The sequence below is a fragment of the Salicola sp. AFF1 genome (assembly GCF_056783195.1).
In genome coordinates this window covers 1-49,037 of the sequence record NZ_JBXAYL010000023.1, presented here as the reverse complement: position 1 = coordinate 49,037, position 49,037 = coordinate 1, and the positions used below count along the sequence as shown (strand labels likewise).

51 protein-coding genes and 2 riboswitches are annotated in these 49,037 nt (G+C 63.3%); of the genes, 27 read left to right on the top strand and 24 right to left on the bottom strand.

Going from position 1 to position 49,037, the window contains the following annotated elements:
• The first annotated feature begins 581 nt into the window (after window positions 1-581).
• From AC1RQI_RS13740 to AC1RQI_RS13715, 6 genes are all read left to right on the top strand, one after another.
• Window positions 582-986, top strand: coding sequence for a VOC family protein (locus AC1RQI_RS13740; protein WP_416632769.1), 405 nt, complete (start codon window positions 582-584; stop codon window positions 984-986).
• A gap of 224 nt (window positions 987-1,210) precedes the next feature.
• Window positions 1,211-2,218 carry a hypothetical protein gene (locus tag AC1RQI_RS13735; protein ID WP_481905224.1) on the top strand — a complete coding sequence of 336 codons (1,008 nt, stop codon included), beginning with the start codon at window positions 1,211-1,213 and terminating at the stop codon, window positions 2,216-2,218.
• An 88-nt stretch (window positions 2,219-2,306) separates the two neighbouring features.
• Complete coding sequence (locus tag AC1RQI_RS13730) at window positions 2,307-2,687, top strand: cupredoxin domain-containing protein (RefSeq protein ID WP_481905223.1); 381 nt, start codon at window positions 2,307-2,309, stop codon at window positions 2,685-2,687.
• A 109-nt stretch (window positions 2,688-2,796) separates the two neighbouring features.
• On the top strand, window positions 2,797-3,369 hold the full coding sequence (locus AC1RQI_RS13725; protein WP_481905222.1) for a Crp/Fnr family transcriptional regulator: 573 nt from the start codon (window positions 2,797-2,799) through the stop codon (window positions 3,367-3,369).
• Between the two features lie 70 nt (window positions 3,370-3,439).
• Window positions 3,440-4,183 (top strand): SDR family NAD(P)-dependent oxidoreductase, encoded by a 744-nt coding sequence (locus AC1RQI_RS13720; protein WP_481905221.1) that lies wholly within the window; start codon window positions 3,440-3,442, stop codon window positions 4,181-4,183.
• Between the two features lie 4 nt (window positions 4,184-4,187).
• Window positions 4,188-4,493 (top strand): putative quinol monooxygenase, encoded by a 306-nt coding sequence (locus AC1RQI_RS13715; RefSeq protein ID WP_481905220.1) that lies wholly within the window; start codon window positions 4,188-4,190, stop codon window positions 4,491-4,493.
• A gap of 56 nt (window positions 4,494-4,549) precedes the next feature.
• On the opposite strand, the gene AC1RQI_RS13710 is transcribed toward AC1RQI_RS13715, so the two are convergent.
• Together AC1RQI_RS13710 and AC1RQI_RS13705 are read right to left on the bottom strand one after the other, a co-directional pair.
• Complete coding sequence (locus AC1RQI_RS13710) at window positions 4,550-4,855, bottom strand: hypothetical protein (protein ID WP_481905219.1); 306 nt, start codon at window positions 4,853-4,855, stop codon at window positions 4,550-4,552.
• A 120-nt stretch (window positions 4,856-4,975) separates the two neighbouring features.
• A complete protein-coding gene (locus AC1RQI_RS13705) occupies window positions 4,976-7,201 on the bottom strand; it encodes a hypothetical protein (protein WP_481905218.1) in 2,226 nt (741 codons plus the stop codon).
• Window positions 7,202-7,421: 220 nt separating this feature from the next.
• Between AC1RQI_RS13705 and panP the strand changes: the two genes are divergently transcribed.
• Complete coding sequence (gene panP, locus AC1RQI_RS13700) at window positions 7,422-9,092, top strand: pyridoxal-dependent aspartate 1-decarboxylase PanP (RefSeq protein ID WP_481905217.1); 1,671 nt, start codon at window positions 7,422-7,424, stop codon at window positions 9,090-9,092.
• Here the strand turns inward: panP and AC1RQI_RS13695 are convergent.
• From AC1RQI_RS13695 to AC1RQI_RS13675, 5 genes are all read right to left on the bottom strand, one after another.
• Window positions 9,086-9,352: a hypothetical protein gene (locus tag AC1RQI_RS13695; protein ID WP_416632775.1), complete on the bottom strand. Its 267-nt coding sequence runs from the start codon at window positions 9,350-9,352 to the stop codon at window positions 9,086-9,088. The two genes, panP and AC1RQI_RS13695, sit on opposite strands and share 7 nt — an antisense overlap.
• A 63-nt stretch (window positions 9,353-9,415) precedes the next feature.
• Window positions 9,416-10,993 (bottom strand): inorganic phosphate transporter, encoded by a 1,578-nt coding sequence (locus AC1RQI_RS13690; protein ID WP_481905216.1) that lies wholly within the window; start codon window positions 10,991-10,993, stop codon window positions 9,416-9,418.
• 154 nt (window positions 10,994-11,147) lie between these two features.
• Window positions 11,148-12,005 (bottom strand): acyl-CoA thioesterase, encoded by an 858-nt coding sequence (locus AC1RQI_RS13685; RefSeq protein WP_416632777.1) that lies wholly within the window; start codon window positions 12,003-12,005, stop codon window positions 11,148-11,150.
• A gap of 17 nt (window positions 12,006-12,022) precedes the next feature.
• A complete protein-coding gene (locus AC1RQI_RS13680) occupies window positions 12,023-13,186 on the bottom strand; it encodes an NAD(P)/FAD-dependent oxidoreductase (RefSeq protein WP_481905215.1) in 1,164 nt (387 codons plus the stop codon).
• A 9-nt stretch (window positions 13,187-13,195) separates the two neighbouring features.
• Complete coding sequence (locus AC1RQI_RS13675) at window positions 13,196-13,363, bottom strand: rubredoxin (RefSeq protein ID WP_416632779.1); 168 nt, start codon at window positions 13,361-13,363, stop codon at window positions 13,196-13,198.
• A 157-nt stretch (window positions 13,364-13,520) separates the two neighbouring features.
• Here AC1RQI_RS13675 and AC1RQI_RS13670 point away from each other — a divergent pair, with 157 nt between their 5' ends.
• Genes AC1RQI_RS13670 through phoR form a run of 5 tightly spaced genes read left to right on the top strand, consistent with a single transcriptional unit; the run spans window position 13,521 to window position 17,641 of the window.
• Window positions 13,521-14,078: a hypoxanthine-guanine phosphoribosyltransferase gene (locus AC1RQI_RS13670; RefSeq protein ID WP_416632780.1), complete on the top strand. Its 558-nt coding sequence runs from the start codon at window positions 13,521-13,523 to the stop codon at window positions 14,076-14,078.
• Between the two features lie 4 nt (window positions 14,079-14,082).
• The gene (locus AC1RQI_RS13665; protein ID WP_481905214.1) at window positions 14,083-14,643 is read left to right on the top strand and encodes a chorismate--pyruvate lyase family protein; all 561 of its coding nucleotides are present in this window, start codon (window positions 14,083-14,085) and stop codon (window positions 14,641-14,643) included.
• A 27-nt stretch (window positions 14,644-14,670) separates the two neighbouring features.
• Entirely contained in the window at window positions 14,671-15,567 is an 897-nt protein-coding gene (ubiA, locus tag AC1RQI_RS13660; RefSeq protein WP_481905213.1) for a 4-hydroxybenzoate octaprenyltransferase, read from the top strand.
• A 58-nt stretch (window positions 15,568-15,625) separates the two neighbouring features.
• Window positions 15,626-16,318, top strand: a complete 693-nt coding sequence (gene phoB, locus AC1RQI_RS13655; RefSeq protein ID WP_416632783.1) for a phosphate regulon transcriptional regulator PhoB — start codon at window positions 15,626-15,628, stop codon at window positions 16,316-16,318.
• Between the two features lie 15 nt (window positions 16,319-16,333).
• On the top strand, window positions 16,334-17,641 hold the full coding sequence (gene phoR / locus AC1RQI_RS13650) for a phosphate regulon sensor histidine kinase PhoR (RefSeq protein ID WP_416632784.1): 1,308 nt from the start codon (window positions 16,334-16,336) through the stop codon (window positions 17,639-17,641).
• Here phoR and AC1RQI_RS13645 read toward each other — a convergent pair.
• Window positions 17,619-18,494 carry a response regulator gene (locus tag AC1RQI_RS13645; RefSeq protein ID WP_416632785.1) on the bottom strand — a complete coding sequence of 292 codons (876 nt, stop codon included), beginning with the start codon at window positions 18,492-18,494 and terminating at the stop codon, window positions 17,619-17,621. The two genes, phoR and AC1RQI_RS13645, sit on opposite strands and share 23 nt — an antisense overlap.
• 532 nt (window positions 18,495-19,026) lie before the next feature.
• Complete coding sequence (locus AC1RQI_RS13640) at window positions 19,027-19,698, bottom strand: class I SAM-dependent methyltransferase (RefSeq protein WP_481905212.1); 672 nt, start codon at window positions 19,696-19,698, stop codon at window positions 19,027-19,029.
• A gap of 91 nt (window positions 19,699-19,789) precedes the next feature.
• On the opposite strand from AC1RQI_RS13640, the gene mnmH reads away from it, so the two are divergent.
• From mnmH to AC1RQI_RS13615, 5 genes are all read left to right on the top strand, one after another.
• Window positions 19,790-20,929 carry a tRNA 2-selenouridine(34) synthase MnmH gene (gene mnmH, locus AC1RQI_RS13635; protein ID WP_481905211.1) on the top strand — a complete coding sequence of 380 codons (1,140 nt, stop codon included), beginning with the start codon at window positions 19,790-19,792 and terminating at the stop codon, window positions 20,927-20,929.
• On the top strand, window positions 20,930-21,766 hold the full coding sequence (locus AC1RQI_RS13630) for a mechanosensitive ion channel family protein (protein ID WP_481905210.1): 837 nt from the start codon (window positions 20,930-20,932) through the stop codon (window positions 21,764-21,766).
• 112 nt (window positions 21,767-21,878) lie between these two features.
• Window positions 21,879-22,397 carry an aminoacyl-tRNA deacylase gene (locus AC1RQI_RS13625; RefSeq protein WP_481905209.1) on the top strand — a complete coding sequence of 173 codons (519 nt, stop codon included), beginning with the start codon at window positions 21,879-21,881 and terminating at the stop codon, window positions 22,395-22,397.
• A 41-nt stretch (window positions 22,398-22,438) separates the two neighbouring features.
• A complete protein-coding gene (locus tag AC1RQI_RS13620) occupies window positions 22,439-23,719 on the top strand; it encodes an FAD-dependent oxidoreductase (protein WP_481905208.1) in 1,281 nt (426 codons plus the stop codon).
• An 18-nt stretch (window positions 23,720-23,737) separates the two neighbouring features.
• Window positions 23,738-24,091 carry a histidine triad nucleotide-binding protein gene (locus tag AC1RQI_RS13615; RefSeq protein WP_416632791.1) on the top strand — a complete coding sequence of 118 codons (354 nt, stop codon included), beginning with the start codon at window positions 23,738-23,740 and terminating at the stop codon, window positions 24,089-24,091.
• Between the two features lie 16 nt (window positions 24,092-24,107).
• Here AC1RQI_RS13615 and phoU read toward each other — a convergent pair whose 3' ends face one another.
• Window positions 24,108-24,863 (bottom strand): phosphate signaling complex protein PhoU, encoded by a 756-nt coding sequence (gene phoU / locus AC1RQI_RS13610; protein WP_481905207.1) that lies wholly within the window; start codon window positions 24,861-24,863, stop codon window positions 24,108-24,110.
• A 156-nt stretch (window positions 24,864-25,019) separates the two neighbouring features.
• On the opposite strand from phoU, the gene AC1RQI_RS13605 reads away from it, so the two are divergent.
• Entirely contained in the window at window positions 25,020-25,427 is a 408-nt protein-coding gene (locus AC1RQI_RS13605) for an acyl-CoA thioesterase (RefSeq protein WP_416632792.1), read from the top strand.
• 56 nt (window positions 25,428-25,483) lie between these two features.
• Window positions 25,484-26,761, top strand: a complete 1,278-nt coding sequence (cobG, locus tag AC1RQI_RS13600) for a precorrin-3B synthase (protein ID WP_481905206.1) — start codon at window positions 25,484-25,486, stop codon at window positions 26,759-26,761.
• A 15-nt stretch (window positions 26,762-26,776) separates the two neighbouring features.
• Here the strand turns inward: cobG and cobM are convergent, their stop codons facing one another.
• Together cobM and cbiE are read right to left on the bottom strand one after the other, a co-directional pair.
• A complete protein-coding gene (gene cobM / locus AC1RQI_RS13595; protein WP_481905205.1) occupies window positions 26,777-27,532 on the bottom strand; it encodes a precorrin-4 C(11)-methyltransferase in 756 nt (251 codons plus the stop codon).
• Window positions 27,529-28,818 (bottom strand): precorrin-6y C5,15-methyltransferase (decarboxylating) subunit CbiE, encoded by a 1,290-nt coding sequence (cbiE, locus tag AC1RQI_RS13590; protein ID WP_481905204.1) that lies wholly within the window; start codon window positions 28,816-28,818, stop codon window positions 27,529-27,531. The genes cobM and cbiE overlap by 4 nt, the downstream gene beginning before the upstream one ends.
• Window positions 28,819-28,839: 21 nt before the next feature.
• Here cbiE and AC1RQI_RS13585 point away from each other — a divergent pair, with 21 nt between their 5' ends.
• Window positions 28,840-29,634, top strand: a complete 795-nt coding sequence (locus AC1RQI_RS13585; RefSeq protein ID WP_481905203.1) for a cobalt-precorrin-6A reductase — start codon at window positions 28,840-28,842, stop codon at window positions 29,632-29,634.
• A 100-nt stretch (window positions 29,635-29,734) separates the two neighbouring features.
• On the opposite strand, the gene cobJ is transcribed toward AC1RQI_RS13585, so the two are convergent.
• The 6 genes from cobJ to AC1RQI_RS13555 form a co-directional block, all read right to left on the bottom strand.
• Window positions 29,735-30,481, bottom strand: a complete 747-nt coding sequence (cobJ, locus tag AC1RQI_RS13580) for a precorrin-3B C(17)-methyltransferase (protein ID WP_481905202.1) — start codon at window positions 30,479-30,481, stop codon at window positions 29,735-29,737.
• Window positions 30,478-31,236: a precorrin-2 C(20)-methyltransferase gene (locus AC1RQI_RS13575; RefSeq protein WP_481905201.1), complete on the bottom strand. Its 759-nt coding sequence runs from the start codon at window positions 31,234-31,236 to the stop codon at window positions 30,478-30,480. The genes cobJ and AC1RQI_RS13575 overlap by 4 nt, the downstream gene beginning before the upstream one ends.
• A gap of 5 nt (window positions 31,237-31,241) precedes the next feature.
• Entirely contained in the window at window positions 31,242-31,874 is a 633-nt protein-coding gene (locus AC1RQI_RS13570; RefSeq protein WP_481905200.1) for a precorrin-8X methylmutase, read from the bottom strand.
• A 215-nt stretch (window positions 31,875-32,089) separates the two neighbouring features.
• On the bottom strand, window positions 32,090-32,863 hold the full coding sequence (locus tag AC1RQI_RS13565) for an ABC transporter permease (protein ID WP_481905199.1): 774 nt from the start codon (window positions 32,861-32,863) through the stop codon (window positions 32,090-32,092).
• On the bottom strand, window positions 32,860-33,630 hold the full coding sequence (locus tag AC1RQI_RS13560) for an ABC transporter ATP-binding protein (RefSeq protein ID WP_481905198.1): 771 nt from the start codon (window positions 33,628-33,630) through the stop codon (window positions 32,860-32,862). The genes AC1RQI_RS13565 and AC1RQI_RS13560 overlap by 4 nt, the downstream gene beginning before the upstream one ends.
• Window positions 33,627-34,724, bottom strand: a complete 1,098-nt coding sequence (locus AC1RQI_RS13555) for a cobalt-precorrin-5B (C(1))-methyltransferase (protein WP_481905197.1) — start codon at window positions 34,722-34,724, stop codon at window positions 33,627-33,629. Before AC1RQI_RS13555 ends, AC1RQI_RS13560 begins: the two co-directional genes overlap by 4 nt.
• A 46-nt stretch (window positions 34,725-34,770) precedes the next feature.
• A riboswitch (cobalamin riboswitch) is annotated at window positions 34,771-34,980 on the bottom strand.
• Between the two features lie 79 nt (window positions 34,981-35,059).
• Window positions 35,060-35,274: riboswitch (cobalamin riboswitch) on the top strand.
• Window positions 35,275-35,414: 140 nt separating this feature from the next.
• On the opposite strand from AC1RQI_RS13555, the gene AC1RQI_RS13550 reads away from it, so the two are divergent.
• The 5 genes from AC1RQI_RS13550 to AC1RQI_RS13530 all read left to right on the top strand — a co-directional run bounded on the left by AC1RQI_RS13550 (window position 35,415) and on the right by AC1RQI_RS13530 (window position 41,919).
• Window positions 35,415-37,349: a TonB-dependent receptor plug domain-containing protein gene (locus AC1RQI_RS13550; RefSeq protein WP_481905196.1), complete on the top strand. Its 1,935-nt coding sequence runs from the start codon at window positions 35,415-35,417 to the stop codon at window positions 37,347-37,349.
• Complete coding sequence (locus tag AC1RQI_RS13545) at window positions 37,349-38,836, top strand: PepSY domain-containing protein (RefSeq protein ID WP_481905195.1); 1,488 nt, start codon at window positions 37,349-37,351, stop codon at window positions 38,834-38,836. The genes AC1RQI_RS13550 and AC1RQI_RS13545 overlap by 1 nt, the downstream gene beginning before the upstream one ends.
• Window positions 38,837-38,947: 111 nt before the next feature.
• Complete coding sequence (locus tag AC1RQI_RS13540) at window positions 38,948-39,733, top strand: MerR family transcriptional regulator (protein WP_481905194.1); 786 nt, start codon at window positions 38,948-38,950, stop codon at window positions 39,731-39,733.
• 153 nt (window positions 39,734-39,886) lie between these two features.
• The gene (locus AC1RQI_RS13535; RefSeq protein ID WP_481905193.1) at window positions 39,887-40,843 is read left to right on the top strand and encodes a metal-dependent hydrolase; all 957 of its coding nucleotides are present in this window, start codon (window positions 39,887-39,889) and stop codon (window positions 40,841-40,843) included.
• Window positions 40,844-41,001: 158 nt separating this feature from the next.
• The gene (locus AC1RQI_RS13530) at window positions 41,002-41,919 is read left to right on the top strand and encodes a metal-dependent hydrolase (protein ID WP_481905192.1); all 918 of its coding nucleotides are present in this window, start codon (window positions 41,002-41,004) and stop codon (window positions 41,917-41,919) included.
• Window positions 41,920-41,950: 31 nt separating this feature from the next.
• Here AC1RQI_RS13530 and AC1RQI_RS13525 read toward each other — a convergent pair whose 3' ends face one another.
• A complete protein-coding gene (locus AC1RQI_RS13525) occupies window positions 41,951-42,682 on the bottom strand; it encodes a sulfite exporter TauE/SafE family protein (protein WP_481905191.1) in 732 nt (243 codons plus the stop codon).
• A gap of 178 nt (window positions 42,683-42,860) precedes the next feature.
• Between AC1RQI_RS13525 and AC1RQI_RS13520 the strand changes: the two genes are divergently transcribed.
• Window positions 42,861-43,475 carry a Yip1 family protein gene (locus AC1RQI_RS13520; RefSeq protein ID WP_416632809.1) on the top strand — a complete coding sequence of 205 codons (615 nt, stop codon included), beginning with the start codon at window positions 42,861-42,863 and terminating at the stop codon, window positions 43,473-43,475.
• Between the two features lie 16 nt (window positions 43,476-43,491).
• Window positions 43,492-44,052 carry a DJ-1 family glyoxalase III gene (locus AC1RQI_RS13515; protein ID WP_481905190.1) on the top strand — a complete coding sequence of 187 codons (561 nt, stop codon included), beginning with the start codon at window positions 43,492-43,494 and terminating at the stop codon, window positions 44,050-44,052.
• Here AC1RQI_RS13515 and AC1RQI_RS13510 read toward each other — a convergent pair.
• The 5 genes from AC1RQI_RS13510 to AC1RQI_RS13490 form a co-directional block, all read right to left on the bottom strand.
• The gene (locus AC1RQI_RS13510) at window positions 44,038-45,219 is read right to left on the bottom strand and encodes a cation:proton antiporter (RefSeq protein ID WP_481905189.1); all 1,182 of its coding nucleotides are present in this window, start codon (window positions 45,217-45,219) and stop codon (window positions 44,038-44,040) included. The two genes, AC1RQI_RS13515 and AC1RQI_RS13510, sit on opposite strands and share 15 nt — an antisense overlap.
• Window positions 45,212-46,546 (bottom strand): nicotinate phosphoribosyltransferase, encoded by a 1,335-nt coding sequence (locus AC1RQI_RS13505; RefSeq protein ID WP_481905188.1) that lies wholly within the window; start codon window positions 46,544-46,546, stop codon window positions 45,212-45,214. The genes AC1RQI_RS13510 and AC1RQI_RS13505 overlap by 8 nt, the downstream gene beginning before the upstream one ends.
• Before the next feature lie 14 nt (window positions 46,547-46,560).
• Entirely contained in the window at window positions 46,561-47,118 is a 558-nt protein-coding gene (locus AC1RQI_RS13500; protein ID WP_481905187.1) for a nicotinamidase, read from the bottom strand.
• 319 nt (window positions 47,119-47,437) lie between these two features.
• Window positions 47,438-48,070 (bottom strand): HAD-IA family hydrolase, encoded by a 633-nt coding sequence (locus tag AC1RQI_RS13495; RefSeq protein ID WP_481905186.1) that lies wholly within the window; start codon window positions 48,068-48,070, stop codon window positions 47,438-47,440.
• Window positions 48,071-48,180: 110 nt separating this feature from the next.
• Window positions 48,181-48,672 carry a hypothetical protein gene (locus AC1RQI_RS13490; RefSeq protein WP_481905185.1) on the bottom strand — a complete coding sequence of 164 codons (492 nt, stop codon included), beginning with the start codon at window positions 48,670-48,672 and terminating at the stop codon, window positions 48,181-48,183.
• Window positions 48,673-49,037 lie beyond the last annotated feature (365 nt).

Sequence of the window (49,037 nt, the reverse complement as noted above, 5' to 3'; positions counted from 1 at the left end):
TCTGAAGTCATTTTTTCAGCACCCCGAACTGGCTTATATCTCCGACTAATGTTCGGCTACTTTATTTCGGATTAGTAATGTCCAGCAGAAAGCCCTTCAATTGGCAGGCAGGCTCACTCTGTTTGCTATTGTGTTACCGCTTGGTGCCCAACTGGCAGAGCTGGCGTAGCGCCTGCTAGGCCACCCGAAAGCACCAATCGTTGATCACGCCGGTGTTAACCGGGTGATCGCCTAGCGCGGTGATCCGGATCTCAAGAACACACTCACCGGCGGGCAGGGTGAGTTGCGTCTCGAACGTCCCTTCTCAGGGTATCTCGCCTGCCAGAGTGATTGACTGAACCTTGCACTTGGAATGGAAGACCACCTAGATTGTAGGCTTGTTCTGGCGTTGCTCTACTGCAATGGCGCACAAACATGGAATGACGACATGACTGCCCGCTGGCATTCCCCCTCGCTTGGCCCCGGTTTGCCGGAGATACGGAGCCTTACAGGCCTGACGAGGCCGCCTGAACCGACGGCGGGCTCGCGGCAGCTCCGCTGTGGCAGCCCAACCCCGTTACAAAGACACAAGGAAGGAAATCATGAAACCGAAAATCAGCATTATCACGCTTGGCGTGGAAGACCTGGAACGGGCCACCCGTTTTTATGAAGAAGGCCTCGGTCTGCCGAGGCAGGACTTTGAAGATGGCGGTATCTCGTTCTTCCGCCTGGAAGGCGCCTGGCTGGCGCTTTACCCCCGGGAAGAGCTCACCAAAGACATCGGGGTGGCCGGCTCCGAGCAGGGTGGTTTCTCGGGCATCACCCTGGCCCACAATGTGCCCACCAAGGCAGACGTGGACGCAGTGCTTGATCAGGCGGTTGCGGCGGGCGCTCGTCTGGTCAAACCAGCACAGGAGGTCTTCTGGGGTGGTTACTCCGGTTACTTTCAGGACCCGGAAGGGCATTACTGGGAAGTGGCGTACAACCCCTACCAGGACTTGACCTGACGCCGTGTCACGCCCGCTTGATCCCTCCATTACCCGGTGAAACCAGTCCTCCAGGTCTTGGCTGCTCCGGGCTTTTCGGTGAGTGAAAAACCGCCTGTAACACTGGCTCGTGACCTTTGTCACCAGGGGGCGTTCCTGCTTAAGGCAGGAGAAGATCCGGACCGCAGCTTGCGAAAGGCAGCAATGCGGCCACTCATAACGCCAACCAAGTGGAAGGGGGAAACATGAGCCTGTTTCTTGCACACAACGCCAAAGAAAACCCGGGCCTGAAAACCAATTCCGTAACGAAGCCGCTGGCTGCAGTGACGGGATTGATTCTTCTAGCGGGCTGCACCCATTACAGCGATACCACTGATACCACCTCTAAGCCACTGTCCGAAAAGCGGGTCATGCAGGAGGAAGGCAAAGTGACCTATTGGGTTCTCCCCGGGCCCCGCAAGCTGGATTCTGAAACCTTCGGCACCCCGGAGAACCCCAGGATGGGGCTCAAATCCAAGATCCAGGCCGCCAAGGCAACCAAGGGGCCCAAGACGGTCCCCGACCTGCTGAAAAAAGTGCCCGCCATGGTGGCCGCACCGGAGAAGGGGCGAACGGTTAAGCCCAATGGCGATTACGTCTTTGCCCAACCCACGTCCTTTTCCGATAAGGCGCGGATTATCCAGGGTCACTTTGAGGCGACCTTCACCGACATGGTGAAGACCGATCCCCCCGGCAAACCCGGTAATACCCCGGATACCGCTGAGTTCTCTGCCGAGTTTTCCGATCCCCAGGGGAATCAGTACCGGGTGGTCCTGGATCACGTGGTGAAACCACCTTTCCCCGGCTATGAAACCGAAGGGGGCGTGATGCTGGACTCCGTGCACCACGGCACCACCGGCACCGGCAGCCCGTTAATGCCCAAGGTGGATACAATCGCCGCGCTGTGGGGCGTTGGGGAGCTCTATATCAATGGCGAGCTGGTAGGCGACCACCGGGTCATGCACCTGATGACCTCGGAAGTTGTGCGGAACAAGGACTACGAGCTGGTCCACACGAAGGACCTGCCGCTGGCGCCCGAGGAGCGCCATATCAGTGGCCAGGCGCACCACACGCACCTGATGATGCCGCCGATCAAGGGGACCAAGAAGGGGCCGGTGTTCTCCCCCGTTCCCTCGGCCTTCCAGCTGCCGAATGGCAAGAAACAGCCATTCATCCACGTGATGTTCGAACAGGATCAGGTGGAAACGCTCTGATTCCGGCACCCACACGCAACAACAGGGCGGGGCCGGGCCCTCGGCCCGGGTCCGTCTCCCCATGGGCATGAATTAAGGAAGGTCTTTTATGAAACGCTTGAGCATGCTTACGTCTGCTTCAACACTCCTGCTGGTTGTGCTGGCCCTGAGCGCCGGCACGGCCTCCGCCAACAGCCAGCAGCAGGGCGAACTCAAAACCGTGGAGTTGGTAGCGAAAGAGTTCACCTTTGAACCCTCCACGGTCCAGGTCGAGCCAGGCTCCCGGGTCAGGATCAAGCTCGTGAACAAGGGCAACCTCAGCCATAACCTGCACATCAAGGGCAATGGGGGCAAGACCAAGACCCTGCAGACGGGTAAATCGGATACCATTGTGGTGACGGCTCCCGACAGCGGGACGCTGGCATTCTTCTGTAACGTGACCGGCCATAAGCAAGCCGGCATGACGGGAGAAATCGCCGTTCAAGAGTGACAGGACCAAGCCCGGAGTTCAGGATCCATGCCAAGCCTCATCCACCAGACATGCGGCCGAAGGCCTACGCACGCCCAGCCAGGGACCCATTTTCAATGGTGCGGATTCCGTGACGGTTGAAACGGCTCTCGCGGACGCGCTGGGCGGTGCTGCTGAGCCGGGCTTTGTCACCCACCTCGCCGGCGCCTTTTCGCAACGCCGCTTTGATAAAGGAGACGCCGTCCTGCTGGCCGGACAACGGTGGCAGCAGGTGCTGTTCATTGAGCAGGGGATACTGCGGCTGTGTTACAGCGACAGCGAAGGCCGGGAATTCAACAAGGGGTTCTTCCAGGAGGAGCAACTGGTCTGGCCCATGGCGCCCAGCGCCCGCCGGGCTCCCAGCCTTTTCAGCATCCTGTGCCTCGAGCCCTGCGCCCTCCGGGTGGCTGACTTTGGGTGGTTTCAGCGCCAGCTTGAGAACGCTGGACTATGGGCCGGATTCGCGTTGCCGTTCACAGAGTGGCTCGCTGACGAGAAGTTCCTTCGGGAATACGAGTTGTTGCTCTACCCTGCCCCCCAGCGCTATCAACACTTCCAGCGCCAATGCCCGGAGCTGGCGGAGCGGATTCCCGACTATCACCTGGCATCCTATCTCGGCATGAGCAACGTCACCCTGTCCCGCATCAAACACCGCGGTGTTTAGCCTGTGTTAATGCGCGGGGCGAGCGAGTGACCGAGTATGCGGTTGTTCCACTGACACAGGAGCAATCGCAATGAAGGAACTCAATGACCAAACCGTCCTGGTCACCGGCGGAACCCAGGGCATCGGACTGGCCATCAGCAAGGCCTTTTCCGAAAGAGGCGCCCGCGTGATCACGGTTGGACGCCACCGCCCCGAAGAGCCAGTCGCCGCGCACCATGTTGAAGCGAACCTGGCCACGCAACAGGGCTGCCAGGAGGTAGCCCAATGCGTCCGGGATCTTGGAGGCGGACTGGATGTTCTCGTCAATAATGCCGGCCTGGCCCGGTTCACAGCCTTTGAGGCCACGGATGATGACCTACTGGAGGCGCATCTGGCCCTGAACCTGCTGGCGCCCTATCGCCTGGTTCGCGACCTGCTCACGCCATTACGGGAAGGCGGTGGCTGCGTCATCAACATTTCCTCCTACTTTGCCCGCCGCATGCTGGCGGACCGCCCATCCTCCGCCTACTCAATGACCAAGGGCGGACTGGACGCCCTGACGCATTCCCTGGCCTTTGAACTGGGCCCTGAAGGAATACGGGTGAATGGCATAGCACCTGGCACAGTGGACACCCCTCTGTTCCGCCACAACCTGGCCGCGCTGTCGGAAACAGCCCGTAATGCGTTCCAGCAGGCCGTACCCCGGCTCTACCCGCTGGGACGGCTTGGCCAACCAGAAGACGTAGCAGCCGCGGCATGCTTCCTGGCCTCCCCCCAAGCCGGCTGGATTACCGGGGCCGTGATGCCCGTGGATGGTGGACTGACAACGCACTGAGGCAATGATGCAAGCAACAGCGGTGATCAAGCAGGTAGAACTGGAAGCGGTTAGGGACCTGACGGCAACCCGGCAGGCGCTCGCCGAACTGGTAAGCCATACCCGGATGGAACCGGGGTGCCTCCTTTTCGAGATCCACGAGCACGGCGACCGAAGGGGCCATTTCAGCCTTTGGGAACACTTCGCCGATCAGGCGGCTTTTAACCAGCACTTGGAACAAGCCCATACCCGGGCATTCTTTGAGGCAGGCTGGACGCGGGTGCTGCACAGGCAGGATCTGGCGCCGTTGGCGACGATGGCTCCGCCCTGAGAAGATCGCAAAAGGCCGGGCCAAGCCCGGCCTTCCGAACATATCGACGTCAACGGTTATGAGTCGGTACTGTCTTCGATGCTGTCACCCGTTTCCTCGGCAGTCTCGCCCATTGCCTCGGCGGCCTGCTCGGCCGTTTCCTCAGCGCCTTCCTCCATCTCGCTGGCGGCTTCCTCCGCCTTCTCAATGGCATTCTCCTGGGTGCCGGTCATATCCTCGGTCGTTTCCTCGGCACTGTCGGCGGTATCCTCGGCCATCTCCGCCGTTTCCTCGCCCGTCTCCTCCATTGAGGTGTCATCCCCACAACCGGTAATGCCCAGCGCTGCCACCAGCGCAAGACCCGTCATCCATTCACGTTTCATACGGCACTTTCCTTTATCTCCTGGAATGTGCCGGCAACTTTGACACTGTTTGACGCAAAAGCACAATAACCGGTTGATTACCATTAATTCAGTCTGATCAGCACGTTAGCACCCCCGATTTCACAGGTCGTCGTTCAGCGAGATCATCTGTGTCTTGCTGATCCGGTGCCTGTAGATCTCGCGCAGGTACTTGATCGCCTTCTTGATGTTGTCACGGTTCAGGCGGATGTCATTGATTGAGACAAAGCTGTTCCGATCGTGGCACATTTCCCGGTACTTCTTCTCATACATCGGCTTGATGGCGTACCAGTTGGTGTCGAGGATCTTGGCCGGATTCTCGAACTCGTTGAGCATCTCGTCCACCAGCTGTTCATCAAAGGTCTCGTTCCGGATGAACTCCAGCATGCTCCGGTCCAGGGCATCGTCAAAGCGGGCATGCTCGTTGGCGAAGCAACGCTTGATGTAAGCGGTAATCAGCGTCAGGAAGTCATCGCTCAGGCACGGGCTTTTAACCACCAGGGTGGTCAGCGACAGGTTGGCGGAAGCCCCGATCACCAGCGCGTAGCGCTTGAGCGTCGTGTTCGGAAAGAGCGCGTTGAGATGCGTCTTGAGCCGGTTGAGGTCCACGTAGGACAGTTTGTAATCCTTGGGCAGCGAGACGATGGACACAATCGATGAGCAGTTCTGGAAAAAATGCAGATCGCTCAGGGTCTCGGCGTTGTAGCCCGAATCCCGGAACCGTTTGAGCCGCTCGCGATAGCGCTCGGACTCGATCGGCAGCAGGCTCACCCCCTCAATCGCCTGGGTGACCTTGTTGAAGTGCGGGAGATCGATGGACCGGTAGAAGAGGTCGTCGATGTCCAGCCTGGACTCGTCCTCAAAACGGCGCCGATCACCGGCCTCATGGGGCGAACTCGGCACCACGGATTCGGCATAGGCCACCGCCACCGGGCCCGCCAGACTCATGAACAGGTCGTTGGCGTCCAGCCGGATGGTCTCGCCAATGTCCACGCCGGCACGGCGGAAGTAGTCCTCGTCGTAGTCGGTCGTCACCGCCTGGGCCGTGAGAATGTTGAAGATCTGCTGGGAGATGTACTGGTTGGCGTACTTCTCCATGGCGTTCACATCCACGTATTGGATGTTGCCGTCATCCGTCTGCTCCGCGTAGCGCATGATGTCGTTGGAGATCAGCATCATCGCGTTCCAGGGCCGGATGCGGCTCATCATGTTCTCGTCGCTGGTCTCCTCCGCGTCGAAGTTGTAGGAGAAGTCCCATTCCTCGGAGAGGTACTTGCACAGCAGCCGCCCGGCGTTGATGTGCAGCGCCTCGGACATTTCCACGCGATTGTCCTGGATATTGGGCAGGATGCAGATGCCGCTGGTGAAAATGGGCTCGAAGATGAAGGCATGATCCTGGTTCTGGAGACCGTTATCCTCCAGCCGGGGATCAAAGGTCTTGCGCATGTAGGCGTACTGCTGCGCCAGGCCGAACTCAGAGGCCATGCCGGAGCCGGTGCCGCCGCCGGCCGAGAAGATGTAGAAATAGAGCCGCGACTGGTTGGCTTTGATGCCGCAGGAGTCAATCAGGTAAGAGTGGATGTACTTCCAGTCCTGATTGTTGAACTGGTGAGTGTCCTTGTTAAGGATGATCTTGGCCAGGTACTGACCCAGTATGGGCGCGTTACCGGCGCCCCCCGCATGCACCTCGGACAGGTCCATGATCTTGAGCTTGTTGTAATCGTCCAGCAGGTAGTTGTCGTCTTCCTTGTTGTGGGTCAGCTGGATACGGCCCTCAATGTCCTTGTCCAGGTCGCCGAGCATCACCATGGGCTCGATCAGGAACACCGGTTTCACGGAATGCGGCGTGGGCAGATGGAGGCTGTTACGGATCCACCGGATCGGCCCCACTTCCTTCTCCCGGCTGCGGCGTTCCTCATTATCCAGCTCCTGCAGGTAATGGGTACGCGCACTGTGCACCAGCGCCGCCACGTCCAGCGCGATATTGGAACCGCACCGCCCCAGCCCGATCAGGCATACCGAGGGGAAGACCTGATCGTTGCGCCCCGTCTTGTCCGGCGCCGCACCGGTAATGGTATTAGGGAACACATTCGCCCGGAGCTCATCCAGGTTGGTCAGGATCTGGTCGAGATCCTTTTCCGTGAAGTACATGAACGGCTCCGGCGAGGTGGTGTTCTGACCACCGCCCCGCCGACGGGAGCTGCCCCCCTTGCCCTTGGAGCCGGACTTGGCCTGGCCACCACGGCTGTTTCTGGGCGTGGTGCTGGTGGGTTCATCCACTGCCTGCTCGGTATGACCGTTTCCGGAAGTCGTGTTCGACTCGCTCATGATCTGATACCTGCTCTGCGCCGTGCTGAATGCACAATTACTGGTTGTTCACTATCCATCAAGATAGCTGGCACCAGGCAATTCGCAATCCGGCGCTTGCAATTCCACAAAGTGCGGCACAGATGGTGGATACTGGTCTGGGGAGCGCTCAGTCCTTATACTTCCCGGGTTGGGCGCCAGAAATGAGCGGCCCGCAATCCATTCCCGGAGCCAAGCACCCATGAGCGGCCAGAGTAAAACCGCACAAGCCAGCCTGGAAGCCATGTACCGGATCTTCACGGTACCCGAGGCTCCGGACTCGACGCTCAGCCGCCTGGATCAGGATCTATCGCGGAACCTGACCGGTTTTCTGCAGGACCACATCGTGGCCCTGGAGCGGGAAATGGGCGAGATGGAGAAGGATTTCCAGGATCCCCGCGTGCCCGAAAAGCCCATTTTTGTATCGGAACAGGCGCAGTTCCTTCTGGACAAGCTGGTCTCCCAGTCCGTCCATACGGCCTCGCCCAGTTTCGTGGGGCACATGACCTCGGCCCTGCCGTACTTCATGCTGCCGCTTTCAAAAATCATGATCGCGCTCAACCAGAACCTGGTTAAGACCGAGACCTCCAAGGCATTCACGCCTCTGGAGCGCCAGGTTCTGGGCATGCTGCACCACCTGGTCTACGGCTATGAGGAGGCCTGGTACCGTGAGTGGATGCACGACCCCCACCACGCGCTGGGCGCCATGTGCTCGGGCGGCACCATCGCCAACCTCACGGCGCTGTGGGTGGCCCGCAACCAGGCTTTCCCAGCCGAGGGCGGATTCCGGGGCGTGCACCGCGAAGGCCTCTTCCGGGCCCTGCGCTTCTACGGCTATGAAGGCGCCGCCATTCTGGTTTCACAGCGCGGCCATTATTCGCTTGCCAAGGCAGCGGACGTCCTTGGTATTGGCCGGGATAACCTGATCCCGGTGGCCACGGATGCCGACAACCGCATTGATCCGGATGCACTGCGCGACCGCTGCCTGCAGCTGCAGCGACAGAAGACCAAGGTGCTTTCAATCGTCGGCATCGCTGGGACCACGGAGACAGGCCATGTGGACCCTCTGGAGACCCTGGCGGATATCGCCCGCGAGTTTGGCGCCCACTTCCACGTGGACGCGGCCTGGGGTGGCCCCACCCTGTTCTCGCGCCAGCACCGGCACCGGCTCAAGGGGGTCGATAAGGCGGACTCCGTGACCATCGACGCGCACAAGCAGCTCTATACCCCCCAGGGCGCGGGCATGGTGCTGTTCCGTAACCCGGCATCGGTGAGCGTGATCGAACACCACGCCCAGTACATCATCCGCAAGGGCTCCAAGGATCTGGGGCGTACAACACTGGAAGGCTCACGCCCCGGCATGGCCATGCTGATCCACTCCGGGCTGCGCATCATCGGGCGGGAGGGCTACGAGATCCTGATCGACCAGGGCATCGACAAGGCCCGTACCTTTGCGGGCATGATCCGTGAGCACGGTGATTTCGAGCTGATCACCGACCCCGAACTCAACATCCTGACCTACCGCTACGCGCCAACCCGGACCCAGGAGGCGTTAGGCTGGGCCGACGAGGCAACAGCGGAACGCATCAACGCCAGCCTCAACCGCATCACCCGCTTCATCCAGAAGACCCAGCGCGAGCGCGGCAAGTCCTTTGTCTCGCGGACCCAGCTGGAGCCGGCCCAGCACAACCACTACCCCTGTGTGGTCTTCCGGGTGGTTCTGGCCAACCCGCTGACCACCCACGACATCCTGGGCAACATCCTGGAGGAACAGGCCGACATTGCCCGGGAAGAACGCATTGCAGGGGAGCGCCGTGCGCTGGAGTCCGCCGTGGCGTCAGTTCTGGAAGGCAATGAGCAGGCAGCTCAATAGAGCGCCTGTTCCTCCTCAAGCACTTCGTTGATCACATCCAGGAAGATCTCGTCCGCCTCGCTGTAATTCTCCGGAATGCGCACGATGGTCTGGGCGCTGATCTCCGAGGCAATGCGGTCGCGTGCGTCACGCTCGTTGCGATGCTCGCGAGCGATCTCCATACAGCGCGCGGCAACCGTCGGCTCGCTCAGAACCTTGCGGATGAAGCCCCGGAGCTCATCAATGATTTTCTGCTGGCGGCTTTCAGTCGGCGTTGTCATCAATCTCTCCTGCCTTAAGAGGCGATTACTGAAGGGTCAGTGCACCCCAGTATAGCAATGCTATCAGACGAAGATGCCGCGCAGCGTGAAGTAGAACATGGCAGCCAGGAGCCCGGATGCCGGAACGGTAATCACCCAGGCAGCCACGATCTTGAGCATCAGCTGACGCTTGACCATCTCTTCCTGATAGATCTTTTTCAGCCGCTTGCGCTCCTTTTTCTTCAAGCGCACTTCCGTCTGCTTCTGTTTCGCCTGGCGGATCATGGCCTCCATTTCCTCAACAGAGGCACGGCGGAAATCGTCCAGGAAGGCCTGCAGCTGGTCGCGGTCCTCCCCCTTGTGGTGTTCAAGGATGCTGTGCAGGCGGCTGGCGTAGTTGGTCTTGAGTGATTCCCGCAGAAAGCCCACGCCGAACACCGCTCCCAGCGCGATGTGGGTGGAGCTGACCGGCAGCCCCAGCTGGGACGCCAGGATCACGGTGATCGCCGCCGCCAGCGCGATGCAGTACGCCCGGGTCTTGTCCAGTTCCGTGATCTCACTGCCCACCGTCCGGATCAACCTTGGCCCGTACAGCGCCAGCCCCACGGCCAGCCCGAGCGCTCCCAGCAACAACACCCACAGCGGGATGGGGGCCTCGCCGGCGATGCTGCCAGCGGTAATGGCCTCATTGATGGCCGCCACCGGGCCAATGGCATTGGCCACATCGTTGGCACCGTGAGCGAATGACAGCAGCGCTGCTGCAAAAATCAGCGGCATGGTGAAAAGGCCGTTGACCCCTTCCGCACTGTTGGACATGGTCGCGGCCTGGCTCGCAATCCGGCTCCGCACCACCATGAAGGTAACAGCCGCGATCACCAGCCCCACGCCACTGGCCTCCAGGAAACTGGCCTTCCACAGCTCCGGCAGCCCCTTGACGATCAGGTAAGTGACAAACGCCCAGGCCATGATCGCAATCAGCCAGGGCACCACCTTCCGGGCCGCCATCACCCGATCCGGCTGGTAGAGCACGCTCACTTTGATCAGATAGAGAAAGGCAGCGGAAATCAAACCACCCAGAACCGGGGAAATGACCCAGGAGGCCACGATGCTGCCCATCACGCCCCAATTGGCAATAGCGAGCCCACCGGCCGCCATTCCGGCGCCGAGCACCCCGCCCACTATGGAGTGCGTGGTGGAAACCGGTGCCCCCAGTATTGTTGCCAGGTTGAGCCACATGGCGCCCGCCAGGACGGCGCCCGTCATCAGCCAGATGAAGTTGCGGGGGTCCCCCACCATCTGCGGGTTGATGATGCCGCCCTTGATGGTGCTGATCACTTCACCGCCGGCAATCAGGGCACCCGCCGCCTCGAAGATGGCAGCGATGATGACCGCTCCGGTCATCGTCAACGCCCCGGAGCCCACCGAGGGCCCAACGTTGTTCGCCACGTCGTTCGCCCCGATGTTCATGGCCATATAGCCGCCAAAGAGGGCGGCGACCAATAACAGCGGGGATCCGGGAACGGTCAGGCCACCGAAATGCATGAAAGCCCAGATCAGGAGCAGGAAGAGCGCGCCCACACCCAGTCGGAAAAGGCGGGCAGCGGATGCATCGGAGGCAAGGTAATCGAGCGATGCGGACTCGGGAGCGGCTGGCTGGTTCATGAGTCACCGTTTGTGAGGTCGGACTGATGATGGCAGTCGCACTATAATGGACACTGTCACAAAAATGAAAGGTCTGTCACCGCAGCAGCGGTTCCACTGCCCCCAGGGCTCGCAAGGTGACGCTGGCACGCCTTGAGGGCACGGGAAGGAGACGTCAGCTTCGCTGGCGGACCAGGGCTTCCTGGGCCACGGAGGCCACCAGCTCACCGGCACGGTTGAATAGCGTGCCGCGGTTCATGCCCCGCCCTGACGAGGCGCTGGGGCTGTCCATGTTATACAGCAGCCAATCATCCAGCTGCAGGGGCCGATGGAACCAGATGGCATGGTCAAGGCTGGCAACCTGCATCCCGGGCGTGGAAAACCCAACTCCGTGGGGACGCATGGACGTGGCAAGCAGCCCGAAATCCGAGGCATAGGCCAGAATGGCCCGGTGCAGCACAGGGTCGTCCGGCAACGGGCCGCGGGCGCGGAACCAGCTCTGGCGGTAGGGATCCCCGGGCTCCGGATTGATGGGGTCCGTTGGATCGACCGGGCGTATATCGATCGCCCGCTCCTTCATCATCTGCTCACGCCGCTCTTCAGGGATCAGATGCCGCACCTGCTCACGCAGCGCCTGCTCGGAGGTGAGGCCTTCCGGCTCCGGTGCGGAAGGGGCTTCAAGCTGATGTTCAAAGCCTTCCTCGGAAGCCTGGAACGAGACCATGGCCGTCAGGATCTCGCGCTCATCCTGGCGCGCAATGACGCGCCTGACGGTGAACGAGCCCCCGTCACGCACGCGCTGGACCTCATAATCAATGCCCCGATGCGGATTGCCCGGGCGCAGGAAGTAAGCATGCATGGAATGCGCCAGCCGCCCCTCAACCGTACGGCTGGTGGCCATCAGGCCCTGGCCGAGCACCTGCCCGCCGAAAACATTGGGAAAACCAAGATCATCGCTTTCACCACTGAAATGGTCATCACCCAGCGGTGCCACGTCCAGCAACCCGACCAGCTTGCGCGTTACCTCTTCCATCACTCCGGCTCCCATCCTCACGCCGGCAGGATCGCCGGCACCTGTTTTGACAGCGACTGCTTCTCGGTGGCGCAGTCGCCGGTTAACGCGAACCCGAGCAGTTCACCCTCGTTCGAGCGGAAAAGGAGCCGCAGGCTGCGACCCTCGCCCTCTACATGCCACTCACCCTGGGCATCGGCCGGCGGCGGGCACACCGCCACGGGGCACGCCGGCGTTTTCACCGTAACCGGCATGCTGGCGTAGTGCACGGGCGTGGGCTCGCCGGTGAGCGTCTTGGCCAGCGAGCGGGCCGCCGCCATCAGGGGCATGACGTAGGGCAGCACATGCCCGCACACCTCGGCACAGTCGCCCAGGGCATAGACACTGGGGGCGCTGGTCTCCAGATACTGGTTTACCTGGATACCACGACCGCACACCAGACCGGCGGCCTGTGCCAGTTCGGTGCGCGGCTTCAGTCCCACCGCGGCCAGACCGAGATCCGCCTCAATCACCTGGCCGTCATCCAGGGTGATGCTGACCCCTTCGGGGGTACGATGCACCGCCGCCGCGCTGCGTTCCAGATGGAACCGCACCCCGGCCGCCTCCAGCCCGGCCCGTACAGCCCCGGACGCGGCTTCCGGAAGCAGGCCGGGCAGTACCCGGGCATCCGGGGCGATCACATCCACGTCATAGCCGCCATTGATCAGGTCATTGGCGAACTCACAGCCAATCAACCCGGCACCCAGGATCACCACATGACCAGCGTTGGCTGCCGCCTCACGGAAGCGTCCGTAGTCCGTTAGATCGTTCACCTGATGGAGCGCTTCGAGACCATCCCCTGCCAGTGGAACCCGGATCGGGTCCGCGCCCCAGGCCAGGACCAGGCGACCAAAATCAACAGGGCCGGCATCCGTCTGGATCCGCCCCGCCTCCGGATCAATGGACTCAACATGGGTGCGGGTCAGTATGCGGGCATCAAGCGCTTGAGCCTGCGCCTCGGCATCCGCCTGCGCCAGTTCGTCCGCGGCCTTGCCCTTGGCGAAGCCGTTGGAGAGCATGGGCTTGGAGTAGCTGCGGCCATCGTCGGCAGTGACCAGCACCAACGGTGTTTCCGTATCCAGCTTGCGCAGTTCACGGGCCAGGGTATAGCCCGACAGACCGGTTCCGATGATGACAATGGGCAGGGACTGTTTCTGGGTCATGGGCGGGGCTCAGTCGATTTCAACCATCTCAAAGTCTTCCTTGCCCACACCACAGTCCGGGCAGGTCCAATCCTCGGGCACATCCTCCCAGCGGGTGCCCGGCTCAATGCCATCCTCAGGCCAGCCTTCCGCCTCGTCGTAGATGAATCCACAGACTATGCACTGCCACTTTTTCATGGCCTACTCCTTAACGAATGACAAAAACGTGGAGCGCATTCTAACCAAATACCTCCTCCGGATTACACCCGACAGTGTCAGAATCGGGACAATCCGGTGCCGTGGCGTTATACTTCGGCTTTTAAAGCCACCCATGCCGTGGAGAGCACGACCCGTCATGTCCCGGAACACAGCGGCAATGCAGCAGATCTACGACGAGTCTGACTGCATCTACACAGAATCCCAGGTGAATGAAGCGCTGAACCGGCTCGCCGGTGAGGTCACCACCGCCATCGGTGACCGCGACCCATTGATCCTCTGCATCATGAATGGCGGGCTGGTGGTCGCCGGGCAGCTACTGCCGCGACTGACCTTCCCCCTGCAGCTGGACTACGCCCAGCTCTCCCGGTACCGGGGCAATACCACCGGTGGCGACCTGGAATGGAAGGTCCACCCGCAGACGCGGCTGAGCGGGCACTCCATATTGATTGTGGACGACATCCTCGACGAGGGCGACACCATGGCCGCACTGGCCGATGCCTGCCGCACCGAGGGCGCCGAGCAGGTCTGGACGCTGGCACTGGTGGAAAAGCACCACGAGCGCAAGAGCCAGCCGGCCTTCGAGGCGGATTTCATTGGCCTGGAAACGCCGGACCGCTACCTGTTCGGCTATGGCATGGACTACCAGGGCTACTGGCGCAACGCGCCCGGGATCTACGCGGTCCGGGGCCTGTAATCCCATGGAGGAGCCCATCCGGGGCTTCCGCGAACGCCCCTGGCACTCGCTGCCGCGCCACCAGCGCCGTGTGGTCCGCCACCGCGGCTCATTAACGCGGCTGTTGCGCGCCTTCACACGCAATGATTTCCGGGTGCGTGTGCTGAGGGAGGGGTACCAGGTGCCACAACCGGATGAAGCCATGGCACTCGGGCTGCCGCCCCGCCAGCGGGCCTGGGTACGGGAAGTCCGGCTGCTCGGCGACGGTAAGCCGTGGGTGCAGGCACGCACCGTGATCCCGCTCCACTGCCTCAAGGGCGCCAATCAGCGACTGCGTCACCTCGGCAACCGCCCCCTGGGGTCCGCTCTTTTCGGGCAACAACCCTGGCACCGGGAGGCATTCACCTGTGGCCAGACGGCCCCGCACCAGCCTTCCGGCCCACACCCGGCGCGGCGCTCGCGTTTCCGGCGCGGTCGATGTACCCTGCTGGTCACGGAGTGCTTCCTGCCCCTTTTGTGGGACGATCTCAGGGACCAGGCCGTGCGCCGCCACCCAACCCACGGGGACAGCCTCCGGCCACTCTAAGTCACGAGCCGCAACGGACAGGGAACCATGACGACGACACGCCTTCAGCCCGCACTGGCACGGGTGCGTGAGCGCCTTCCGGATTTCATACAACTGATGCGGATCAACCGGCCCATTGGCAGCCTGCTGCTGCTCTGGCCCACCTGGTGGGCCCTGTGGCTGGCTGCCGAGGGCGTCCCGAGCCTGACCAACCTGGTGGTTTTCACCCTCGGCGTTTTTTTCATGCGCGCCGCCGGCTGTGTCATCAATGACTACGCCGACCGCGATTTCGACGGCCATGTAAAGCGAACCCGTGAACGCCCCCTCGCCACTGGTCGTGTGCGCCCGGGCGAAGCCCTCGCCCTGTTCCTGGGGCTGTGCCTGGTGTCGTTCCTGATGGTGGTGCTGTTCACCAACCAGCTGACGCTCTGGCTGTCGTTTGGGGGCGTGGCACTGGCGTTTGTGTACCCCTTCATGAAGCGCTACACCCACCTGCCCCAGGTGGTTCTGGGGGCGGCCTTCTCCTGGGCCATTCCCATGGCCTGGGCCGCGGAGGCCGGCGAGGTCACCCGCATTGCCTGGCTGCTGTACATCGCCAACCTGGTCTGGACCGTGGCCTACGACACCCTTTACGCCATGGTGGACCGTGACGACGACCTGAAGGTCGGCATCAAGTCCACGGCCGTGCTTTTCGGGGATATGGACCGGGCCGCGGTGGGCGTTCTACAGGCAACCGCCCTCCTGACCCTGTTGCTGGTTGGACTGCAGACCGAGCTGGGCGTGTTGTTCATTCTGGGCGTCATTGCCATGGGCGGGCTTTTTGGTTACCAGCAGTGGCTGGCCCAAACGCGGGACCGACAGCGCTGCTTCCAGGCCTTCCTGAACAACAACTGGGCCGGGTTTGCGGTGTTCCTGGGGCTTGCACTGGATCTGGCGCTGTCATGAAACTGTCATACAGGCACGGTGTAATGGCGTGGTAACCCAACCGAAAGACGTGACTTCCATGGCTGAGAAAACCGTCCTGATTGTTGATGACGAGCCCTCCATCCGCGAAATGATCGCGGTGGCACTGGAGATGGCCGGCTATCACTACATTGAGGCCGGGGATGCCCGTCAGGCGCACAGCCTGATCGTGGACGAGCGACCGGACCTGATCATCCTGGACTGGATGCTGCCCGGAACCTCGGGCATTGACCTGGCCCGGCGCCTCAAGCGCGATGAAGGCACCGCGGAAGTGCCCATCATCATGCTGACGGCGAAAACAGAGGAGGATAACCGGGTACAGGGCCTGGAAGTAGGCGCGGACGACTACATCACCAAACCCTTCTCTCCCCGGGAGATGGTCGCCCGTCTCAAGGCCGTGCTCCGGCGTTCGACACCACCGGGCATGGACACACCGGTGGAGATTGGCGGCATCCATCTGGACCCAGCCGGCCACTGGGTGAGCGTCAACGGTGAGCCCGTCAATATCGGCCCTACCGAGTACCGCTTGCTCCAGTTCTTCATGACCCATCCGGACCGGGTCTATACCCGGGAGCAGCTCCTGGACCAGGTCTGGGGCGCGGGGATCTATGTGGAGGAACGCACCGTGGACGTCCACATACGCCGGCTCCGCAAGGTCCTGGGCGAGGAACACGGCAAGCTCGTGCAGACGGTCCGGGGTGCCGGTTACCGCTTTTCCGCGCGCCAGCAGTGATTCAACAGGGACGCGATGAGTACAGGCCTGAAACAGCACCTCCGCCGACTGACTCTGCTGCTCCTGGCGGCCCTGGTGGTGGGTTGGCTGCTGGGCTGGCCCGCCCTGCTGCTGGCCGTGACGCTGGCCTGCTACACGGGGTGGACGTTGCGCCAGCTGGCCCGCCTCCACCTGTGGCTCAAGCGCAGTAGCCGCGAAGCCGAGCCGCCCGAGGCGCCGGGCCTGTGGGGCGAGGTGATGGACGACATCTACCGTCTCCAGAGACGCCACCTGGGCGCGAGGGACCGGCTCCAGAGCATGATCAACCGCGTCCGGGAATCCACCAACGCCCTGCGGGACGGCGTTGTCATGACCGACGCGGCCGGCTCCATGGAGTGGTGGAACCAGGCCGCCGAACACCTCTGTGGTTTCGACAGCACGCGCGACCAGGGGGAATACATCCACAACCTGATCCGCACCCCGGAGTTCCGGAACTATTTCGAGGCCAAGGCGTACGCGGAGCCCCTGGAAATCGAGTCCCCTGCGCGCCCACGCACCCGGCTCCAGATTGAAATCAACCTTTTCGGCGAGGACGACCGGCTCATCACCATCAAGGATGTGACCCGCCTCTACCAGCTCGAAAAAATGCGGCGGGATTTTGTCAGCAACGTCTCCCATGAAATGCGCACGCCGCTGACGGTGCTCAACGGGTACCTGGAAACCCTGGCGGAACAGAGCGACCGCATGCCCACGGGCTGGCAGCGCCCGATGGAGGCCATGCGCCACCAGGCCAGCCGCATGGAGGCGTTGATCACGGATCTTCTCCTGCTGTCACGGCTGGAAACCAGTGCGCACAACACCAGTGACATGGAATGCGTGCCGGCGGACCTGCTGCGCCAGATCCAGAAGGACGCCATGGCCCTGAGTGGCGACCAGGGGCACGAGATCGAGCTGCGCATCAGTGACAACCGCAGCATCCACGGCGATGCGGAACAACTGCGCAGCGCCTTTTCGAACATCATCTTCAATGCCGTGAAATACACCCCGGGCGGCGGCCACATTTACGTGGATTACAGCACCAATGACGAAACCATCACCCTCAGCGTTACGGACGACGGGCCAGGCATTGATCCGGAGCACATCCCCCGGCTCACGGAACGCTTCTACCGCGCCGACCCCAGCCGCAGCAAGGAAACCGGGGGCACCGGGCTGGGCCTGGCGATCGTCAAGCACATCCTCTACAACCATGATGGCTACCTGACCATCGACAGCACCCCGGGACGCGGCAGCACCTTCCGGTGCCACCTGCCTGCCAGCCGCATCATCCCTGAAAACGGGCAATGAAGTGGCTCAGATCCGCCAGTTTCTGGGGATCGTCATCCACAAACCGCACCACGATCTGGACGAACTTGGTGTCCGGGTTCTTTTCCTGGGCCTGCAGCTGGTAGACGTAGCCGTTCAGGCGCGCCATCTTCTCGCCCAGATCCATATCCACCACCGCCTGCTCCAGAATGCCCGGCAACTGGTCACCGCTTTTGGCGCTCACCCGCACCTCATTCAGGGTCACCGCCCTTAGCACGCCCCTCAAGGCCGCCTCCGAGAAGCGCAGGTCCACCATGGTGGGCTCCTTACCCCGGGGTTTCGCCACCGCCTTTCCGGACGCGGCTTCCGTGGCCTGGGCTGGTTCGGCCGGGGTCTCACTGGCCTGAGCCGGTGCGTCTTTCGGCGTTTTCTGCGCCTTCCCGCCTCCGGTCAACAGGTCGGCGGACTGGCGGAACGCATCCGTTGACCCTCCCGAGCTGGGATCCGGCTCACCAAGCTGGTTGCCGAGCACCTTCCTGACCTTCTTGCCCAGGGATTCCGGACTGAAAGGCTTGCCGAGATAGTCGGTGACGCCTTCGCGGATGGCCTCCACGACATGCTCCTTGTCCCCCCGGCTGGTCACCATCACAAAGGGGGTGCCACTGTACTGGTTGTGTCCCCGTGCCCACTGCAGCAGTTCCAGCCCGGAGACTTCGGGCATTTCCCAATCACACAGGATCAAATCAAACCGTTCACGCCCCATCAGCGTCTGCGCCTTGCGGCCATCCGCTGCTTCATGGAGTTCAATGGACGGGAACTGGGAGCGCATGGTCCGCCTCACCAGGTCCCTGACGAAGCTGGCATCATCCACCACCAGAGCCTTGAGTCTACTCATCACAGGTATTCCGACATCGGTTTTCAGGAATGCCTTCACTATAGACCCGAATGGCCGGTACTGCCCGCTGTCCTCTTGCGTCAGCATTTGGCCATAGCGCGTGTAAGAGATTTCCTACACCAGTGTAGGAGATTGTTGTTCTGTTACGTCGGCGACAACCTAGAAGCGCCCCCAATAACGCCTAGAAACCTGATTCAAAACGGCATTAATTGCAGGCAATGTCAAGAAACGTCATTCCAGCGGTATTGACCGGCGCACCATCTGCTTTTGGCTTGCTATTGTTTCTCCTGTCAGCGGACGACAGGGAAAGGACACCACACGGATGGTTTCTTCAGAGGATCTCAAGGGAAGCAGGGAATAAAAGGATGTAATGCTTAAGGGATGTCGAACAACAAAGCGGGCTCGGACGCCAGCGGGCCAGGGAAGGCCGAGGATCACCACAGGGCGGTGGTAACCGGGCAGGACGCCCACCGCTTTCCCCCGGAGAGCGTTTCGCCAGCTATGAGGGATGGCCTACCGGTCATCCCTTTTTTTATGCCTCACCAGCCGCTGCAATCCCAGGGGCCCAATAGAGCCGTACCCGATTGAACTCCTCGAACTCGTTAAGATCCGGCCAGGTGCGCCCTTCGACGGTCGTGATCAGCCGGTAATCCTCATTACCCAGATGGCGCAGGCGCGAGTCGGCCATCAGCACCGCGTCCGCCCCGAACTGGAAATCCCGGAGCATGGGCCGGTTTTCCGGATCATAGAGCACATCCGCCGCCAACAGGACCTCCGCCCGGGCCGCCTCACGCCAGTCCTCAACCACGGTCACCGTCACCCCGTTGTGCTGGGCGTTGAGCGTTGTGGCCGCCAGCGCGTCCGGATCAATGTCCGCCGCGATGACCTCACGCGCTCCCGCCATCGCCGCCGCAATCGCGACAATTCCGCAACCGGCCCCGAAATCCAGGACACGCCGCCCGGCAACCCGCTCCGGGTTATCCAGAAGCCACTGCGCCATCACCTGCCCGCTGGCCCAGCAGAAGGACCAGTAGGCCGGCTCGGCCACCACTGACTGGGCCTCCTCGTGACTGAGTGGGCCCTCCAGGCAGGCGGGGTCGAACAGGCAGAGCTCAATACGGGGACAGCCGGCGGGCCGGCTCCAGCAGGTGCGAGCACGCGGCAGGCTGCGCCGCAGAAGGGTGTCAAGATGATCCTGTGTCATGGCGGCGCCATACTAGCCGGCCCGCCGGGTAGCGTAAAGCGCGGGCAGCTGGGTTAGACTGTGCATTCACTGCAATAACGGGATCAGAACCGTGGCTTCCGACCTGCCGCTTACCGATGACTATGCCGGGCTTCTGCGCGAGGGCCGCCCCCTGCTGGACGTGCGCGCGCCCGTGGAGTGCGCGGAAAGCACCCTGCCCGATGCACACAACCTGCCCCTGATGAACGACGCTGAACGCGAACAGGTGGGCATCCGCTATAAGGAGGCCGGCCAGAGCGCGGCCATTGAGCTCGGCCACCAGCTGGTCAGCGGTGATGTGCGTGAGGCGCGCGTTGCCCAATGGGTGGATTTCGTGAACCATCATCCCCAGGCCCGGCTGTACTGCTCCCGGGGCGGATTGCGCTCACGGATTGTGCAGCAATGGCTGCAGGAGGCCGGAGTCACGATTCCCCGGGTCGAGGGCGGTTACAAGTCGCTGCGGCGCTTTGTGCTGGATGAGCTGATCGAACGGCGGATCCCGGAGCTGCCGCTGCTGGTGGTCGCCGGCCGCACCGGCACCGGCAAGACGCGACTGCTCCACCAGCTCCCCAACCCGGTGGACCTGGAAGGACTGGCCGCGCACCGCGGCTCCAGCTTCGGGCGCACGCTAACGCCCCAGCCCACCCAGGCCACCTTCGAGAACGCGGTGGCTGCGAGGCTGTACCAGGCCCATGCCCGGGGCGGCCCCATCCATGTTGAAGACGAAGGGCGCCTGATCGGCCGGCGGGTCCTGCCCCGCCCCCTCCAGAGGCGACTCGGCGAATCGCCCCGGATCGTGCTGGAGCAGAGCCAGGAGACGCGGGTTGAGAACATCCTTGAGGACTATGTCATCGACATGAGCCAGGCCTTCATGGCCCGCGACGGGGCAGAATCCGGCTTTGAGGCCTTCCGTGGTTTCCTGCTCGATGCCCTGGCCCGTATCCGTAAGCGCCTGGGCGGGCTGCGACACCAGCAGCTCGAAACCGTGATGCAGGAAGCCCTGACGCAACAGTGGCAGACCGGGGAGCTGGACCGGCATCGTGACTGGATCCGGACCCTGCTGACGGACTATTACGACCCCATGTACGACTACCAGCTCAGCCAGCGCGATGGCCGTGTCCTGAAACAGGGCGGTTTTCAGGAACTGGTTGAGTGGTCCCTGGAAACGTCGCCTCAATACCTCACCGAACAAGCAGCCAAAAGGAGCGCCTGAATGGAAGCCATGATCCCGGACGCAGAACAGCTTTCCCAGCTCACCTCCATGGCCGCGGGCATGGCCATGAACTACCTGCCACAGGTTTTCCTGGCCCTGGTCACACTGGTTATTGGGCTATGGCTGATCAACCGGTTTGTGGCGTCCATCGACAAGAAGCTGACCGCGAAGGATCCAACCCTGGGCCGCTTCGTGTCCGGACTGACGTCCGTTATCCTGAAGATCGTGCTGCTGATTTCCGTCGCCACCATGGTCGGAATCGCCACGACCTCCTTCATCGCGGTCCTTGGTGCCGCGGGCCTGGCGGTGGGCCTGGCCCTTCAGGGCAGCCTTGCGAACTTCGCTGGCGGTGTCCTCATCCTGATCTTCAAGCCGTTCAAGGTGGGCCACATCATTGAGGCTCAGGGCTTTCTGGGCACGGTGAAGGAAATCCAGATTCTGTACACCGTTCTGGACACCTTCGACAACCGCCAGGTGGTGATTCCCAATGCGTCCCTCTCCAACGCCAGCCTCACCAACTACAGCGCCTACAAACACCGGCGCCTGGATATGAGCATTGGCATCCACTATGGCGATGACATCCAGAAGGCCCGCGACATCATCCAGAAAACCCTGGCCACGGACGAGCGGATTCTCCAGGACCCGGAACCCATGATCGTTGTGGGTGAGCTGGGCGACAGCTCGGTCAACCTCAAGGTCCGTTTCTGGGCCCATGGCGATGACCTCTGGTTCTGCTACTGGCACATGCTTGAGCGGATCAAGGATGCCTTCGACGACGGTGGCATCACCATTCCCTACCCGCAACGCGACCTGCATCACCATCAGAGCGCCGGCTAAAGGTACAAAATGTAACCGTTTTGCGGCACACCCACTGGCAGGGCTGGGCTAATGTGACGGTATGGATCCCCGGATCCATGGGTCTCAGCCCTTTGCCAGTCGAGGTGTTGCCATGCCCGTAAAGACCCTGATTGAACACCTGAACGCCCATGGCGCAGGCTACCAGTGCCTGAGCCATCCCCCCGGCTTTACCGCCCGCTCCCTTGCCCATCACTGCAACGTGCCCAATGATCAGGTGGCGAAGACCGTCATCATTGAGCTCGACGGCCGTATGGCCATGCTGGTGATGCCAGCCAGCTTCCGGATCCGCTGGGACCGGATCATGGAGGTTCTTGATACGGACTTCGTGGCCCTGGCGGACGAAGAGGATTTCACGGACCGGTTCCCGGATTGTGAGGTCGGCGCGATGCCGCCTTTCGGTAATCTCTTCGGTATGGCCACCTACTGCAGCGAAACCCTGGCCGAACAGCCGGAAATCACCTTCGCCGCGGGCAGCCATACCGAGGCCATGCAGATCCGCACCCGGGACTACCTGGATGTGGCCCAGCCGGTGGTCATCAGCCGGGGCTTCATCCGCCCGGGCACGCAACGCCCCGGCTGGCTCAGCGGAGGCCCTCGCAAGGCCGGTTAGTCCCCCTGTCTTCGCTCGTCACTCTGGCGTAGACTGCGACCATGAGTGAACGCGAGCACGACATCGCCGTGATCGGCGCCGGCATGGTCGGCGCCGCCCTGGCACTGGCCTGCGCGGTCAGGGGCTGGCGAGTCGCCGTGGTCGAGCCCAGTGCCCCCGAGGCCCCCGTTCCCGACAGCGCGCCCGACCTGCGCGTCTCCGCCCTGAGCGCGGGCAGCGAAGCCTGGCTGCGCGAGCTGGGTGCTTGGCCAGCCATGGAAGCAATGCGCATGGCGCCATTCGAACGACTGACGGTGTGGGAGGCCCCCGCCGGGCCCCTGGCCAGCATCCCCGGTGGCCGCCTTCTGGCAAACCATGCCCGGACGGAATTCAATGCCGGCGACCTGGGGCGCGACCACCTGGGCCACATCGTTGAGAACCGCGTAACCCGCTGGGCCCTGTGGCAACGCATGAGCCAGGAAAAGCGCATAACGCGCCTGTCTCCTGCCACAGTGCAAGCCCTGGAGCAAAACGATGACGGAGTCACCCTGACGCTGGACGGCGGGGATACGCTTGATGCGGCGCTGGTCGTGGGCGCGGATGGCGCCAACTCCGTAACGCGGCGCCTGGCCGGCATTGGTACCAGCCGCAGCCAGTACCGCCAGCAGGCCATGGTGATCAACATCCGCCATGCCCTGCCCGTCCAGACCATCACCTGGCAGATGTTCACCCCCCAGGGCCCGAAAGCCTACCTGCCCCTTCCTGAAGCGGAGAACAGTGGCTGGGGATCGCTGGTATGGTATGACCAGCCGGAAACCCTGGATGAACTGATGGGGATGGACGAGGCACAACTGCTGGCCCGGATCCGGCAAACCTTCCCACTGGAGCTGCCCGACCCGAAAGCCGCGCCGGCCCGGGGGCGCTTCCCCATCGCCCGGGAACACGCCCACCAGTACACCCGGAACCGTGTGGCGCTGGTGGGCGATGCAGCCCACACCATCAACCCACTGGCGGGCCAGGGCGTGAATCTCGGCTTTCACGACGCCGCCGCCCTGGCGCGGGCCCTGGGCCCGGCGCTGCCACAGGCCGACCCCGGCGAGGCCGCGAAACTCGCCGGCTACGAGGCGGAACGCCGGCCCCGCAACCGACTGATGATGGACGCCATGGACCTGTTCTATCACCTGTTCAGCAACACGGCGCCACCGCTGCATCTGGCCCGCAACCTGGGACTCGGCCTTGCCGGCCGGGTACCGTTCGCGCGCGAGCGGGTAACGCGCTACGCCATGGGGATTGACGAACACCTGCCCGCGCCCATTGAATCACTGCTGAAACGACTGGCCTGACAAACAAGCGAGGTACCCATGTCCGAAACCATCTTCAGCCGCATCATCAACCGCGAAATCCCAGCGGACATCGTGCACGAAGACGACCAGTGCCTGGCCTTCCGGGACATCAGCCCACAGGCGCCGGTGCATATCCTGATCATCCCGAAAAAGGCGATACCCACCGTCAACGACCTCTCGGAAGAGGACGAACAGACGGTCGGCCACCTGTACACGGTCGCCGCGCGGATTGCGAAGGAGGAAGGAATCGCCGAGGACGGGTTCCGGACGGTAATGAACTGCAATGAACACGGCGGCCAATCCGTGTTTCACATCCACCTGCACCTGCTTGGCGGCAAGGCGATGGGCTGGCCGCCGTTCCCGAACGGCTAAAGCCACGGGGGCGTGATCACCCCCCGCTCCCGGAGTCGCTGCCGTGGACGTCAAGCTCGCGTTCCGTCTCGGAGAGCGGGCGGTGGCGCACGTCCATGCCCCGGACCAGGTAGATGACCTGCTCGGACAGGTTATCCGCGTGGTCGCCGACCCGCTCCAGGGCCCGGAGCGTCCACATCTGGTTCAGGCAACGCCCGATACCGCGCGGGTCCTCCATCATGTGGGTAACCAGCGCCCGGGCGGAACTCTTGTACTCCTCATCCACGGATTCGTCTTCCCGCATCACACCCAATGCACTCCCGGCATCGAAGCGGGCGAACGCATCCAGAGCATCCCGAACCATGGAGCGGACATGGCCACTGATGTTGCGGACCTCCACAAAACGCCGCTGCCCCATGCTGTCGTCCATCTCATCCGCCATGTCCATGGCCAGACGCGCGATCTTCTTGGCCTCGTCCCCAATGCGCTCGAGGTCGGCCACCATCTTCACCACCGACATCACCAGACGCAGGTCGCTGGCTGCGGGCTGGCGCAACGCGATCACCTGGATGGCTTCCTCATCCAGGCGGCGCTCCATATCGTCCACATCGCGGTCGCGATCGCGCACCGCCTGGGCCTTGTCCGCATCATTGGTGACCAGCGCCTCAACGGCCTCGCCGATCTGCTTCTCGACCAAACCACCCATTTCCAGCAACTGGTTCTTAAGCTCGCTCAGCTCCTCATTGAACCGCTGGGAGATATGGCGTGAATAGTTCTCTCGCTCATTGATCATTGTTGTGCCTCTGACAATTCGCCACCCCTATAAAGGATAAGACATATTCTTCCTATTGCCATGATATCAGCGCTCAGCCGGTACCACATCGCAAATGCCACTGAACTGACTATACTGGCGCCCAAAGTCTACTGATTGAAGCATTGGACAACGCCCATGAAAACACAGCCGGACAAACCCCAACCCCGTGGTGAGCTCACGCTGCAACTGGTCACCATGGCCTCCGATACCAACAACAACGGCGACATCTACGCCGGTTGGCTGGTCAACAAGATGGACCTGGCCAGCGCCACCGCCGCCGGCCGACTGGCCCGGGGGCGCACGGCCACTGTGGCCATTGAGGGCATGGAGTTCCTCTCGCCGGTGCGCCTCGGTGCCGAGGTCGCGTTTTACACCCACCTGGAAGACATTGGCAGCAGCTCCATGAAGATCCAGGTGGAGGTCTGGACGCGCGACCAGACCGAACAGCACGCCCGCAAGGTCACGGAAGCCCAGTTCGTGAGCGTGGCGATTGATGAACACGGCCGCATCCGGGAGGTGCCACAGCCGCAACAGAAGTTGTAGCGCCTGCGGTATTCACTCTATCCTGACCATTCCTGTACCCAGACCCGACATGGCCCATGACGATCCCTGACCACTACCGCCGCGGCGCCTGCCCCTCCGCGGGCAACCCCATGAGCAGCGGCGACGGCCTTCTGTCCCGGATCCGCCTGGTCGACGGCCGCCTCACGCCGTCGGCGCTGCGGCATGTGGCCCATCTTGCGGACGAGTACGGCACTGGCCTGATTGAGATCACCGGCAGAGGCAACCTCCAGCTCCGCGGCCTCGATGAGGCCACGGAAGCCGAGGCAACGCGCTCACTGGTGGCCGCCGGGCTGGCAACGGAGCCGGCGGCGGCCGAGGCGGCCCGCAATATCCAGTGCAGCGCGGGCGCCGACCGCGACCCGGGGGCCCTGGACGACCCCGCACCCCTGGCGCGCGCCCTGGACCAACGGATCACCAATGATGAATCCCTCTGGGCGCTGCCCGCCAAGTTCCGCTTTGTGCTCAACGGCGGGGGGCTGACCCATCTGGCCGGTACTGATGGGGATATCCGCGCCGATGCCGTTGCCACGCCGGACGGCCTCCGGTACCGCATGGGGCTGGCCGGCACCGCCTCCACGGCCCATGTCGTGGGCAGCTGTTGCCCGTCGCGGGTCGTCGAGGTACTGGTGACTCTGGCCTGGATGTTTCTGGACGAGCGTCAGCGGCTGATCACCCCGGCACGGCGTATGCGGGCCCTGCTGGAGGCCAATGGCACAACGGCGTTCACGGGCATCAGCTCCCTTGAGCACAACCACGGCACCTTGCCGGCGCCACCACCGGAATCAGGGCCCGGCCCAACACCGGTCGGGACTGTACTGGGCGTTGCCCTGGGATGCCTGAGCACAGCCACGGCGCGGCTCATCGCTGATGAGCTGGAGGCCCTGGGCGAGCCCCTGGGGATTACCCCTCAGCGGCGCTTGATCCTCCCCCATGGGGCCGCTTCCAGCCAGCGCCTGCCGCAGGCCCCGGAACTGATCCATAGCCCGGACGACCCGCGGCTGTCAGCCATCGCCTGTCCGGGAACCCCCGGCTGCGCCTCGGGCACCACCGCCACACGCCAGCACGCGCTGGACTGGGCGGCACAGGTGCCAGAGGTTTTTGATGGCCGCACCCCCATCCATGTCTCCGGCTGCCCCAAGGGCTGCGCCCATCCCGGCAAGGCCCCTGTGGTGCTGGTCGCCCGCGAGGGGCGCTACGACCTGGTGCGCAACGACCACGCGCTGCCCGATGACGAGAGCCACCGGATCGCCACTGGGCTCTTGCCCGAGGAGGTGCCCGCCGCCCTGCGGGCCCTTAACGAATCCCTGGCCTGAGCCTGAGGGACCGTCTCAGGTGTCCCGGAACAGGCGGTGATGCGCCGGATCGTAGAGCGCACTGTTGCAGAAATCCGTCTCCCCCAGTGCGGGCCCCACCAGGATCAACGCCGAGCGTTTCTCCGGGATGCGCTCCAGGTCGTCCGCAAGCCGCCCCAGTGGCGCCCGCAGCACCTCCTCGTCCGGACGGCTCGCGCGGAAGACCACGGCCGCCGGACAGGTTGCGCCATAAAACGGGATCAGCCGGTCCAGCACCGAATCCAGCGTATGCAGTGACAGATGGATGGAGAGCGTGGTGCCGGTGGCGGCGTAAGCCTCCAGTGTCTCGCCTTCCGGCATGGAGGAGGCACGCCCCTGGGTGCGCGTGAGCACCAGGCTCTGGGCAACACCGGGCAGCGTCAGCTCCTGGCCCAGCACGGCTGCTGCCGCGGAAAACGCGGGGACCCCGGGCGTCAGCTCGTAGGCGATCCCCAGCTCCCTGAGCTGGCGCAGCTGCTCCGCCACCGCCGAATAGATGGCCAGATCCCCTGAATGCAGGCGTGCCACGTCCATGCCCTGCTCATCGGCCTCCTGAATGGTGGCGATGATGTCGCTCAAGGCCATGGAGGCGGTATTCACCAGCCGCGCATCCGCCGGCGCGTGCGCGAGCACTTCCTCAGGGATGATGGAGCCGGCATAGAGGCAGACCGGGCAGGCGGCAATACGGTCCCGCGCCCGCAGCGTGATCAGATCCGGGGCGCCGGGGCCGGCGCCAATAAAGTGTACTGTCATTGCGTTTCTTCCCCTGCTTGTTCGGGTTTTGTGGCGGCCCAGAGGGTGATGGGTCGATCCGAGGTCCAGCCGTTGAAACGGCCCAATGGTTCCGTGCGGTCCACGGACAGGCGGGTCAACTGCCCCCCGTACCGCCGCTGGGCGGCCACCAGTGCCGCCTCCCCTTCAACCGTCACCGCCGTTGCCACACAGCGCCCGCCCGCTCGCAGGGCGGACCAGGCGCCCTTGATCACGCCCTCGCCGCTGGCACCGCCACCGATGAACACGGCGTCCGGGGTCGCGAGCTCAGGCATCACCTCAACCGTATCCCCTTCCCGCACCGCCAGTTGCCCTACGCCCCGAAGGCGCGCATTGTCGCGGATATTGCGCGCACGCTCGGGTCGCCGCTCCACTGCGGTCGCCTGATTGGCCGGATCCGCCAGCAGCCATTCCACGGCCACGGCCCCGGAACCGGCTCCCAGATCCCATAGGTGCTCCCCGCCACGCGGCGCCAGCCATGCCATCACCACGGCCCGGACCTCGGGCTGGGAAATCTGGCCATCATGGATGAAAGCCTCGCCAGGGCGTCCCGGCACCCGGGCCAGAGGCGATGCCGGCGCTGTATCGCACTCGATGGCCACTGTATTCAGCCGTGCCACCGGATGGGGGAACCCGACCTCGGCGGTTGTTGTAACCAGCCGCTCCCCGGCGCCGCCCAGTGATTCCAGCGCGGTAACGCGGCTCGCGCCATAGCCACTGTCGACCAGGAGCCGGCACACCGTCCCAGGGCTCTGTTCATCATTGCTCAGGACCAACAGCCGCCGCCCGGGCGCGAGCACGGCCCGCAACCGGTCCGGATCCCGCGCCACCAGCGAATGGCAATGCACCGACTGCAGCGCCCAGCCCAGCCGTGCCGCCGCCAGAGAAAAGGCGGAAGGGCCGGGATGACAGTCCATGACCGCCGTAGGGAAGTGGCGGGCAAGGGTGGCGCCAACGCCATACCAGAAGGGGTCACCACTGGCCAGGACACAGACCCGCCGCCCCTGCCACTGCCGGATCCGCTCAATCCCCTCACTGAACGGCGAGGGCCAGGGCTCGCGCTGCTGGCCCGGTACGGGCGGCAGATGCGCCAGATGACGCTCGCCGCCAATCACGACCCCGGCCTGGCTCACCGCTGCCCTGGCCGCCCCGCCCAGGGCATCCCAGCCGGCTTCGGACAGCCCCACAACGCTCAGCCAACGCTGTTCAGGCGTTTCCGGGCAAGACGTGTCTGTGGTGCTCACTGTATAATCGTGTTTCTCATCCATTCCCAACTCCGGCAACTGCCCATGGCCTTTCGCATCCTGATCCTCGGCGGCACCCGCGACGCCATGACACTGGCGGAACAGCTCCTGGACAAGCCGGAGCTGGACCCCACGTATTCACTCGCGGGCCGCACGCGCCGCCCCCTGCCGCCAGCCCTGCCCACCCGCCGGGGCGGCTTCGGCGGCATTGAAGGGCTCAAGCAATGGCTGATGGAGCACGACATCGCGGCCGTGGTGGACGCCACCCACCCCTTCGCCGCCGAGATGTCCCACAACGCCGCCATCGCCTGCCAGGAACTCGACCTGCCCCTGGGCCGGCTGGAACGCGAACCCTGGGCACCCCAATCCGGCGACGACTGGCACCCGGTGGCCGACCTTCATGAAGCGGCCCGCAAGGCCACCGAACTGACCGGCCCGGGCGACACCCTCTGGCTCACCACGGGCCGCACCAGCCTCCCGGCCTTCGAGGGCATCCCCGATCGCCACCTCCTGGTCCGCTGCGTGGACGCCCCGGAGCCGGAACCGTCATTCGATCAATGGACCCTGATCGAAGACCGTGGCCCCTACACGCTTGAAGGCGAGCGCCAGCTCATTGCCAACCACCAGATCGCCGCCCTCATCACCAAGAACTCCGGCGGCCAGGCCGCCCGCCCCAAACTCGACGCCGCCCGCGAAGCCGGCATCCCGGTCATCATCATCGACCGGCCGCCACTCCCACCAGCCACCCACTCCTTTCAGTCTCCGGAAGAAGTCACACAATGGCTGGAACAGGCGCTAAAGGTTATCGAGGCGTATCAGACAGGAGCCGGGGACTCCTGAACGGGAAGCTCTGGAGCCATGGATGGCGGAAGAGCAGCCTACATGGATGTACTCGTGGCGATTCCCGTTCAGGAGTCCCCGGCTCCTGTCATTCGAGGCGTCAAGAATAATCCCGGGGACTGTAAACAAACCAACGATCCCCGTGCCGCACATACCGCCCCCGAGCATTCGCCACAAGAACCACGGTCCGCATATCCACCTCGGCCGGATCCGCCTTCGCCAGCGTCGTCATCCGCACCCACTCATCCGGCCGCCCGATCGCCGCCGCGAACACCACCGGCGTCTCCCCCGGCTGCTCCGCCCGCAGGATCGACAGCGCCTCGCCCAGCTGCCAGGTCCGGCTTGAAGAGCGCGGATTGTAGAAGGCCATGGCAAAATCCGCCCGGGCCGCCAGCTGCAGCCGGTTCGCGATGACCGACCAGGGCTTGAGGTTGTCCGACAGCGAGATGGCACAGAAATCATGGCCCAAGGGCGCACCCACGCGGGCCGCAGCCGCCTGCAGCGCCGACACCCCCGGATGCACCTCAAACTCGATGTCCGCCCACTCAGGGCGGGCCTGGTAATCCAGCACCTCGCACAACGCGGCCGCCATGGCGAAAATCCCGGGATCCCCTCCCGAGACCACCGCCACGCGACGCCCCTGGGCCGCCAGATCCAGCGCCTCAACAGCCCGCTCCAGCTCCTCCCGGTTGTCGGAGGGATGGCACCGGTGGCGCTGCGACGCCAGCCGGTCCAGGTAGGGCTCATAGCCCACCAGATCCGTGGCCTCGTCAATCAGGGCCTGGGTCTCCGGCGTCACCCAATCCGGGCCCGCCGGCCCCACGCCAATCACGTCCAGCCGTTTCATAGCCGCACCCCCGGCCCGGGGATCAGCACCATGGAGAAATAAGGCGCCTTGCCGTCCGGTGCCTCCACCAGCGGCATCACCTGCTCCTCCGGCATACTCGCCTTCTCCACGTACCAGGCCCGGTCCTCAAGCCCCAGGTCCGTGACGATGCGCCGGAGCAGCGGCAGATTGGTGCCCACCTTCATGATCACCGTTGCCCGCTCCGGATCAATGCTGGCCCGCAGGGCCTTTTCATCCATGGTGCCCGGGATGACCCGCAGCTGGTCGTCGCGCATCATCAGCGGGTGCGGCAGTAACGCACCCCCGGCCATCATGGCGCCCACGCCCGGGACCACGGTGCTGTCAAACCGGTCCTTCAGGCGCAGGTAGATGTGCATGAAAGAGCCATAGAAAAAGGCGTCGCCCTCGTTCAGAACCGCCACCGAACGCCCGGCCCTGAGGTGTTGCGCAACCGCCTCCGCGGATTGCTCGAAAAAATCCTCAATCTGCTGACGGTATTCCGGGCTGCCATGGGGGATCTCGTTGGTCACCGGGTAGACCAGGGGCAGCTCCTCATGCTCGGCGGTAATATGGGCGTCGCAGGAGGTCCGCGCTCGCCCCGCACCGCTGCGCTTGCAGAAATAGGCCACCACAGGGCACTCGGCCAGCAGCCGGGCCGCCTTGAGGGTGATCAGTTCCGGATCGCCAGGTCCCGTGCTGATGCCATAGAGGTGGCCGTAGCCATGGGTCCCGGTTTGGGTCGCTGTGTCATTCATGATGGTCATTCCGTTTCGCTGGCCAGGGCGTTGACGGCCGCCGCCGCCATGGCACTGCCGCCACGGCGGCCATGGACTGTGATAAAGGGCAGGTTGGCGGTAGCCGCCAGTGCCTGCTTGCTTTCCGCCGCACCGATGAACCCGACCGGGAAGCCGAGCACCGCGGCAGGGCGTGGCGCCCCATTGGCCAGCCGGTTCAGGAGGTGGAACAGGACCGTGGGGGCATTGCCGATCGCCACCACACTGCCCTCCAGGTGCTCGTTCCAGAAATCCACGGCGGCGGCGCTGCGGGTGTTGCCGATTGCGGCGGCATGGTCTGGCACCCCTTCATCCCGCAGGGTGCAGATAACGTCGTTATGCGCCGGCAACCGTTTGCGGGTCACGCCATGGGCCACCATCTCGCTGTCACAGAGGATGGGCTTGCCCGCCTGAAGGGCGGCTTTGGCCGCCCCAGCCGCGTCCGGGGAAAACGCCAGGTCTTCGATCAGATCCACCATGCCGCAGGCATGGATCAGGCGAACGGCGGTCTTCTCGAGATCCGCCGGCACCGCTGACAGATCCGCCTCGTTGCGGATGGTTGCAAAGGAGGCGCGGTAGATGGCGGCGCCGTCCTTTTCGTAATCATGGAGTTCGTCCATTACATCGTCTCTCTATGTTCAATCGTCATGTCCTGTTCGGGCAGCGATACCTAAATGCTCAAAATGAGGGAATCGGGTAGTGCTTTCCGGGAAGCTCTGGAGCCATGGATGGCGGAAGAGCAGCGTACAGGGATGTATTTACAGCGTTTCCCGGAAAGCACTACCCGATTCGCTCAGGCAACCAACCAACATTCTTGTGTCCACGTTTACCTGACTCATGGCTTGATTCGTACACCTCTTGCCACCAGCCACCATGCGACGCCCCCCGTAATGACCGTCACCACCGGCAGAACCAGAAACGTCCACCCACCTCCGATGGTCCCCTCGTCGAGAAGGCTGTAACGGAAGCCGTCCACGATGTAGACCATGGGGTTGGCCAGGGAGACGGTGTCCCAGGGGGCAGGCAGGCGGTCGATGGGATAGAAAACGCCGCCCAGATAGATCAGCGGCGTCAGCAGGAAGGTGGCGATGACCGAGGTGTCGTCAAAGCTGCGGGCAAAGATGCCATTGAGCAGGCCCGCAAAGGCAAACAGCAGGGCGCTGAGTACCGCCACCATCAGGCCTACCCCCGGGTGCTGGAGCTCGAGCTCCGTCATGGGCAAGGCCACCATCAGAACCAGCGCCCCGGCCATGAGCCCACGCAGCACGCCAGCGGTGGCGAAACCGGCAACGATGAGCCAGGCCGGCATGGGGGCAACCAGCATCTCCTCAATATGGCGCTGGAGGCGGGCCCCGAAGAACGCCAGGGTGGTGTTGTTGTAGGCATTGGTGACCACGGCGAAGAGCACCAACCCGGGCATGAGGTAATCCGCGTAGCGGGCGCCGCCCACCTGGCCAAGGTCGCGCCCCACGAAATGGCCGAAGATCACCATGAAGAGCGTGGCGGTAACCACGGACGGCAGCAGGTTCTGGACCCAGGAACGCAGGAAGCGCCGCACCTGTTTGATGACCAGGCCCTGGTAGGCGTTCCAGAGGATGGCGGCGTTCATGGCGATGCCTCCTCACCCGGTTCGCCGCCTTCGAGCAGGCGCAGGAAGCGGGCTTCCAGGCCCTGGTCGCCGGTGCCGCTGCCAGCGTCGGCGCCAAAAAGGCATTCGGGCGTGTCGTTGGCGATCAGGCGCCCTTCCCGGAGCACGGCAACGGTCTGGCAGAGGTCACGCATTTCCTCAAGGTAGTGACTGCTCATCAACACAGTGGTCCCGCCGGCATTGAGTTGCTGCAGCAGCGACCAGGTGTCGCGGCGGGCTTCCACATCGAGCCCGGCCGTGGGTTCATCGAGGATCAGCAGTTCCGGTTCGTGCACCAGGGCCCGGGCCATCATCAGCCGGCGCTTCATGCCGCCGGACAGGCCCCAGGGCTTGCGTTCGGCGCGCTCCAGCAGACCCACGCGCTCAAGGACCGCCCGGGTACGCTCGCGAGCACGGCGGCGGGGCAGGCCGTAGTACATGGCCTGGGTGGCGATGATCTCGTTGATGGGCTCGAAGCTGTTGAAGTTCACTTCCTGGGGCACCAGCCCCACCCGGCGGCGGGCGGCAACGGGGTCGCGCTCCGGATCGTGGCCGAAGAGCCGCACGGAGCCAGCCTCGATCCGTACAAGCCCGGTCATTAGCCCGATCAGGGTGCTCTTGCCCGCGCCGTTGGGGCCGAGCAGGCCCTGGAAGGCACCGCGTTCGACGCTCAGGTCCACACCGTCCAGCGCCGCCTGCCCCCCTTTGTAGGTCTTGCGCAGTCCCTGGAGTTCAATGGCCGCGCTCATGCCACCCCCTCGGCAAAGCCGATCAGTTCGCCCCGGCGGCTCACGCCGCACACCGTCAGGTGCGGGTTATCAGGGAGGTAGTCACGCATCCGGGCCAGGCCCATGCCCGCCACCCGATCGCCCAGCGGAACGCCTGCCTGCTGGCAGGCTTCCAGTGCCTCGATGCTGGTATTGGCGGTGCGGACCCAGTCAGCCAGTTCCGTGCCGGCACCGGCGGCCAGGGCCTGGTCGGCGATGAAATCAAAATCGATGGCGCAGCGGGCACTGTGGGTATCCGGCTCACCAGCGGCGAACTTGCTGAGCTTGCCAAAGCCACTGGCGAGCGTCACGCGCGGCAACGGGTGCTTTTTCAGATACTTGAGCAGGGCCCCGAACATGTCCCCCATTTCCACAATGGCGCCTTCCTCAAGGCCGAAATGGGAGCGCATGAACGATTCGCTGGTGCCACCGGTGCAACCGGCAATATGGGTGAGGCCATTGGCGCGCGCCACATCCACCGACTGGTGAATGGAGGCGATGAACGCGGAGCAGGAGAAGGGACGCACAATGCCGGTGGTGCCGAGCACCGACAGGCCCCCTTCAATGCCCAGCTTGGGGTTCATGGTATTGCGGGCGATGGCCTCGCCGCCGTCGATGCCCACGGTTACGCGGAAGCCCCCCTCGTAGCCGGCGTCCGAGGCAACCGCTTCCAGGTGCTCCGTGATCAGCCGCCGGGGCACCGGGTTGATGGCGGGCTCGCCCACGGCCACCGGCAAGCCCGAACGGGTCACGGTTCCGACCCCCTCGCCCGCTTGGAACCGCACCCCCGGCTCACCCACCAGCTCCAGGCGGACCCAGAGGCGGGCGCCATGGGTCGCATCCGGGTCATCGCCCGCATCCTTGATCACGCCAGCGGTGGCGCTGGTACCAGTGACATTCAGGTCCTCAATGGTCATGAGCGGCTCCTGGCCACGCGGCAGGCGGATGCGCACGCCACGGTCCTCGGTCCCGGCCAGCAGCGCACGGGCGGTCGCAACCGAGGCCGCGGTGGCGCAGGCTCCCGTTGAGAGGCCCTGACGCAGGGGGCCATTGTGCTCTGGGGTTTCAGGACGCATGGTGGCTTGAGTCGTGGGCGCTTCACCGCCGTGCCGCCCGCACTGACGCGATGGTTTCCCCTGGGCCGGTCTCCGGACTCATGCTGGAACCTGGACCGGTTCGGGCGGATCGCCTTCCCATGATGGTGCCATCACAGTGGCAGGGATGATCCGCGCCCAGCATTCACCGTTGCGGGGGCAGTCCCGGAGTCTCACCGGGTTCCCGTTTCAGCCGGCATCTGAACAAACGCCGGCCACCCAGGGACGAAAGAGGGGTGAATCCTAGAGGATCGGGGCACCCTGGTCAAACCGCCACCAACTCATCCACGGTTTTTGACTTCCGTCACACGATGCCCTAGCCTCCCCAGCGCTTCGGTCAGCGCTCCATAACGAGCGCACGGGAACCCGGTGAGACTCCGGGACTGACGCGCAGCGGTATTGGGGAACGAGGATCACAGGGGGCTACCCCCAGGCACTGTCCAGACCGGATGGGAAGCTGTGATCCAAGGCCTGCGCCCGATTTGGGCGCCCGCCCCTGAGTCCGAAGACCTGCCGAAGCCCGGGCCCCATCAAAGGTGGCCCGGAAGCCGAGCCTTCGCGACTGAGGTATTCGGGCCGCCAACGGACCGGTTGCACCACCGCTGACCCCGCCTGTCGGCCTGCGCCCACGTGAGGGCTCCATCGCTAATGTGCAGTGCATGGAGACCTTGTATGAAACGATTATGCCTACTAGTCACGCTTCTATCCCCAGTATCGGCGCTCGCCGCTGATCACCACATGGCGCTCGATGAGCTGGTGGTTCAAGGGTCTGCCCTTGAGGAAACCCTGCCCTCGGAGTTATCCGACTACGGCGCTGAACTGGAAGTGATCGACAGTGAAGAACTCGACAGGACCGGTGTCAGCGACATTGGCCAGGCTCTTCGGGGTAACGTACCGGGGCTCTACCTGAATCCCAAGACCGGCCGCGGTGATTACGCCAGCATTTCCATCCAGGGCTCGCGTAGCGAGGATGTGCTCTGGCTGGTGGATGGGGTGCGCATCAACAACCGGCTCTTCGGCAGCACCTCGCCACTGGACTCCATCAGCACCCATATGGTCGAGCGCATCGAGATCCTGAAAGGTGGCCAGGGCCTGTTCTACGGCACCCAGGCAGTGGCCGGAGTTGTGAACATTGTCCTGCGTAAGCCCGAAAAGGACTCCGGGGGCAACATCACCGGCGCGCTCGGATCACTGGGCGACCGCCGCCTTGCCGGCCATGTCAGCAATCGCAACGAGTACGGGCGGTGGCTGGTATTTGGCGAACACGACCATTCGGACGGCTACCGCCCCTACCGGGACAGTGAGCTGCTTGAAAGCGCCCGGCGTCAGAAGCGTGGTTTCACCCGCAGCTCCTACGGCGGCCGCTACCTGCTGGATGCGGGCGAAGGTAAGTCATTGAACGCCCTCGTGGTCCGCAACGATGTGGAAGCCGACTTTCCCCGGGGCAACAGCAACTTCAAGGCCGTTAACGACCGCGATGAGAACATTGTTTCCCTGAAATGGGATCATCAGGTGAATGAGCAGAACGGTTATTTCGTCAAAGCCTACTGGCACGACTGGTGGACCGATTACACCCGCCTGAGCATGGACAAGGACGGCACCGTCAACCTCATTAACGATCGGGCCGAATGGGGGTTCGATGACTATGGCGTCAATCTGACCGGTCGCCACACCACGGATGGCGGCTCCCAGCTTCTGGGCGGCGTGGATTACCAGCGCTATCAGGGCGAGGACTATTCGCTGCGCATTGACGGCAAGACTGAGGCCGTTACGGCGGGCTTTGTTCAGTATCGGCCCCACCTGAGTTTCTCGCCCAGTACCCACCTGGCCCTGGGCGCCCGCTACAACCACTCCAACTTCGCCGATGACCACAGCATCTGGAACATCAGCCTGAAGCAGCCGCTCCCCAAAGACCTCCACCTGAAAGCCAGCGTGGGCACCAACTTCCGGCTGCCCTCGGCCTTTGAGATGTTCGTGATTGACGAGGACTTCCCGGCCGGGAATGAAAACCTGGAACCGGAGGAGAGCATCAACAGCAATGTGTCGCTGACCGGTCACATCGGCAACCCCGTGAAATGGCAACTGGGTGGCTTCTACCGCGAGATCGACAACCTCATCAAGGTTGATGATGGCCAGTACGCCAACAGCAACCAGACGGTCCGGGTCCACGGTGCTGAGGCCGCTCTCAACCTGGGCGGAGACCGTGGCTGGCAGCTGGATCTGGACGCCACCTGGGCCGATGCGCGGGAAGGTGGCAGCGATGAGCAAATCGCCGGCATCCCCGAATGGCACGCCAACGCCACGCTCAGCTGGCAGGGCGACAATCAGGGCTGGGAGCTTAATGCCCGCCACACCGGCGACGTGACCACAAGCACGGCGGACATTGGCAAGCAGTCCTACGGCGACTACACCCTGCTGAGCGCCAGTGCCTGGCGTGAGTTCGGAGCCGATGGCGCTAACCGGGTCACCCTGCGCCTGGAGAATCTGAGGGATCAGCAGTACGCCAACGGCGTCGCTCAGGTAACGCCCCCGAATGGCGAGCCGTACCGTCAGGACACCCTGGGCCCGCCCCGCAACGTCCAGCTTGAGTACAGCCGGAGCTTCTGATGGCGAGCCGGCTCAAGAAACGGACCCTGCGCTGGCTCATCCCGGTTCACCGCTACCTCGGGCTCGGGATGAGCCTGATCCTGCTGCTGTGGTTCGCCTCGGGCATCGTCATGATGTTCGAGGGCTACCCACGGACCCCGGCCAGTGATCGCATGGCGTGGCTCGCCCCAATGGACCCGGGAAAGCTCGCGGCAACGCCCACCAGGGCGTTGGCCGCGCTGAATCTGGAAGAACCCGCGGCCCTGCGGATCAACCAGCCCGGCAAGCGCCCCCGGATCCATGCCATGGACGCCCAAGGGCAATGGCGCAGCGCCTTCGCCGACACCGGCCAACCCGCGCCACCACTGAACCGGCAACAAGCCCGTAAGCGGGCACGTGAACTCAGTGGTGCCGCCGTGGCCTCGGTCACGCGGCTGGATGGGCCGGATCAGTGGACGGTCAACAGCCACGTCCGCGCCCCGGCGCCACTCTGGCGCGTGGCACTGGCGGATGACGCCGGAACCCATCTGTACCTCTCAAGCCCTACCGGCGAAGTCATCCACAGCACCACCTTCCATGAGCGGGTCTGGGGCTACGCCGGCCCGGTTATCCACTGGATCTACCCGACCCAGCTGCGCCAGCTCAGCGGCGTCTGGCGCCAGGTCGTGCTCTGGGTTTCCGGCATCGGGACCCTGGCCACCCTCAGTGGCCTCATACTGGGGCTCATGCTGATGCGCCGGAATAAGCGCCGGGGCGGCGTCAGTCCCTTCCAGGGGCTGTTCCGGTGGCACCATTACCTGGGTCTGGCCTTTGGCACACTGGCGGCAACCTGGGTGTTCAGCGGGCTGCTGTCGATGAGCCCCTTCTATTGGACCTCGGCGGACCGGGACCCGGCACTGGGGCAGCACCTGGGCCACAGCAGCCCGGCAACCCATGAGCAGGCCAGTGCCCCAGCACAGGTTGGCGGACTTGCAGGCGCCACACCCCGCGAGCTGCAACTGCACCGGTTCAATGGTCAACTCTACTACCGCACCATGGACGCCAGCGGGGCCGAACAGTTGTACCCCGCCTCGCAGGCCGCCGCTCCCGTGGGAGAGGACGGCAACCTGCCGGCAAACCGGGTCAGGGAGGCCGCCGAGGCCGCGGACAGTGAATTAACCGCCTTCCAGGAACAGAACGCATACGACGCCTACTACTACGCAGGCCGGGCGGCCCGTATTGGCGGGGAACAACCCACCCTGCCGGTCTACCGCGCAACCTATGATGACGGCGCCCGTCTCTACATTGATCCGGCCACCGGTGGGGTGCTCCAGCACTCAACGCCGCTCACCCGGCTCAACCGCTGGCTCTACAATGGCCTGCACAGCCTGGACTTCCCGGTACTCAACCCTGGCAGCGTCGCCTGGTATGCCCTGGTCCTGGCGCTGTTGAGCGGTGGCACCCTGCTCTGTCTGAGCGCCACCTGGCTGTCCGTCCGCTATCTGTGGCGCCGCCAGCGCGGCCGCTGAGCCCTTCAACTAACCACAGCGCCATCACACAATGGTGAGATGGCGCTATTCTTTCCCCTGCTTCCGCGCTAAAATGCCGTTTTCACTCATGAAACGGGCAGAGACCGCCCCATGGCGCAGAGCGGCAATCAGGAATCCGGCGAGTTTTCCATCGATCAACTGGCACGCGCCAGCGGCATGACGGTCCGCAACATCCGGGTCTACCAGGAGCGCGGCCTCATACCGCCGCCCGAACGCCGGGGCCGCAAAGGCATCTACAGCGAGACCCACCTCTCGCGGCTGCGCATTATTGGGCGGCTGCTTGAGCGTGGCTATACCCTCAACAACATCGCGGAACTGGTTGAGAGCTGGGAAAAGGGCAACGGCATCGAGCACATCCTGGGCCTGGAGAAAGCCGTGGTCAGCCCCTGGTCGGATGAACTGCCCGAATACCTCACCAAGCGCGAACTGGTCCAGCGCTTCGGCAGCATCTTCATGGGCCCCGCGCTCAAGCGCGCTGAAGAGCTGGAACTGATCATCCCCGAAGGCCGGCGCTACCGGATTCCCAGCCCGCGCATCCTGCACGCCGGCTCGGAGCTGGCCAAGGCCGGCATCCCACTGGAGGACATGCTGGATGTGGTGGCCTACCTGCGCCACAACGTCGAGCAGGCGGCGGAGGAGATGGTGAAGCTGGTCGAGCGCCACATCTTCAGCCAGTACGGCCAGCAGATGCCCCCGCCCGGTGAATCCGAAGAAATGGCGCAGCTCATCTGGCGCCTGCGGCCGCTGGTGGAAATGGCGGTACTGCCGGAGGTGGCGCGCGCCATGCAGAAGGCGGCGGACCGCCACCTGGGCGACCGCCTGGCTTACATCCTGGATCACCTCAACCTGCCCGAATCCCAGGACAACTCCGGGTAATACCCCTGACCAAACGCCACGATTGGCCCGGCTGACGCCCTCACCCGTCACCTCAGCCTTGTTGCCCCCCTGAATACTGTTACATTGAATACTGTAACTTTCATCAATGTGACAGTGTTGAAAGCTGATAATCATCAAGGGGAGGGCGCAACCATGACAGCTGCAACCGACGCCAAAGATCACGAAACGCACGACAGCATTCAGGGCCCGGCCGAAGAGAGCATGGTCATGCCCGAAAGGCGTGACCTGCATTTCCTGCCGCCGCAGGAGCGCATCCACGACTGGCACGCCCAGGGGCCACACATGACGCAGTTCATGAACGCCCTGTCGCTGTTCTTCCCGGCCGGCGAGCGGCTGTTCATTGATGCGCTGCGCGCCTATCGCGACCAGATCCCGGACCCGGACCTCAAGAAGGCCGCCACCGCCTTTATTGGCCAGGAGGCCATGCACAGCCGGGAACACATTGAGTACAACAAGCTCATGCAGGAAGAAGGGCTTCCGGCGGACAAGCTGGACGCCTTCGTCTGGTCACTGCTGGATTTCCTCAAGGAGCGGACGCCCAAGAGCGTACCGCTCAGCGCCACCATCGCCCTGGAGCACTTCACCGCGCTCATGGGCGGTTTCCTGCTGGACCATCCCGAAGTGATGGATGGCTCACAGGAAGACTACCGGCGGATGTGGCAATGGCACGCCATGGAGGAAGTCGAGCACAAGGCGGTGTGCTTTGATGTCTGGGAAAAGTGCATCGGACGGGGACCCACCGCCTACCTCAAGCGCGCCTTTGGCATGACCGCCGCCACCGCCATTTTCTGGCCGCTGGTGGTGGGCTTCTATTTCCAGATGGTGACCAGCAGCGAGGCCTGCCGCAAGGAAGGCTGGCGCGGCCACCTGAGCGTGCTCAACACCCTCTTCGGCAAACCGGGCGTCCTGCGTCGCCAGATCCCTGACTGGCTGGAATTTTTCAAATACAGCTTCCACCCCTGGCAGCAGAACAACAGCCACCATCTCACGCACCTGGACGACCTGGCGGACGAGGCCGAACAGGCCTACCAACAGGCACTGGCAGGGCAGGAACAGGGCCACCATCACCCTCATCCTACTCACCACTAACCTTCGGGACTGCAACGGCTCCTACCCCTTTGGCCCGGTTTTCCGGGCCCTTTTTGGTCCCCCTCACCGCCGTGACACACCCCCGTGTCATCTCAGCCTTGCCCTGTTTCCGACCAGGGTTACATTGACTGGAAACCCACCCAAAAGGGAGGCGCGCCATGGCCACAATCGCCGCCAACGACCAGCATCAAGGGGCCCAAAGCCAGGCCACCATGGTCATCCCCGAGCGCCGGGATCTCCACTTCCTGCCCCCCAGGGAGCGCATCCACGACTGGCACGCCATGGGCCCGCACCTGAGCCAGTTCATGAACACCCTGTCGCTGTTCTTCCCGGCCGGCGAGCGGCTGTTCATTGATGCCGTGCGCGCCTACCGCGACGAAATCCCGGATCCGGACCTGCGCCGGGCGGCCTCCGCCTTCATCGCTCAGGAGGCTTACCACAGCCGCGAGCATGCCGAGTACAACCGGCTCATGGACGAGGCCGGCCTGCCCGCCGGGCGCCTGGACCAGCAGGTGCACCGGATGCTCGACTGGTTCAAGAAACACGGCAGCCGCCAGGACCAGCTGTGCGAAACCATCGCCCTCGAACACTTCACGGCGTTGATGGGTGGCTTCCTGCTGGACCACCCGGAGATCCTGGAAGGGTCCCAGGCGGACTACCGGCGTATGTGGGAGTGGCATGCCATGGAAGAGGTGGAACACAAATCCGTCTGCTACGACGTCTGGGAGCAATGCGTGGGGCGCGGCCCGCAAGCCTACGCGCACCGGGTGGTGGGTATGCTGCGCGCCACGACGCTGTTCTGGAGCAACGTCACCCGCTTCTACCTGCAAATGAGCGCCGCCAGCGAGGCCTGTCAGCGCGAGGGCTGGCGGGGTCATCTCAGGGTGCTCAACACCCTGCTGGGGCGGCCCGGCCTGCTTCGCCGCCAGATCCCTTCCTGGCTGGAATACTTCAAGTACAGCTTCCACCCCTGGCAGCAGGACAACAGCCGCCATCTCCAGGGGCTGGACGAGCTGGCGGAAGCCGCCGAAAACGCCTATCAGCAAGCCGTGGCAGCCCAGGCCGGGGAGTCCTGAGACCGGGCCACCCCGGCCACGGCTCTGCTTCCTACAGGAACAGGCCCCGAACCAGCGCCGCCGCCCCGGCAAGGGCGGCCACGCCCAGGATCAACCCGCGCAACCGCTCGCCCTCGATACGCCCGACGAACAAGGCGGAAAGCAGAAAACCGGCGATCACGCCCGGAAAGGTGACGGCGAAAAGCAGCCACTCGCGCGCCCCCAGATAGCCGGAAAACGCCAGTGCCGTCAGGCTCATCAGGCTGGCAAACAGGAAGAACGCCGACATGTTCGCCCGCACCAGGGGACCGCGCTCGTTCTGGTAGATCATGGCAATGGGCGGCCCACCCACGGCGGTGATGGTGCCCATGAAGGTGGACGCCAGCCCTGCCAAAACACTGCTGCGGGCACTCAGTCGGGGGCGCCAGCCGGCCACACTCAGGCCCACGGCCACCAGGATCAGGGTGCCGAAGATCAGCTCAAATCCATCGGGCGATACCGCCATGAGCGTAGCCGCCGCCAGGCAGGTGCCCAACAGCCCACCCCCTATGGCCAGGCGTACCTCGCGTACCCGCACGGCCAGGCGGTTGCGCACCAGCATCATCACGGTCAGCAGCGTGGCATTGAACGTTAACGGCCCCGGCACCAGCAGCGGACTGATCAGGAACAACAGCGGCGCCGACAGCGTGCCGACGCCGTAACCCACCACGCCCTGCAGGCAGGCGCCGGCCAGGACCACAAGATTTGCCAGCAGGATCTGATGCAGTGCCAGTTCCGCCATCATCCGCTACTCCTCTGCAATGAGCGGGGCAGTCTAACAAACCCCGGTTTCCGTGCGTGTCTTGATATAACGCAATGCGATGAGAAGCGGCTTCACGCACTGTCAATTCTGTGTATTACACTGGAAGGGTTCCGGGCCGTCCTGGCCCTGCTCGACCAACAACAAATAAGGGAACTGCGTCATGATCCTCAACCATGCGATTGGCATGCTATTCCGCCCCGAGACGGAATGGGCCGCCATCAAACAGGAAAAACCCACCCCGATGGTGATCTATGGGCTCTACATCGTGGTGCTGGCCGCCATTGGCCCAGTGGCCGCCTACATCGGTACCGTGGAAACCGGTTGGACCATTGGTGACCGGCTCATCAAGCTGACACCCGACAGCGCCATGCAGCTGGTGATCCTGACCTATATGGCGATCCTGGCGGGCAGCTTCGCCCTGGGTTATGGCATCAACTGGATGGCCACCACCTTTGGCGCGGAAAAAGCGAAGAACGGTAACAACGCCCTGGCGCTGGTGGCCTACTCGCTGACCCCCATGTACATCGCTGGCATCACCCTGCTCTACCCGGACCCCTGGGGCAACGCCATGATCCTTCTGGCCGCCTCCTGCTACGGCGCCTGGCTGATGTGGAAGGGCGTTCCCGTGGTCATGGGTATGAGCAAGGAACAGTCCATGGTGTACTGCGGCGGCATCCTCACCCTTGCCCTCGTGCTGCTGGTCAGCACCCTGGCGACCACCGGGTTGTTGTGGAATTTCGGTTTCGGCCCCACCTTCATTGAAGCAACCCTGTAACCAGTAAGGAGGAGCCATGGCCGAAACCGCACTGGTCCCCATCGCCAACGGCAGCGAAGACATTGAGTCCGTCACCATTATTGATGTGCTGCGCCGGGCCGGCGTGGCGGTGACCGTGGCCAGCGTGCATGCGGAGGCCACCATCACCGCTGCCCGCCAGACCCGCATCACGGCGGATGCGTTGATCACGGACTGTCGCGACCAGCATTTCGACCTGATCGCCCTGCCTGGCGGCATGCCGGGGGCGCAGAACCTGCGGGAAAGCCAGGCGCTGGTGGCGATGCTGCAGGCTCAGACAGAGGCGGGCCGGCTCTATGGCGCCATCTGTGCGGCGCCTGCCGTGGCACTGGAGCCCAACGGGCTGCTTTCAGGCCATGCTGCCACGGCCCACCCCGGCTTCCAGGACCGGCTCTCCGACCAGAGCCGGGTCAGTGAAAGCGTTGTTGTGGACGGCCACTGCATTACCAGCCAGGGACCGGGTACGGCCCTTGCATTCGCGCTTACCCTGGTTGAGCACCTGTGCGGCCAGGCCAAGCGCGATGAGGTGGCCGCTCCCATGGTGCTACCCGGCGGCTGAGACCACCCGCTTAACGAAGACGGGCCCCAGCAGCTCAAACGCAATGGTAGAGGTGACCACCGTCGCCACAACCAGGCTGCCGTGCTCGGGGTGGCGTTCCGCCGCCAGCAGCGCCATCCCCATGGCAACGCCTGCCTGGGGCGTGAGCGCCATCCCGATGCCGGGGCTCAGCCCCTGGCCCCGCCGCCCAAGCACCGCAACGCCCAGGCGCCCACCGGCATAGCGCCCCAGGACCCTCAGTCCGATGTAGGCCAGAAGCAACCCGCCCGCTGATCCCAGATACGCAAACTCCAGGCTCGCTCCGGAAAGCACGAAGAAGAACACCAGGAAGGGCCACTCAATGTGCTCAATTTCCGCGAAGGAACGGGTATGGTGGGAGGAGCCGTTAACGATCACGAAACCGGCCACCATGGCGGTCAGCAACGACGACAGGTGCAGGTATTGGGACAGGCCGGCAATCAGGAACACCAGTGCCAGGGCCTCGGACTGGGTGGGCTCACCCGGCCTGAGCCTGCCGGTCAGCCAGATGGCTGGCAGGCCAAGCACCACGCCGACCACAACCGCTCCCCCCAGCTCCCAGCCCGCCTCCAGCAGCGCAGCGCTGCCATCGCCGGAAACCAGAAACCCCAGCCCCGCCATGGCCAAGCCGAACACCATGATGCCCCAGGCGTCGTCGATCGCGACAATGCCCTGAATAACCTGGGCCTGGAGCCCTTCCCGTCCCGTTTCACGGATGGCCTCGCTCACAGCCGCCGGATCCGTCGCCACCGAGATGGCCCCCAATGACACCGCCAGTGCCAGGGGGTAACCAATCGCCAGAAGCCCCACGGCCACAGCAGCCACCCCCAGTGCCATCACACTCAGTGACAGCACCACAATGACGGAGCCGGTGGCACGCAAGCGCTCCAGTGTCAGCTCGCCCCCCAGGAGAAAGGCCACCATCACCAGGGCCACGTTGATCAAGGGTTCACTCAGATCGCCCAGTGGGCGGGCTTCGGGATAGCCCAGCACCCCCTGTTGAAAGGCAGCCACCGCCACACCAATCAATACCAGCAGCGAAATCCGTGGCAGGCGTGTGCGGGTGGCCACGACATCCGCCAGGACGCTCAGCGTCAGAAGGAGCCCGAGCACCAGCAGATTGATGGCTGCGGCGCCTGGATCAGGCATGGGCGGAATAGGCTTTGATCAGCTGCTGTTTGCGGCTTTCGAGCGTATCACTGATGGCAACCGGGTAAGGGGTAGCCGCCGGAGAGAGCGAGCGGATCGCCTCCGGCAGGGCCGCCAGGTCCCCGGCAGCGCGCTCACGTACCGCTCGCAGCGCTGGCAAAGCACCGCTGCACGGCTCGCCAGCCCGGATTGCCGGTTGCAGCAGGGGTTCAGCTCCTTCCGGCGCCGGCTCATCGGCCGCTGCCACCGTATCGCCCATCATCCGCCCCTGCTTTAGATGACGCCAGACCTGTTTGGGCCCCGGCCAGGTGCTCTTGTTGCTGGATGCCTTGATCCGCGGCTGCCCATTGTACTCCGCCAGCTTGTAGGCAAAGTCGATGCTCGCCGCGTCCGAAACCGCCGCCCATTCAGTGCCCACGCCAAAACCATCAATGGGCGCGCCCGCTGCCACCAGGTCCCGGATGGCATACTCATCCAGGCCCGACGACACAACGATCTTCACATCCGGGAAACCGGCGGCATCCAGGCGTTGCCGCGCTGCCTGGGCCAGTTCCAGCAGATCCCCCGAATCCAGCCGTACCGCCGCAGCAGGCCTCTCGCCTTCGCCGGCACCGCGAAGCAGCTCAATCACCCGATCCACGCCATTGAGCGTGTCCCAGGTGTCCACCAGCAACGTCGTCTCCGGCCAGTAGCGGCTGAAGGCGCGAAACGCCTGCTCCTCGTTGCCATACACCTGCACAAAACTGTGCGCCATGGTCCCGAGCACCGGAATCGCCAGCTCCCGCCCGGCCTCCACGTTGGAGGTGCCCGCCGCGCCCGCGATCCAGGCGGCGCGCGCCAGGTTCATGGCACCTTCACGACCATGGGCCTTGCGGGCCCCAAAGTCCATGACCGGCCGGCCCCCGGCGGCATCCACCACGCGCGCGGCCTTGCTCGCCAGTACGCTCTGGGCATGCACGGTATTGAGGAGCAGGGTCTCGACCAGCTGGGCCTGGATCAGCGGCGCCCGTACCCGCAGCACGGGTTCCCTGGGAAACACCACGCGGCCTTCCGGAATGGCGTCCACATCCCCGGTGAACCGCAATGGGGCCAGTGACTCCAGAAAATGCCGGGGGAAGCGCCCCAGGCTCTCCAGCCAATCAAGCTCTTCCTGCGTGAAACGGAAATCCAGCAGTGCCTGCAGCGCCTGGGTCTGGCCGCCACTGAGTACATAGTTCCGATCGTCCGGCAGACGCCGGAAGAAGAGTTCAAATACGGCGTCGCCGTTAAGGCCCTCCGCCTGATAGACGCGAGCCATACTGAGTTCGTAGAGGTCAGTCAACAACATCAACGCACCCGGCGTCAGACAATGTCGGCGCCAGCGTCGCGCATGGCCTCCAGTGCCTGGCGACCACCGTCGGGGTCTACTGGTCGGGTGGCCTCCTGCATCAGCTTCACGGCAAAGCCCTCCTTGAGCGCATCCAGCACCGTAGCCCGCACGCACACATCCAGGGCCAAGCCGCCAACCCAGAGACGCTGCACGCCCTGATGCCGGAGCCAGTCCCCAAGGCCGGTACCATCCAGCGCGGAATACTGGTCCTCCGCCTCGAAGGTCCCCTTGGAGACCCGGTGCACATCCTCGGGGAGGGCCAGATCCGGATGGAAGGCCGCACCCTCGGTTTCCTGGACGCAGTGTGGCGGCCAGGGTCCGCCCTGGGGTTTGAAACTACTGTGACGCTCCGGGTGCCAGTCCCGCGAGGCCACAACGGGAACACCAGCCTGGCGGGCGGCCTCGATCGCACGGTTCAACACCGGCACCACCGCATCACCGTCCTCGACCCCCAGCGCACCACCAGGGCAGAAATCGTTCTGGACATCCACGATCATGAGCGCGTCGTCACTCGCATAGGACGGGGTCATTGCAGCCTCCTACCAGCTGAAGGTATGCCATCTCCCGACTATGGGTGCAGCGCGGTGGTGAATCAAGCGTTCAGCTGGCGCTGGAGACGATTGGGGTAACGAGACTGCAGGAAAAGGTTGGCCCCTTATCCGAGCCCCAGATGTGGTTATTTTCTGTACCGAAAATCGTGCGCTCTCGCAAAATCTTCAGCGATTCATGCACTGTGCAAAGCCAAATTTCGCACACATGCGCGTTTCTGTCCGTCGCTGTGACTTTTCCTATAGTCTCAACGCTCAGATCAGTGGTGTGCCACTTCGGCACGTCCGCTGCATCTCAATGTTAGCCGAAACGTGCGAGAAGTCCAGGTAATTCAAGCATGTGCGAGAATACGCTATCAGCTTCCTCCTCACCTGGCGTGGTCCCCGGTGAGTAGTGAAGCGCTCGCATCCCCGCCGCCGAAGCTGCGTCTAGTCCAACTTCGCTATCTTCGACCACGACGCATCGGCAAGGTGCATACCCCATCGACTGGGCGGCGTGCAGGAAAAGCCCGGGATCTGGTTTCCAAGAGCCGACGTCATAGGAGCTGTATATCCTGTCGCCAAAGTGCGGCCACAACCCACTTGTATGAAGAGCGTCAACGATTTTTGGTTCCGGTCCGCTCGAAGCCACGCATCTGGCAAAGCGAAGATTACAGAGCATTTCATGGGTACCGGGCGTGGCCTTCAGGTCCCTCGCGAACAGCTTAGCTACTCGCTCACGGTATCGGCGTTCGAAGTCTGACGGCAGCGCACATTGCCGCCTAACTTCCAAATCCTCCAGGATGTGTGCCAGTTTCAGTCCGCGGTAACGAGCGGTGAGTGAATCAGACGTATCGTCCAGATCAGGCAGAAGGTCCAGAAATGCCTGATTGCAGAGCCCCTCGCTATCCACGAGTGTCCCGTCGAGGTCGAAGATTACGCAGATGTCTGACATGTTTCTTTTTGGATAACGCTAATGTTCAGCGGCCGGTTTGGAGTGCAACGGAAAACCGGTCCGGTGGAGGCCCGCAGGGCCGGAACGAACTGCAACTACTTGTTGTACCGTTACTCATCCGCATGGTTTATGAAGTTAAACCAGTCGTTGAGGCTTCCTTTAATCAAAATAAGCGAAACAATCAGAATGGAAAGCGCAAAAAAAGAAAGCCATAGAGAGCCCAGAGTAAGCCAATAGTTTCCAAACAACCCAATGGTTAGCTGCGCAACAGCCGCAACGATTGTTGATAGCACAGACCAAAACAGGAAATCACTCAGGTTTTTCAACGGGTCATATAGCTGGAGCGATGAGTCTAACTCTTTCTGCTCCCTATATATTTTTCTATATTCTTCGTGGTCGTACACATTTTCTTTCAGCTTTATGAGGATAAATGTCTTTAGCGAAAGCAAAAAACCGCCAACAGTTAAGAATCCTGCAAATAAGTTACCCCTTAAGTGCTTTTCATAAAACAAAACCAGCTCGCTCGGATCAGTGGCCAGCCACTCAATGCATGCCACCGCAAAGGTCGCCAGAAAAGCGCATACTAGGAGCCTTAATGTCATTTAATCTTCGCCTTGAAAATCGACTTATGATTTTCACAAACATCCCTTAAACTCTTTATAATCCAGCTATTCTTAAAGTCAGATACATCCAGATTGTTTATATGGGTGGCAACTTCGTCATAATCGTACTCGCCAAAATTATCTGGATTGTTTTGTATTTTTATTATTCTATCCAAGCCGTCTTCATCAACTCCAAAAACCCTGCCAGAATCAGTGTTAGACTTATTTACAGCAGATACAATAGGATCGATAAGGCTCGAAGGGGAGACCTTCTTCCCAAATGAAAACGAGTTATTGTCAAATCTGGTGTATGACCATCAGGCGGCGCTCCTGTCAGATTGATCGTCCACCCGCTCTCCATCCTG

Bases quoted from the DNA above. Each gene is read 5' to 3' on its own strand.
- AC1RQI_RS13740 (WP_416632769.1), top strand. From the start codon at position 582: ATGAAACCGAAAATCAGCATTATCACGCTTGGCGTGGAAGACCTGGAA.
- AC1RQI_RS13735 (WP_481905224.1), top strand. From the start codon at position 1,211: ATGAGCCTGTTTCTTGCACACAACGCCAAAGAAAACCCGGGCCTGAAA.
- AC1RQI_RS13730 (WP_481905223.1), top strand. From the start codon at position 2,307: ATGAAACGCTTGAGCATGCTTACGTCTGCTTCAACACTCCTGCTGGTT.
- AC1RQI_RS13720 (WP_481905221.1), top strand. From the start codon at position 3,440: ATGAAGGAACTCAATGACCAAACCGTCCTGGTCACCGGCGGAACCCAG.
- AC1RQI_RS13715 (WP_481905220.1), top strand. From the start codon at position 4,188: ATGATGCAAGCAACAGCGGTGATCAAGCAGGTAGAACTGGAAGCGGTT.
- AC1RQI_RS13710 (WP_481905219.1), bottom strand. From the start codon at position 4,855: ATGAAACGTGAATGGATGACGGGTCTTGCGCTGGTGGCAGCGCTGGGC.
- AC1RQI_RS13705 (WP_481905218.1), bottom strand. From the start codon at position 7,201: ATGAGCGAGTCGAACACGACTTCCGGAAACGGTCATACCGAGCAGGCA.
- panP (WP_481905217.1), top strand. From the start codon at position 7,422: ATGAGCGGCCAGAGTAAAACCGCACAAGCCAGCCTGGAAGCCATGTAC.
- AC1RQI_RS13695 (WP_416632775.1), bottom strand. From the start codon at position 9,352: ATGACAACGCCGACTGAAAGCCGCCAGCAGAAAATCATTGATGAGCTC.
- AC1RQI_RS13690 (WP_481905216.1), bottom strand. From the start codon at position 10,993: ATGAACCAGCCAGCCGCTCCCGAGTCCGCATCGCTCGATTACCTTGCC.
- AC1RQI_RS13685 (WP_416632777.1), bottom strand. From the start codon at position 12,005: ATGGAAGAGGTAACGCGCAAGCTGGTCGGGTTGCTGGACGTGGCACCG.
- AC1RQI_RS13680 (WP_481905215.1), bottom strand. From the start codon at position 13,186: ATGACCCAGAAACAGTCCCTGCCCATTGTCATCATCGGAACCGGTCTG.
- AC1RQI_RS13675 (WP_416632779.1), bottom strand. From the start codon at position 13,363: ATGAAAAAGTGGCAGTGCATAGTCTGTGGATTCATCTACGACGAGGCG.
- AC1RQI_RS13670 (WP_416632780.1), top strand. From the start codon at position 13,521: ATGTCCCGGAACACAGCGGCAATGCAGCAGATCTACGACGAGTCTGAC.
- AC1RQI_RS13665 (WP_481905214.1), top strand. From the start codon at position 14,083: ATGGAGGAGCCCATCCGGGGCTTCCGCGAACGCCCCTGGCACTCGCTG.
- ubiA (WP_481905213.1), top strand. From the start codon at position 14,671: ATGACGACGACACGCCTTCAGCCCGCACTGGCACGGGTGCGTGAGCGC.
- phoB (WP_416632783.1), top strand. From the start codon at position 15,626: ATGGCTGAGAAAACCGTCCTGATTGTTGATGACGAGCCCTCCATCCGC.
- phoR (WP_416632784.1), top strand. From the start codon at position 16,334: ATGAGTACAGGCCTGAAACAGCACCTCCGCCGACTGACTCTGCTGCTC.
- AC1RQI_RS13645 (WP_416632785.1), bottom strand. From the start codon at position 18,494: ATGAGTAGACTCAAGGCTCTGGTGGTGGATGATGCCAGCTTCGTCAGG.
- AC1RQI_RS13640 (WP_481905212.1), bottom strand. From the start codon at position 19,698: ATGACACAGGATCATCTTGACACCCTTCTGCGGCGCAGCCTGCCGCGT.
- AC1RQI_RS13630 (WP_481905210.1), top strand. From the start codon at position 20,930: ATGGAAGCCATGATCCCGGACGCAGAACAGCTTTCCCAGCTCACCTCC.
- AC1RQI_RS13625 (WP_481905209.1), top strand. From the start codon at position 21,879: ATGCCCGTAAAGACCCTGATTGAACACCTGAACGCCCATGGCGCAGGC.
- AC1RQI_RS13620 (WP_481905208.1), top strand. From the start codon at position 22,439: ATGAGTGAACGCGAGCACGACATCGCCGTGATCGGCGCCGGCATGGTC.
- AC1RQI_RS13615 (WP_416632791.1), top strand. From the start codon at position 23,738: ATGTCCGAAACCATCTTCAGCCGCATCATCAACCGCGAAATCCCAGCG.
- phoU (WP_481905207.1), bottom strand. From the start codon at position 24,863: ATGATCAATGAGCGAGAGAACTATTCACGCCATATCTCCCAGCGGTTC.
- AC1RQI_RS13605 (WP_416632792.1), top strand. From the start codon at position 25,020: ATGAAAACACAGCCGGACAAACCCCAACCCCGTGGTGAGCTCACGCTG.
- cobG (WP_481905206.1), top strand. From the start codon at position 25,484: ATGACGATCCCTGACCACTACCGCCGCGGCGCCTGCCCCTCCGCGGGC.
- cobM (WP_481905205.1), bottom strand. From the start codon at position 27,532: ATGACAGTACACTTTATTGGCGCCGGCCCCGGCGCCCCGGATCTGATC.
- cbiE (WP_481905204.1), bottom strand. From the start codon at position 28,818: ATGGATGAGAAACACGATTATACAGTGAGCACCACAGACACGTCTTGC.
- AC1RQI_RS13585 (WP_481905203.1), top strand. From the start codon at position 28,840: ATGGCCTTTCGCATCCTGATCCTCGGCGGCACCCGCGACGCCATGACA.
- cobJ (WP_481905202.1), bottom strand. From the start codon at position 30,481: ATGAAACGGCTGGACGTGATTGGCGTGGGGCCGGCGGGCCCGGATTGG.
- AC1RQI_RS13575 (WP_481905201.1), bottom strand. From the start codon at position 31,236: ATGAATGACACAGCGACCCAAACCGGGACCCATGGCTACGGCCACCTC.
- AC1RQI_RS13570 (WP_481905200.1), bottom strand. From the start codon at position 31,874: ATGGACGAACTCCATGATTACGAAAAGGACGGCGCCGCCATCTACCGC.
- AC1RQI_RS13565 (WP_481905199.1), bottom strand. From the start codon at position 32,863: ATGAACGCCGCCATCCTCTGGAACGCCTACCAGGGCCTGGTCATCAAA.
- AC1RQI_RS13560 (WP_481905198.1), bottom strand. From the start codon at position 33,630: ATGAGCGCGGCCATTGAACTCCAGGGACTGCGCAAGACCTACAAAGGG.
- AC1RQI_RS13555 (WP_481905197.1), bottom strand. From the start codon at position 34,724: ATGCGTCCTGAAACCCCAGAGCACAATGGCCCCCTGCGTCAGGGCCTC.
- AC1RQI_RS13550 (WP_481905196.1), top strand. From the start codon at position 35,415: ATGAAACGATTATGCCTACTAGTCACGCTTCTATCCCCAGTATCGGCG.
- AC1RQI_RS13545 (WP_481905195.1), top strand. From the start codon at position 37,349: ATGGCGAGCCGGCTCAAGAAACGGACCCTGCGCTGGCTCATCCCGGTT.
- AC1RQI_RS13540 (WP_481905194.1), top strand. From the start codon at position 38,948: ATGGCGCAGAGCGGCAATCAGGAATCCGGCGAGTTTTCCATCGATCAA.
- AC1RQI_RS13535 (WP_481905193.1), top strand. From the start codon at position 39,887: ATGACAGCTGCAACCGACGCCAAAGATCACGAAACGCACGACAGCATT.
- AC1RQI_RS13530 (WP_481905192.1), top strand. From the start codon at position 41,002: ATGGCCACAATCGCCGCCAACGACCAGCATCAAGGGGCCCAAAGCCAG.
- AC1RQI_RS13525 (WP_481905191.1), bottom strand. From the start codon at position 42,682: ATGATGGCGGAACTGGCACTGCATCAGATCCTGCTGGCAAATCTTGTG.
- AC1RQI_RS13520 (WP_416632809.1), top strand. From the start codon at position 42,861: ATGATCCTCAACCATGCGATTGGCATGCTATTCCGCCCCGAGACGGAA.
- AC1RQI_RS13515 (WP_481905190.1), top strand. From the start codon at position 43,492: ATGGCCGAAACCGCACTGGTCCCCATCGCCAACGGCAGCGAAGACATT.
- AC1RQI_RS13510 (WP_481905189.1), bottom strand. From the start codon at position 45,219: ATGCCTGATCCAGGCGCCGCAGCCATCAATCTGCTGGTGCTCGGGCTC.
- AC1RQI_RS13505 (WP_481905188.1), bottom strand. From the start codon at position 46,546: ATGTTGTTGACTGACCTCTACGAACTCAGTATGGCTCGCGTCTATCAG.
- AC1RQI_RS13500 (WP_481905187.1), bottom strand. From the start codon at position 47,118: ATGACCCCGTCCTATGCGAGTGACGACGCGCTCATGATCGTGGATGTC.
- AC1RQI_RS13495 (WP_481905186.1), bottom strand. From the start codon at position 48,070: ATGTCAGACATCTGCGTAATCTTCGACCTCGACGGGACACTCGTGGAT.
- AC1RQI_RS13490 (WP_481905185.1), bottom strand. From the start codon at position 48,672: ATGACATTAAGGCTCCTAGTATGCGCTTTTCTGGCGACCTTTGCGGTG.